At 74.1% G+C, this 55,715-nt stretch carries 55 protein-coding genes; 31 read left to right on the top strand and 24 right to left on the bottom strand.

Translation table 11 applies throughout. The features are described from left to right. Positions 1–127: 127 nt before the first annotated feature. The 4 genes from OO48_RS01390 to OO48_RS01375 all read right to left on the bottom strand — a co-directional run bounded on the left by OO48_RS01390 (position 128) and on the right by OO48_RS01375 (position 5,010). Positions 128–1,072 carry an NAD-dependent epimerase/dehydratase family protein gene (locus OO48_RS01390; RefSeq protein WP_033211967.1) on the bottom strand — a complete coding sequence of 315 codons (945 nt, stop codon included), beginning with the start codon at positions 1,070–1,072 and terminating at the stop codon, positions 128–130. 144 nt (positions 1,073–1,216) lie between these two features. Further along, positions 1,217–2,209: a hypothetical protein gene (locus tag OO48_RS01385; protein WP_051731600.1), complete on the bottom strand. Its 993-nt coding sequence runs from the start codon at positions 2,207–2,209 to the stop codon at positions 1,217–1,219. Beyond that, entirely contained in the window at positions 2,206–3,795 is a 1,590-nt protein-coding gene (locus OO48_RS01380; protein WP_051731599.1) for a DUF3492 domain-containing protein, read from the bottom strand. Before OO48_RS01380 ends, OO48_RS01385 begins: the two co-directional genes overlap by 4 nt. Before the next feature lie 297 nt (positions 3,796–4,092). Beyond that, positions 4,093–5,010 (bottom strand): alpha/beta fold hydrolase, encoded by a 918-nt coding sequence (locus OO48_RS01375; RefSeq protein WP_033211966.1) that lies wholly within the window; start codon positions 5,008–5,010, stop codon positions 4,093–4,095. A 231-nt stretch (positions 5,011–5,241) separates the two neighbouring features. Between OO48_RS01375 and OO48_RS01370 the strand changes: the two genes are divergently transcribed. From OO48_RS01370 to OO48_RS01360, 3 genes are all read left to right on the top strand, one after another. Then, positions 5,242–5,898 (top strand): TetR/AcrR family transcriptional regulator, encoded by a 657-nt coding sequence (locus OO48_RS01370; RefSeq protein WP_033211965.1) that lies wholly within the window; start codon positions 5,242–5,244, stop codon positions 5,896–5,898. Positions 5,899–6,039: 141 nt separating this feature from the next. Beyond that, complete coding sequence (locus tag OO48_RS01365) at positions 6,040–6,267, top strand: DUF3107 domain-containing protein (protein ID WP_030459953.1); 228 nt, start codon at positions 6,040–6,042, stop codon at positions 6,265–6,267. Between the two features lie 121 nt (positions 6,268–6,388). Continuing rightward, complete coding sequence (locus tag OO48_RS01360; RefSeq protein ID WP_033211962.1) at positions 6,389–6,664, top strand: hypothetical protein; 276 nt, start codon at positions 6,389–6,391, stop codon at positions 6,662–6,664. A gap of 4 nt (positions 6,665–6,668) precedes the next feature. On the opposite strand, the gene OO48_RS01355 is transcribed toward OO48_RS01360, so the two are convergent. Continuing rightward, complete coding sequence (locus tag OO48_RS01355) at positions 6,669–7,394, bottom strand: ferritin-like fold-containing protein (protein ID WP_033211961.1); 726 nt, start codon at positions 7,392–7,394, stop codon at positions 6,669–6,671. A gap of 575 nt (positions 7,395–7,969) precedes the next feature. Here OO48_RS01355 and OO48_RS01350 point away from each other — a divergent pair. The 5 genes from OO48_RS01350 (at position 7,970) to OO48_RS01335 (ending at position 13,747) form a co-directional block, all read left to right on the top strand. After that, the gene (locus OO48_RS01350; protein WP_033211959.1) at positions 7,970–10,381 is read left to right on the top strand and encodes a DEAD/DEAH box helicase; all 2,412 of its coding nucleotides are present in this window, start codon (positions 7,970–7,972) and stop codon (positions 10,379–10,381) included. A gap of 148 nt (positions 10,382–10,529) precedes the next feature. Then, entirely contained in the window at positions 10,530–11,372 is an 843-nt protein-coding gene (locus OO48_RS01345) for an alpha/beta fold hydrolase (RefSeq protein ID WP_033211958.1), read from the top strand. A gap of 426 nt (positions 11,373–11,798) precedes the next feature. Continuing rightward, complete coding sequence (locus OO48_RS38770) at positions 11,799–11,942, top strand: hypothetical protein (RefSeq protein ID WP_167346413.1); 144 nt, start codon at positions 11,799–11,801, stop codon at positions 11,940–11,942. A 250-nt stretch (positions 11,943–12,192) separates the two neighbouring features. Further along, positions 12,193–12,831 (top strand): DUF6758 family protein, encoded by a 639-nt coding sequence (locus OO48_RS01340; RefSeq protein WP_033211956.1) that lies wholly within the window; start codon positions 12,193–12,195, stop codon positions 12,829–12,831. A 67-nt stretch (positions 12,832–12,898) separates the two neighbouring features. After that, positions 12,899–13,747, top strand: a complete 849-nt coding sequence (locus tag OO48_RS01335; protein WP_033211954.1) for a PHP domain-containing protein — start codon at positions 12,899–12,901, stop codon at positions 13,745–13,747. 16 nt (positions 13,748–13,763) lie between these two features. Here the strand turns inward: OO48_RS01335 and OO48_RS01330 are convergent, their stop codons facing one another. After that, positions 13,764–14,408 carry a suppressor of fused domain protein gene (locus OO48_RS01330; RefSeq protein ID WP_245194483.1) on the bottom strand — a complete coding sequence of 215 codons (645 nt, stop codon included), beginning with the start codon at positions 14,406–14,408 and terminating at the stop codon, positions 13,764–13,766. A 437-nt stretch (positions 14,409–14,845) separates the two neighbouring features. On the opposite strand from OO48_RS01330, the gene OO48_RS01325 reads away from it, so the two are divergent. Continuing rightward, positions 14,846–15,961, top strand: coding sequence for a magnesium and cobalt transport protein CorA (locus OO48_RS01325; RefSeq protein ID WP_033211952.1), 1,116 nt, complete (start codon positions 14,846–14,848; stop codon positions 15,959–15,961). 19 nt (positions 15,962–15,980) lie between these two features. Here the strand turns inward: OO48_RS01325 and OO48_RS01320 are convergent, their stop codons facing one another. Beyond that, positions 15,981–16,901: a DMT family transporter gene (locus OO48_RS01320; RefSeq protein ID WP_033211951.1), complete on the bottom strand. Its 921-nt coding sequence runs from the start codon at positions 16,899–16,901 to the stop codon at positions 15,981–15,983. Between the two features lie 119 nt (positions 16,902–17,020). On the opposite strand from OO48_RS01320, the gene OO48_RS01315 reads away from it, so the two are divergent. From OO48_RS01315 to OO48_RS01300, 4 genes are all read left to right on the top strand, one after another. Beyond that, positions 17,021–17,554: a pyridoxamine 5'-phosphate oxidase family protein gene (locus OO48_RS01315; protein ID WP_033211948.1), complete on the top strand. Its 534-nt coding sequence runs from the start codon at positions 17,021–17,023 to the stop codon at positions 17,552–17,554. A 112-nt stretch (positions 17,555–17,666) separates the two neighbouring features. Continuing rightward, complete coding sequence (locus OO48_RS01310) at positions 17,667–18,953, top strand: magnesium transporter MgtE N-terminal domain-containing protein (RefSeq protein ID WP_033211946.1); 1,287 nt, start codon at positions 17,667–17,669, stop codon at positions 18,951–18,953. A gap of 67 nt (positions 18,954–19,020) precedes the next feature. Next, entirely contained in the window at positions 19,021–19,575 is a 555-nt protein-coding gene (locus OO48_RS01305) for a DUF1003 domain-containing protein (protein WP_051731621.1), read from the top strand. 56 nt (positions 19,576–19,631) lie between these two features. Next, positions 19,632–20,792, top strand: coding sequence for an Mrp/NBP35 family ATP-binding protein (locus tag OO48_RS01300; protein ID WP_033211944.1), 1,161 nt, complete (start codon positions 19,632–19,634; stop codon positions 20,790–20,792). A 171-nt stretch (positions 20,793–20,963) separates the two neighbouring features. Here OO48_RS01300 and OO48_RS01295 read toward each other — a convergent pair whose 3' ends face one another. From OO48_RS01295 to sigE, 4 genes are all read right to left on the bottom strand, one after another. Then, complete coding sequence (locus OO48_RS01295; RefSeq protein WP_106970223.1) at positions 20,964–21,653, bottom strand: hypothetical protein; 690 nt, start codon at positions 21,651–21,653, stop codon at positions 20,964–20,966. A gap of 197 nt (positions 21,654–21,850) precedes the next feature. Further along, complete coding sequence (locus OO48_RS01290) at positions 21,851–22,270, bottom strand: sec-independent translocase (RefSeq protein ID WP_033211941.1); 420 nt, start codon at positions 22,268–22,270, stop codon at positions 21,851–21,853. A gap of 133 nt (positions 22,271–22,403) precedes the next feature. Beyond that, on the bottom strand, positions 22,404–23,279 hold the full coding sequence (locus tag OO48_RS01285) for an anti-sigma factor family protein (RefSeq protein WP_051731598.1): 876 nt from the start codon (positions 23,277–23,279) through the stop codon (positions 22,404–22,406). After that, positions 23,276–23,983 (bottom strand): RNA polymerase sigma factor SigE, encoded by a 708-nt coding sequence (gene sigE, locus OO48_RS01280; protein ID WP_033212145.1) that lies wholly within the window; start codon positions 23,981–23,983, stop codon positions 23,276–23,278. Before sigE ends, OO48_RS01285 begins: the two co-directional genes overlap by 4 nt. A 247-nt stretch (positions 23,984–24,230) precedes the next feature. Between sigE and OO48_RS01275 the strand changes: the two genes are divergently transcribed. Further along, entirely contained in the window at positions 24,231–24,905 is a 675-nt protein-coding gene (locus OO48_RS01275; RefSeq protein WP_425338501.1) for an O-methyltransferase, read from the top strand. Positions 24,906–25,015: 110 nt separating this feature from the next. On the opposite strand, the gene OO48_RS35880 is transcribed toward OO48_RS01275, so the two are convergent. After that, complete coding sequence (locus tag OO48_RS35880) at positions 25,016–25,183, bottom strand: DUF3117 domain-containing protein (protein WP_014137929.1); 168 nt, start codon at positions 25,181–25,183, stop codon at positions 25,016–25,018. Between the two features lie 316 nt (positions 25,184–25,499). Here OO48_RS35880 and OO48_RS01270 point away from each other — a divergent pair, with 316 nt between their 5' ends. Further along, positions 25,500–26,300 (top strand): enoyl-CoA hydratase/isomerase family protein, encoded by an 801-nt coding sequence (locus OO48_RS01270; protein ID WP_033211938.1) that lies wholly within the window; start codon positions 25,500–25,502, stop codon positions 26,298–26,300. A gap of 53 nt (positions 26,301–26,353) precedes the next feature. Here the strand turns inward: OO48_RS01270 and OO48_RS01265 are convergent, their stop codons facing one another. Both OO48_RS01265 and OO48_RS01260 read right to left on the bottom strand, forming a co-directional pair. Continuing rightward, positions 26,354–26,923: a DNA-3-methyladenine glycosylase I gene (locus OO48_RS01265; RefSeq protein ID WP_033211937.1), complete on the bottom strand. Its 570-nt coding sequence runs from the start codon at positions 26,921–26,923 to the stop codon at positions 26,354–26,356. Further along, positions 26,920–27,393 carry a DivIVA domain-containing protein gene (locus OO48_RS01260; RefSeq protein WP_051731597.1) on the bottom strand — a complete coding sequence of 158 codons (474 nt, stop codon included), beginning with the start codon at positions 27,391–27,393 and terminating at the stop codon, positions 26,920–26,922. Before OO48_RS01260 ends, OO48_RS01265 begins: the two co-directional genes overlap by 4 nt. A gap of 183 nt (positions 27,394–27,576) precedes the next feature. Here OO48_RS01260 and folP point away from each other — a divergent pair, with 183 nt between their 5' ends. Beyond that, the gene (folP, locus tag OO48_RS01255) at positions 27,577–28,389 is read left to right on the top strand and encodes a dihydropteroate synthase (protein ID WP_051731619.1); all 813 of its coding nucleotides are present in this window, start codon (positions 27,577–27,579) and stop codon (positions 28,387–28,389) included. 19 nt (positions 28,390–28,408) lie between these two features. Here folP and OO48_RS01250 read toward each other — a convergent pair whose 3' ends face one another. Both OO48_RS01250 and dapE read right to left on the bottom strand, forming a co-directional pair. After that, positions 28,409–29,191: an LOG family protein gene (locus tag OO48_RS01250; RefSeq protein WP_033211934.1), complete on the bottom strand. Its 783-nt coding sequence runs from the start codon at positions 29,189–29,191 to the stop codon at positions 28,409–28,411. A gap of 100 nt (positions 29,192–29,291) precedes the next feature. After that, positions 29,292–30,365 (bottom strand): succinyl-diaminopimelate desuccinylase, encoded by a 1,074-nt coding sequence (dapE, locus tag OO48_RS01245; RefSeq protein ID WP_033211929.1) that lies wholly within the window; start codon positions 30,363–30,365, stop codon positions 29,292–29,294. A gap of 208 nt (positions 30,366–30,573) precedes the next feature. On the opposite strand from dapE, the gene OO48_RS01240 reads away from it, so the two are divergent. Continuing rightward, positions 30,574–31,542 (top strand): VldE C-terminal domain-containing protein, encoded by a 969-nt coding sequence (locus tag OO48_RS01240; protein ID WP_051731596.1) that lies wholly within the window; start codon positions 30,574–30,576, stop codon positions 31,540–31,542. 356 nt (positions 31,543–31,898) lie between these two features. Then, on the top strand, positions 31,899–32,621 hold the full coding sequence (locus OO48_RS40920) for a hypothetical protein (protein ID WP_051731595.1): 723 nt from the start codon (positions 31,899–31,901) through the stop codon (positions 32,619–32,621). Between the two features lie 74 nt (positions 32,622–32,695). Here OO48_RS40920 and dapC read toward each other — a convergent pair whose 3' ends face one another. Continuing rightward, complete coding sequence (gene dapC, locus OO48_RS01230; protein WP_051731594.1) at positions 32,696–33,841, bottom strand: succinyldiaminopimelate transaminase; 1,146 nt, start codon at positions 33,839–33,841, stop codon at positions 32,696–32,698. Between the two features lie 17 nt (positions 33,842–33,858). Then, complete coding sequence (fdxA, locus tag OO48_RS01225; RefSeq protein ID WP_030061559.1) at positions 33,859–34,185, bottom strand: ferredoxin; 327 nt, start codon at positions 34,183–34,185, stop codon at positions 33,859–33,861. 127 nt (positions 34,186–34,312) lie between these two features. On the opposite strand from fdxA, the gene OO48_RS01220 reads away from it, so the two are divergent. After that, on the top strand, positions 34,313–35,320 hold the full coding sequence (locus OO48_RS01220) for a GNAT family N-acetyltransferase (protein WP_081951843.1): 1,008 nt from the start codon (positions 34,313–34,315) through the stop codon (positions 35,318–35,320). Between the two features lie 49 nt (positions 35,321–35,369). Continuing rightward, positions 35,370–36,239, top strand: a complete 870-nt coding sequence (locus OO48_RS01215; protein ID WP_033211922.1) for a transglutaminase family protein — start codon at positions 35,370–35,372, stop codon at positions 36,237–36,239. Between the two features lie 22 nt (positions 36,240–36,261). Here the strand turns inward: OO48_RS01215 and OO48_RS01210 are convergent, their stop codons facing one another. The 5 genes from OO48_RS01210 to OO48_RS01190 form a co-directional block, all read right to left on the bottom strand. After that, complete coding sequence (locus OO48_RS01210) at positions 36,262–36,891, bottom strand: response regulator (RefSeq protein ID WP_033211921.1); 630 nt, start codon at positions 36,889–36,891, stop codon at positions 36,262–36,264. A gap of 10 nt (positions 36,892–36,901) precedes the next feature. Further along, a complete protein-coding gene (locus OO48_RS01205; RefSeq protein ID WP_051731617.1) occupies positions 36,902–38,140 on the bottom strand; it encodes a sensor histidine kinase in 1,239 nt (412 codons plus the stop codon). Between the two features lie 8 nt (positions 38,141–38,148). Then, positions 38,149–38,871 (bottom strand): ABC transporter permease, encoded by a 723-nt coding sequence (locus OO48_RS01200; RefSeq protein WP_033211920.1) that lies wholly within the window; start codon positions 38,869–38,871, stop codon positions 38,149–38,151. Continuing rightward, positions 38,868–39,827, bottom strand: a complete 960-nt coding sequence (locus OO48_RS01195; protein WP_033211918.1) for an ABC transporter ATP-binding protein — start codon at positions 39,825–39,827, stop codon at positions 38,868–38,870. The genes OO48_RS01200 and OO48_RS01195 overlap by 4 nt, the downstream gene beginning before the upstream one ends. 130 nt (positions 39,828–39,957) lie before the next feature. Beyond that, positions 39,958–42,075, bottom strand: coding sequence for a S9 family peptidase (locus OO48_RS01190; RefSeq protein WP_033211916.1), 2,118 nt, complete (start codon positions 42,073–42,075; stop codon positions 39,958–39,960). Between the two features lie 243 nt (positions 42,076–42,318). On the opposite strand from OO48_RS01190, the gene OO48_RS01185 reads away from it, so the two are divergent. The 11 genes from OO48_RS01185 to OO48_RS01140 all read left to right on the top strand — a co-directional run bounded on the left by OO48_RS01185 (position 42,319) and on the right by OO48_RS01140 (position 55,141). Then, positions 42,319–42,513, top strand: coding sequence for a DUF2304 family protein (locus OO48_RS01185; protein ID WP_033211914.1), 195 nt, complete (start codon positions 42,319–42,321; stop codon positions 42,511–42,513). Between the two features lie 61 nt (positions 42,514–42,574). Next, positions 42,575–43,462 carry an N-acetyl-1-D-myo-inositol-2-amino-2-deoxy-alpha-D-glucopyranoside deacetylase gene (gene mshB, locus OO48_RS01180; RefSeq protein WP_033211912.1) on the top strand — a complete coding sequence of 296 codons (888 nt, stop codon included), beginning with the start codon at positions 42,575–42,577 and terminating at the stop codon, positions 43,460–43,462. Beyond that, positions 43,459–43,914, top strand: coding sequence for a DUF6113 family protein (locus tag OO48_RS01175; RefSeq protein WP_063830590.1), 456 nt, complete (start codon positions 43,459–43,461; stop codon positions 43,912–43,914). The genes mshB and OO48_RS01175 overlap by 4 nt, the downstream gene beginning before the upstream one ends. 294 nt (positions 43,915–44,208) lie before the next feature. Next, positions 44,209–46,569, top strand: a complete 2,361-nt coding sequence (locus tag OO48_RS01170; RefSeq protein ID WP_033211908.1) for a hypothetical protein — start codon at positions 44,209–44,211, stop codon at positions 46,567–46,569. Between the two features lie 191 nt (positions 46,570–46,760). Then, entirely contained in the window at positions 46,761–47,672 is a 912-nt protein-coding gene (locus OO48_RS39475; protein WP_245194482.1) for an ABC transporter substrate-binding protein, read from the top strand. After that, positions 47,558–48,484, top strand: a complete 927-nt coding sequence (locus OO48_RS34800; protein WP_245194492.1) for an ABC transporter substrate-binding protein — start codon at positions 47,558–47,560, stop codon at positions 48,482–48,484. Before OO48_RS39475 ends, OO48_RS34800 begins: the two co-directional genes overlap by 115 nt. A 496-nt stretch (positions 48,485–48,980) precedes the next feature. After that, positions 48,981–50,024, top strand: coding sequence for an ABC transporter permease (locus OO48_RS01160; protein WP_033211906.1), 1,044 nt, complete (start codon positions 48,981–48,983; stop codon positions 50,022–50,024). Between the two features lie 89 nt (positions 50,025–50,113). Further along, a complete protein-coding gene (locus OO48_RS01155) occupies positions 50,114–51,874 on the top strand; it encodes an ABC transporter substrate-binding protein (protein WP_051731589.1) in 1,761 nt (586 codons plus the stop codon). An 82-nt stretch (positions 51,875–51,956) separates the two neighbouring features. After that, on the top strand, positions 51,957–52,934 hold the full coding sequence (locus tag OO48_RS01150; RefSeq protein WP_033211904.1) for an ABC transporter permease: 978 nt from the start codon (positions 51,957–51,959) through the stop codon (positions 52,932–52,934). Positions 52,935–52,995: 61 nt separating this feature from the next. Then, positions 52,996–54,063: an ABC transporter ATP-binding protein gene (locus tag OO48_RS01145; RefSeq protein WP_033211897.1), complete on the top strand. Its 1,068-nt coding sequence runs from the start codon at positions 52,996–52,998 to the stop codon at positions 54,061–54,063. A gap of 10 nt (positions 54,064–54,073) precedes the next feature. After that, complete coding sequence (locus OO48_RS01140; RefSeq protein ID WP_033211895.1) at positions 54,074–55,141, top strand: ABC transporter ATP-binding protein; 1,068 nt, start codon at positions 54,074–54,076, stop codon at positions 55,139–55,141. 69 nt (positions 55,142–55,210) lie between these two features. On the opposite strand, the gene OO48_RS01135 is transcribed toward OO48_RS01140, so the two are convergent. Then, a partial coding sequence (locus tag OO48_RS01135; RefSeq protein WP_033211893.1) for an oligopeptide/dipeptide ABC transporter ATP-binding protein occupies positions 55,211–55,715 on the bottom strand: 505 nt, incomplete at its 5' end.

Below are 55,715 nucleotides of genomic sequence, written 5' to 3'. Positions count from 1 at the left end.
CGCCAACAGTGTCACGTGCCCGGGGTATTCCGAGACAGCAGGTCCAGTGGGTGAGATGCGCGGCACCGGATGCCGAGACTTCGCCATCCCGGGCCAACCACCGGCCCGGACCTGGCCGTTCCGGCGTTCACACCCGGCAGGCCGTCTCCAGCCAGACGTCCCCCAGCGACTCCTCCAGCGGCACCTGCGTCCGCCATCCGAGACGGTCCCTGGCGGTCCGGACGTCCGCCTGCCGCCACTGCACCGGCTCGACCACCGCCCGCGCCTCCACCGCCCGCAGCCCCTCCGCGCTCGCCTGCTGGGCGGGCAGCACCACCTGCCGGGCGTCCTCGGTGACGGTGCCCTCGAAACCGGACGCCCGCACCAGCAGGTGCGCCGCGTCCCGGGCCCGGACGGCGTGGCCGGAACCGATGTTGATCACCCCGGTGGCCGCCGAGACCGCCGCCGCCTGGATCGCCCGCGCCACGTCCCGGACGTCCACGAAGTCCCGGTAGCCGGACAGGTCGGGCATCCGCACCTGGTTCTCGTCCTGCTCCAGCGCCCGCCGCAGCCCCTCGGCCAGCCGCCCGAACAGCGAGGCCGTCGGCGCCCCCGGCCCCACCACGTCGAACACCCGCAGCACCAGCGCGTCCAGCCCGGAGTTCAGCACCAGTTCGGTGCCCGCCAGCTTCGACACCCCGTACGGGCCGACCGGCCGCGGCTCCGCGCTCTCCGGGATCGGCCCGCCGGGCTGCGCCGGACCGTACTCGGCCGCCGAACCCACGTGCACCAGCCGCGCCGGCTCCCGGCTGCGCCGGATCGCCTCGCAGACCGTCGCCACCGCGAGCGTGTTCGACCGGATCAGGTTCCGCGACGTCCCGTACGTGGCGCCCGCGCAGTTGATCACCACCTGCGCGGCGACCGCGTCCAGGAACCGGGCCAGCGCGCCCGGACTCCCCGCGGCCAGGTCGAACCGGATGTCGGCGGAATCGCCCCGCCCCAGCACGGTCACCTGGAGCCCCTCCTCCGCCAGCAGCCGGTCGGCCACCCGTCGGCCGATGAACCCGTCGGCCCCCAGCAGCAGCACCCTCATCGGGCCCAAGTCCTTCCATCAGGCCCGGCACCCGCCGGGCGGAACGAGATCTGATCGACAAGCCGGAACACCCGCGTCACCCGCCCGGCAGCGGCCCGGCGGCGCGGTGCCAAAGGCGCCGGACCGGCGGCGGCGGGGCCGCCCTCACCGGTACGCCCCCGGTCTGGTCGAGGGCGGCCAGGCGCAGCCGGCCAGCAGCAGGGCGGGGCCGAGGGCGGTGGCCGCGAGGCCGCCGGTCGGCGAGGCGCCCAGCCAGTGGGCCGGGCCGGGCAGGGCCAGGACGGCGGCGCCGGCCGCCGCGGTGAGGACGGCGACCGCCGCCGCGCCCGGGCGCCCGGCGTCGCGGACCACGGCGGCCAGCAGCGGCAGGGTGCCGAGCACCAGCAGCGCGGCCCATCCGGTGGCGGGGGTGTCGCGGGCGACGGCCCGGCCCAGTCCGGTGAGCGCGGCCAGTTGCGCCAGCACGGCCAGCGGCAGCGCGAACCGCAGCCGGGAGCGGAACTCCCCCAGCGTGGCGGCCGCACCCTGCCGCTGACCGAACCGGCGCAGCCAGGCCGCCACCGCCGCGGCGCTCGCCCCGCCGATCGCGGCGGCGGTCGCCGCGCCCGGGTCGGTGGCGGCGAGCAGGGCCAGCAGCAGTCCGGTGCCCGCGCCCCGGCCGAGCGCGGCCCACGGGACCGCCCCCCGCCCCGGCGCCGCGTCCGCCGTCCGGTCCCGGCCGTCCGCGCCCCGGCCGCACCGCGCCCTCAGCAGGTCGGCGCCGGCCCCGGCGCCCGCGCCGAGCAGTACGGCGAGCGCCCCGCCGGACGGGCCGCCGGGCGCGGTGGCGGGCAGCAGCGGCAGCAGGTGGGCGCCGGCGCCGTACAGGGCGGCGAGCGGCAGGGCGCGCAGCGGTTCGGCGGGGGGCAGCGGTTCGCGGGCGGGCGGCCGGCGCGGGACGCGGGCGTACAGCTCCTCGGCGAGGCCGAACACGTCGGCGTGCCGGTAGCGGGCGGCGCCGTCGGCGGCCAGGCCGGAGTCCTCCAGGGCGGCGGCGATCTCCAGCGGGTCGACCGCCTGTTCGCACAACTCGCGGTTGGCGTCCAGCAGTTCGCGTACGGGGTCGGCGGGCGTGCCGCTCGCGGGGGTGCCGGTCACAGCGCCTCCGCGAGGGCCGGTCCGGCGGCGGTGCGCGCGGGCTCCTCGACCGTGGCGTCCCCGTCGGCCCGGGCGTCCCCGCCGACCGGCCCGGCCACCCAGTACTCGGCGGGCCGGGCGAACGGCCGGGCCTGGCTGCCGGGCCGGGCCGGGAAGGCCGGGTAGCGGGAGACCAGGTCGAGGTAGATCTCGCGGAAGGCGCCGACCACGGGTTCCACGGCGAAGCGTTCCTGCGCCCGCAGCCGGCCGGCCAGGCCGAGCCGGGAGCGGCGCTCGCGGTCGGTGAGCAGGGCGAGGCAGGCGGCGGCGAGGGCGCGCGGGCTGCGCGGCGGCACCAGCAGGCCGGTGGGGCCGAGCACCTCGCGGGCGACGCCGACCTCGGTGGAGACCACGGCCCGTCCGCTGAGCATGGCGTCGGCGAGCAGCCGGGGGCTGCGCTGGGCGAGCGCGCTGAACACCACCGCGCTGCCGGACTCCCAGGCCGCGGCCGGGGAGGCGGGCCGGCCCGCGAACTCGACGGCGTCCCCGACGCCGAGCCGCCCGGCGATCGCGGCGCAGTGCGCGAGGTAGCCGGGGGCTCCCTCCTCGCCGTACACCTTCAGCCTGGCCGCGGGCAGTTCGGCCCGGACCCGGGCGAAGGCGTGCAGCATCAGTTCGGGGTCGCGGCCGGGCTCCAGCGCGCCGGCCCAGACCAGGGTGGGCGCCTCGGGCTCGGCCCCGGCGGCGGGCCGCCCGGTGGCGGCGGTGCCCTCGTGGACGATCCGGGTGCGGGCCGCCTCGCCGCCGCAGCGCTGCTGCCACCGCCGGTCGTACTCGCTGCCGGGGGTGAGCACGGCGGCCCGCCGGTAGGTCTCCTCGGTGAGCTGCCGGAAGAAGGACAGCAGCAGGGCGCGCACCGGCCAGCGGTACGGGGCGCTGCGGTAGCCGCGGTACTGCTCGCGCAGGTGCAGGCCGTGCTCGGTGACCACGAACGGGACGCCGTGCACCTCGCGGGCGACCAGCGCGGGCAGCGCGGCCGGCCCGCCGCCGACCACGTGGCACAGGTCGGCGCCGCCGAGCCCGGCCGGGCCGCTGCCGTACCAGGGCGCGGAGAGCGGGCGCAGGCACTGCTCCAGCAGGTCGGCGGCGACCAGCACGTCGCACACCAGCGGCTGGCCGCCGGCGGTGTCGGCGCCGGGCATCCGCCAGATCCGCTCCAGCGCGCGGTGGGCGTGGCCGGAGGCGAGGAAGGCGGGCAGCGCCTCGTCCTCCCGCCCGAGCGCCGCCAGCCGGTACAGCGCGGGCCCGAACCCGGCCCGTTCGCCGGGCGTCACCAGGGCGCGGACGAGTTCCTCGTACGCCTTGGTGTACGCCCGGCGGCGCAGCGCTGTCGGCCCGCGCCCGCCGGGGCGGCGGCCCCACATGGGCAGTTCGTGGACGCCGTGCAGGCCGCGGACGCCGGTGGGCGGGGCGGGGCGGTCGGCGGGCAGCAGCCGGTAGAGCCGGAACTCGTGCTCGGGCAGGCCGTCGACCAGGCGGCCGCACCAACCGCCTTCGCCACGCTGCGCGTTGGTGAGGGTGCTCTCGGTGAGCAGAGCGATGCGCACGACGCCTCCAGAGCAGAGCGTTTCCACTGGGTTCACGGCCCTACGACACAGGGGAGTGCGTCCGTTGCTCGACGGCCGTCCGGCCGGCGCCCGCTCCCCGCGGCCGCCGCCCCCGCCGTCTCGCCCCCCACACCTGTTCGGTCCGACAACACGACGGTAGAGCGCCGGGCCGAGCCCCCTAGGGGCCCGGCCCGCCATGCCACACCATCGAGTGAACGCCCGTGACCTCGCGCGTCCCCGCTCCGTTTTCGCCCCTCGCGTCCCGTGCGCCCCGCGTGCGCCCGGCTCGGACCGGGCTCAGCCGCGCCGGTCGGCCTCCGCGAGCAGCTCCCGCACGGCGCGGGCGACCGGCTCGGGGTGCTCCAGCATCGCCACGTGCCCGGAGTCGGGCAGCACCAGCAGCCGGGCGTCCCGGAACGCGGCGCAGGCCCGCCGGGCGGAGCGGTAGGAGACCAGCTTGTCCTTGAGCCCGTAGACCAGCAGCACCGGCGCGGCGACCTGCTCGGCCTGCCGCCACAGCGACTGCTCACCGCGCTCGGTGTACGCGCTGACGATCCCGCGCGCGGACCCGGCCAGCACGCCCAGGGCGTACGGGAGGGCGGCGCGGCGGCGGTACTCGGCGACCGCGCGGGCCCGGCGGTGGGCGGGGATGCCCGCGGGGTCGGCGTAGACCAGGCCGAGCAGGTCGGCGGTGGCCGTCTCCGGGTCGGCGGCCGGGCCGCGGCGGCGGACGAGTTCGGCGACGCCGGGCAGGGCCAGCAGCCCGGTGGACCAGGCGGTGCGCTGCGGGGGCAGCTCGGGCAGCGCCGGGGAGATCAGGGTGAGGCTGCGCACCAGGTCGGGCCGGAGCGCCGCGAGCCGGACGGCGACCGCGCCGCCCAGCGAGTTGCCGAACAGGTGGACCGGCCCGCGACCGCTCTCCTCCAGGTACCCGATGACGGCGCGGACGTGCCCGGAGACGGACAGGTTGCCGTCCAGCGGCGGGGCGGAGTAGCCGAAGCCGGGCAGGTCGACGGCCTCGCCGTCGACGTCGTCGGCGAGCAGGTCGAGCAGTTCGAGCCAGTTGTCGGCGGAGCCGCCGAGGCCGTGCACGAACAGGGCGGGCGGCAGGCCGTCGCGGGGTTCGGAGTGCCGGCTGACGGCCAGCACCGCCCCGGGCACCTCGACGGTGCGGTGCGGCTCCAGGGCGGCGAGGGGGTGCGGGGAGGCGCTCATGGGCACGATCGTAGTGAGCGCGGGGGCCGCCGCCACGGCCGGTCACGGGCCCGTACTGCCCCCGTCACGAGCCCGTCTCGACCCGTGGACAGCGGGGGTCCGGGTCGTATTGTGGGGTCCCGACAAGGGCGGTTGTGCGCTTTACTCGGCTTCACCCGCGCGCGTGCGGGTTACCGAAAAGTAGAATCAATCACCCCGCCAGTCCACGCAGACCGTGAAGTGAGGAGCGCCGTGACGGCCATCCAGGAGGCGCAGGAGCGCCCGCGCGGTGCCCGCCTGCCGCGAAGCGCCCGCCGTGAACAACTGCTCGGAGCCGCCCAGGAGGTGTTCGTCGCCCAGGGCTACCACGCCGCCGCCATGGACGACATCGCCGAGCGGGCCGGCGTCAGCAAGCCGGTGCTCTACCAGCACTTCCCGGGCAAGCTCGAGCTCTACCTCGCGCTGCTCGACAAGCACTGCGACGCCCTGGTCGACGGCACCCGGGCCGCGCTGGAGGCGACCAACGACAACAAGCAGCGCGTCGCGGCCACCATGGAGGCGTACTTCCACTACGTCTCCAGCGAGTCCGGCGCGTTCCGGCTGGTCTTCGAGTCGGACCTGACCAACGACCCGGCGGTGCGCGAGCGGGTCGACCGGGCCACCGACCTGAGCGCCACCCTGGTCTCCAAGGTGATCGCCGAGGACACCGACCTCCCCGAGGCCGAGGCCAAGCTGCTCGCGGTCGGCGTCTGCGGCCTGGCCCAGATCACCGCCCGCTACTGGCTCACCCAGGACGGCGAGATCCCGCGCGACGAGGCCGTCCGGCTGGTCGCCAGCCTGGCCTGGCGCGGCCTGAAGGGCTTCCCGATGCACCCCGCGCAGGAGGGTTCCGCCGAGCAGGCGGACTGAACCGGGATTCGGCCCTGAGCGGACCGGCGCCCGACCTTCGCCCCCCGGCCGGGTTGCTGCCTTAAGGTGATGCCCGTACGGCGCGCCCACCGCGAACGGTGGTCGGGGCGCGCGCGGCCAGCTACCGGAGGGACGGAAGCCGTGGAGGTCAAGATCGGGGTGCAGAACGCGAACCGGGAGATCGTCCTGGAGAGCGCGCAATCTGCCGAAGAGGTCGCGGACGCGGTCGCCAAGGCCCTGGACGGCACCAGCAAGCTGTTCACCCTGGTCGACGAGCACGGCCGCCGGGTGCTGGTTCCGGCCGAGCGCCTCGCGTACGTCGAGATCGGCGAGCCGTCCGTCCGCAAGGTCGGTTTCGGCACGCTCTGAGCCCGCACGGCACGGCGCCCCGTCCCCCCGCCCGGGGGACGGGGCGCCGTGCCGTGCGTACCGGCCGGTCCGGGCGGGTAGGCGCACTGCTGCCCAGCGCCGCACACCCCGGGAGGCAGCCGTGTGGGAGACGATCGCGTCCGTCCTGGTCGGCCTGGCCGTCGGAATGGGGGCCCTGCTGCTCCGGCCCGACCTGTACCCGGGCCCGCGTTCGCTGCCGGTCGGCACCGCGCTGGTGGCCGCGGTGGTGGCCGGCCGGATCAGCCACTACGTGATGGACGGGCACGCGCCGCCGGTCCAGCTGGCGATCTCCGCCGCGGCGTCGGTCCTGATGGTGACGGTGCCGGCCCGCCCCGACCTGCGGCCCGGGCGGCGCGGCCGGCACCGGCACGTCTGAGCCGTCAGGAGGCCAGGCCCAGCGCGGCCATCCGCTTGGTGTGCGTCTCGGTGATCCGGTTGAACATCTTGCCGACCTCGACCAGGTCGAAGCCGCGCACCCGGGCCCCGCCGACCAGCAGGTTGGACAGCGCGTCGCGCTCGGCGACCACCCGCTGCGCCTGGCTGAGCGCCTCGCCCATCAGCCGCCGCCCCCACAGCGCGAGCCGTCCGCCGACCCGCGGGTCCTCCGCGATCGCCTGCCGCACCCGCTCGACCGCGAACTCGGCGTGCCCGGTGTCGGACATCACCCGCAGCACCAGGTCCCGGGTGTCGTCGTCGAGCCGGACGGCCACCTCGCGGTAGAAGTCGGTGGCGATCGCGTCGCCGACGTACGCCTTGACCAGGCCCTCCAGCCAGTCGGACGGGGCGGTCATCCGGTGGAAGTTCTCCAGCGGCTCGACGAACGGCTCCATCACGGCGACCGGGTCGGCTCCGACCTCGGCCAGCCGGTCGTGCAGCAGCTGGTAGTGCTGGAACTCGGCGGAGGCCATCCGGGCCAGCGCGGCCTTCTCCTCGATGCCGGGCGCGAACTTGGCGTCCTCGGCCAGCCGTTCGAAGGCGCTCAGCTCGCCGTACGCGAGCGCGCCGAGCAGGTCCAGCACGGCCGCCCGGTACTGCGGGTCGGCGGCCCGGGCCGCCCAGGGCCCGATCGAGTCGGTGAGCTCGTCACCGGGTTCCGGAGTCTCCATGGCACTGACCTTAGACCGCCCGGCGGGCCCGGCGGGACGCCCTCGGGGCTCCCGCCACCCAGGCGCGGCCGGTCGGAGTAGCGACCGTCACGTGTTCGAGTCGTCGCTTGACTGTATGGTAGGTGGTGAGGCCAGGTGTAGAGCCGGCGCGGCCCGTCCGTCAACGGTAGGCCGCGTGGTCGTGCCCGGCGGCTTCCCGCCGCCCGGTGCAGCACCCGGCGCTCACGTACGCGGATGCCCGGTCGGAGACCCGATCGGCTCCGACCTGGCCCGAGCCTCGGGCCCAGGCACCGCATCAGGCCGAGCGAGGGCCGCAGCGGATCGCGCCGACAGCGCGCCGCACGACCCGTCAACGGGACGCCCTCCCCCCGCGCCGCCCGCCCGACGCGCCCCGCACAGGGGCGGCCCGGGTACGGCAGGTCGCGTTCGGGCTCGGCCCTCCACACGGAAGAGGCAGCACCCTGTCCACCACCGCCGAACCCATCAAGTCCACCTTCCGCGATCTCGGGATCCTCGCGGAGACCGCCGAGGCCCTGGAGGCCGTCGGCATCGTCCACCCGTTCCCGATCCAGGAGATGACCCTGCCGGTCGCGCTGAGCGGCCACGACGTCATCGGCCAGGCCAAGACCGGCACCGGCAAGACCCTCGGCTTCGGCCTCCCGCTGATCGAGCGGGTCGTGGTCAAGGCCGACGTCGCCGCCGGCCGGGCCACCGCCGAGCAACTCTCCGACGGCCCGCAGGCGCTCATCGTCGTCCCCACCCGCGAGCTGTGCACCCAGGTCACCAACGACCTGCAGACCGCCGGCAAGGTCCGCGACGTCCGCGTGCTGGCCGTGTACGGCGGCCGCGCGTACGAACCGCAGGTCGAGGCCCTGAAGAAGGGCGTGGACATCGTGGTCGGCACCCCCGGCCGCCTGCTCGACCTGGCCGGGCAGCGCAAGCTCGACCTGTCCAAGGTCCGCGCGCTGGTGCTGGACGAGGCCGACGAGATGCTCGACCTCGGCTTCCTGCCGGACGTCGAGAAGATCATCACCATGCTGCCCGCCAAGCGGCAGACCCTGCTCTTCTCGGCCACCATGCCCGGCCAGGTCATCTCGCTGGCCCGCCGGTACATGAGCCAGCCCACCCACATCCGCGCCGCCGCCCCGGACGACACCGGCGCCACCGTCGCCAACATCGAGCAGCACATCTTCCGTGCGCACTCGCTCGACAAGGTCGAGATGGTCTCCCGGATCCTGCAGGCCGACGGCCGCGGTCTGGCGATGATCTTCTGCCGCACCAAGCGCACCGCCGCCGACGTCGCCGAGCAGCTCACCAAGCGCGGCTTCGCGGCCGGCGCGGTCCACGGCGACCTCGGCCAGGGCGCCCGCGAGCAGGCGCTGCGCGCCTTCCGCAACGGCAAGGTCGACGTCCTGGTCTGCACCGACGTCGCCGCCCGCGGCATCGACGTCGAGGGCGTCACGCACGTCATCAACTACCAGTGCACCGACGACGAGAAGACCTACCTGCACCGGATCGGCCGCACCGGCCGGGCCGGCGCCTCGGGCACCGCCGTCACCCTGGTCGACTGGGACGACATCCCGCGCTGGCAGCTCATCAACAAGGCGCTGGACCTGCCCTTCAACGACCCGGAGGAGACCTACTCCAGCTCGCCGCACCTCTACGAGCTGCTGCGCATCGCCCCCGGCACCAAGGGCGTCCTGCCGCGCTCCGAGCGCACCCGGGCCGGCCTGGCCGCGGAGGAGGTCGAGGACCTCGGCGAGACCGGCGGCCGCGGCGGCCGAGGCCGCGTCGGACGTGACACCCGGGACGCCCGCGAGGGGCGTGACGGTCGTGAGGGACGTGACGGCCGGGATGCCCGCGGCGGCCGGGGCGGCGCCCCCGAGAGCCCGGCTCCCGCCGAGCGCCCGTCCCGCCGCTCCCGCGAGCGCCGCCGCACCCGCGGCGGCAGCACCGAGGCGGCCGTCGCGCCCGAGACGGTGCAGCAGGTCGAGCAGCCGCGACCGGCCTCGGCCGGCACCGGCACCGGCACCGCGGACGCCCCGGTGGAGGGCCGCAGCCCGCGCCGCCGCAGCCGCAACCGCCAGGGCGGCGCGTCCGCGACCGTCGAGGCCGCCGCCACCCAGGCGGCGGTCGAGGCACCGGCCGCCGCGCCCGCCCCCGTCGCGGAGGCCCCGGCCGCCGAGGCGCCGGCCCGCACCCCGCGCAAGCGCACCCGCAAGGCCGTGGAGTCGGCCCCGGTCGTGGAGACGGCCACCGAGGCCCCGGCCCCGGCCGTCGCCGAGCCGGTCGCCGCCGAGCCGGTCATCCGCTCCCGGACGCCGCAGCAGCGGACCCTCCGCAAGCCGGTCACCTCCCTGGTGGCCCCCGCCGAGGAGGCCGCCGCCCCGGCCCCGCGCAAGCGGACCGCCAAGAAGGCCGCCCCCGCCCCGGTGGAGGCCCCCGCCGTGGTGGAGGCCCCCGTGGCCACCGAGGCTCCCGCCGAGGAGACCGCCGCCGCCCCGGCCCCGCGCAAGCGCACCGCCAAGAAGGCCGTGGCCGCCACGGTGGAGACCCCGGCCGAGGAAGCCCCGGCTCCCCGCAAGCGCGCCACCAAGAAGGCCGCCGCCACCGAGGAGACCCCCGAGGCTCCGGCCCCGCGCAAGCGCACCACCAAGAAGGCCGTGGCCGCCGCAGTGGAGACCCCCGCCGAGGAAGCCCCGGCCCCGCGCAAGCGCACCGCCAAGAAGGCCGCCCCCGCCACGGTGGAGACCCCCGCCGAGGAAGCCCCGGCTCCCCGCAAGCGCGCCACCAAGAAGGCCGCCGCCATCGAGGAGACCCCCGAGGCTCCGGCCCCGCGCAAGCGCACCACCAAGAAGGCCGTGGCCGCCACGGTGGAGACCCCCGCCGAGGAAGCCCCGGCCCCGCGCAAGCGCACCGCCAGGAAGGCTGCCACCGCCGACGAGATCCCGGCCCCGCGCCGGACCCGCAAGGCCGTCGAGCAGTAACCGCACCACCCCGCAGGGGAGGGACGACACCACGTCGTCCCTCCCCTGCGGCGTTCCCGCGCGCCCGTGGCCTCCCGTGCCGGAGGCGTCCTCCGCCGTAGGGTGGCCCCGAGACCTCGGGTGACCTGGAGATGAGGGGCCGCAGCGGATGAGTACGCCGCCGTTCTTGAAGTTGCCGTCGTGCGCGCGGGCGGTCCGCGTGGCCGGGTTGGCCGCGCTGTGGGGGGAGCCGGCGGGGGCGGTGCGGGGGACGGCGGTGCTGGTGCCGGGGTTCACCGGGAGCAAGGAAGACTTCATCGCGCTGCTGGAGCCGCTCGCGGAGGCGGGTTTCCGGACCGTCGCGGTGGACCAGCGCGGCCAGTACGAGTCCGGCGGCCCGGAGGATCCGGCGGCGTACACCGTCCGGGCGCTGGGGGCGGACGTGCGGGCGGTGACGGCCGGCCTGGGGGTGGCGGGGCCGGTGCACCTGCTGGGGCACTCGTTCGGGGGGCAGGTGGTGCGCGAGGCGGTGCTCGCGGATCCGGAGGACCTGCCGTGGCGGTCGCTGACCCTGCTGTCGACCGGGCCGGGGGCGATCGATCCGGCGGAGGCGGCGCGGACGGCGATGCTGCTGGAGGCGCTGGACTCGATGGACCTGGAGTCGATCTGGCAGGTGATGCAGCAGCTGGAGGGCGAGCGGGTGCCGCCGCTGGACCCGGAGATCGCGGAGTTCCTGCACCGCCGCTGGGTGGCGAACCGCCCGCAGGGGCTGCGGGCGGCGGCCGCGCACCTGGTGTCGGCGCCGGACCGGGTGGACGAGCTGGCGGCGGTGGGCCTGCCGACGCTGGTGCTGTCCGGGGAACGGGACTACGCGTGGCCGGTCGGTGAGCAGTCCGAGATGGCGGCCCGGCTGGGCGCGGCCCGGCTGGTGGTGCCCGGCGCGGGCCACTCCCCCAACGCGGAGCGACCGGGCGAGACGGCGGCGGCGCTGGCCGCGTTCTGGTCGGCCTGAGCGGGCCCGCGGCGCACCGGATTCCGCGGCCCGGTTCCGGCCACGGGCGGGCTCCCCGGCGTCCGCCCGGAAGTCGGCCCCGGTTTTCACGCGACAAAAATCGTTAGCTCGGGTAATATTTGATTTTGTCCGGGATGAACACCCTCCGGCGGCCGCACCCTCCTCCGACCGCCGAAACCACGGATTTACCGGCGGGCAATCGCCGGGAAGCAGCGTCGCGGCACAGTGAGTCATCGGGGCACCACAGCCTCCCTCCAGTGCCGCAAGGAAAAGTGCCGCTGAACGAGTCCTGCCTGAGAGTGGGGGGAGCGACGGGTGACCGCACCTGCCGGACGTCCGACCCAGCCAACGCCGACGAACCACCGCCTGGTGGCCGATCGTCGGCCGAGTCCGCCTCGGACCCCGAGGACGGGAAGGGAGAGGCCCATGCGTTTCGAGATCCTGCGCCTGGATCACGCGGGGACGGAGGCCGATCGGCTGATCGCCGACGCGGAGACCGTCTCCGAGTACCTGAAGGCCGCCGCACAGACCGGCGAACGCCTGTACATCCGGCCGTGCAAGGCCGTGTGAGCGAACGCGGACGCACCTCCGAGTCGTCCGACGTTCCGATACCCGGCTGACGCCCCGTCACCGCAGGAGACCCTCCTGGGACGACGGGGCGTCAGTGTGTTCGGGGGGCGCCACCTGCGGGGGTTTGACGGGGCTCCCGGCGGGACATCACCTCTGCCGGACCCGGGCCGTCGCCGGGGCGGCTCGTGACGCACTCCTTACGGGTGATCGTCCTTGACGCAGCAGTCCGGAGGGAGGACCGTTGTCGGTTATGAGGGGCGAGCCAAGCTGCCCGAGGTGCGCCGGTCGGGTCCGCGCCCCCGGCCTCTTCTCCGACACCTGGCAGTGCGATCTGCACGGCGCCGTGCACCCGATGCAGCCGGTGCTGCCCCCCAGCATCGAGGCCCTGAACGTGGCGGTGAACCGCTCGCAGGTGCCGGTCTGGCTGCCCTGGCCGCTGCCGGTGGGCTGGCTGTTCACCGGGATCGCGCACGCCGGTGACGACCTGTCGGGCGCCCGGGCGACCGCCGTCGCCTGCTCGGGGCCGGCCCCGCTGGGCGGGTTCGGCGAGCTGGTGCTGGTCGCCGAGGAACTGGGCATCGGCCTGGGCGCCCGCTACGCCGGGCTGGACGGGCCGGACCCGGGCGATTCGGTGGCGCTGTACAAGCCGGCCGACGCCAAGCTGATGGCGGCGGGCCGGCCGACCCCGATGTTCCACGTGCCGGGCGCGCCGGACGACCGCGCGGTGTACGTCGGCGAGGCGCGCGGCCTGTGGCTGTGGGCGATCGCCTGGCCGGAGCAGTCGGCGCTGCTGATGCACGACGAACTGGTGCTGACCGACCTGCGGGACGCGGGGGCCGAGCTCGGCCTGCTGCCCTGCGGGGCGCTCTCCCCGCGCCTGCTGGGCTGAACCCGGCCGCCCGGCCCCGACGGCCCGTCCGCCGCCCCGCCGTGGCGGGCTCCCTATCCTGGGCGGCATGCGCATCGATCTGCACGCCCACAGCAACGCCTCCGACGGCACCGACTCCCCGGCCGAGCTGGTCGCCAACGCGGTCGCGGCCGGGCTGGACGTGGTGGCGCTGACCGACCACGACACGGTGTCCGGGTACGGGGAGGCGGCGGCCGCGGTGGCCGGGACGGGGCTGGTGCTGGTGCCGGGGGCGGAACTGTCCTGCCAGGTGGACGGCGTCAGCATGCACCTGCTGGCGTACCTGTTCGACCCGGCGGAGCCGGCCTTCGCGGCCGAGCGGGAGCTGGTCCGCACCGACCGCTTCCGGCGCGGGCGGGCGGTCGTGGAGCGCTGCCGGGAGCTGGGGGCGCCGATCAGCTGGGAGCAGGTGGAGCGGATCGCGGGCGCCGGCTCGGTGGGGCGTCCGCACATCGCCTCGGCGCTGGTGGAGGCGGGCGTGGTGGCGACCGTCTCGGACGCGTTCACGCCCGAGTGGCTGGCCAACGGCGGCCGGGCCGACGTCCGCAAGCACGAGACCGACCCGGTGGCGGCGGTCCGGCTGGTGCGGGCGGCGGGCGGGGTGCCGGTGTTCGCGCACCCGGGCGCGGTGAAGCGCGGGCGGACGGTGCCGGACGAGGTGATCGCCGACCTGGCGGCGGCCGGGCTGGGCGGGCTGGAGGTCGACCACGTCGACCACGACGAGGAGACCAGGGCCCGACTGCGCGGCCTGGCGGCCGAGTTGGGGCTGTTCACCACCGGCTCCAGTGACTACCACGGCAGCCGCAAGACCGTCCGGCTCGGCGAGCACACCACCGACCCGGCCGCGTACGAGCAGCTGCTCGCGCAGGCGACGGGGGCGGCGCCGATCACCGGCTGATGCCCGCCGGGCGGCCTCAGTCCAGCGGGACGCCCCGGCGGGCGGGGTCGCGCAGGTCGGTGCCGTGCTTCAGCCAGCGCTCCTGGAGCGCCTCGGCGCCCTGGACGCGCTTGAAGGCGGCCTCGTTGGGGGTCATCGGCAGCAGCGGCAGGAAACGCACCGGGTCGGCGGGGGCGGGGAGTTCGAGGTCCGCGACCAGGCCGCCGGGCTCGGCGGCCAGCACCGAGGTGAACGGGGCGCCGGCCCACAGCGGGGAGCCGAGGTCGAGCGAGCCGCCCGGGGCCACCACCAGGCCCTCGACCTGCGGGGTGGCGGCGAACACCGCGAGCGCCCTGTGCACCTCGTCGCGGCCGCCGCGGACGGTCAGCACCAGTTCGGCGCGCGGGCCGCGCACCGGGTCGGCGACCGCGGAGGTCGGGTCGGCCATCGGGGCGGCGGCCATGCCGAGCGTCGCGTACCGGACCAGGCCGTCGGCGTCGGGGCCGAAGCGCAGCACCTCGATCCGGTCCGCGCCGACGAAGGTGACGGCGGCCCGGCCGGTGGGGTCGCCGAAGGCGCCGGTCAACCGGGCCTCGATCAGGGTGAGGACGGTCTGCCGGGTCGGGCCCGCGGGGCCGTCCGGTTGCGAGAAGTCGCCGAAGTGAGGGAAGTCGTGCGCCATGCGGCGACCTTAGCGCGGGCGCGCCGCCCCGAACCTTGGCGCGACCTTTACCCGGCGGACGGCGAATGCCCGGCGCGGCTCCGGGAAGAGCTGTTAATGTGAGCGGTCGGCCTTGTGGATGCGAACCAAGGCCGCGACGGCCCCCGCGCGGGCCCCGGCGTGGAGGAGGTGGTCACGGTGGACAGCAGTCGACCATGCAGTACCGGAAGCTCTCTCCGGCCCACCCCGGACCGCCGCCCGCGCGGCTGACCGGGCCCACCCCGCAGCGTCGCGCGCGGCCGAGAGAGCACCTTCCCCGGGGCTGATCCGACGAAACCCGCCCAGCGAACGGCTTTCTGACAGTACTTCGGCCCTGGCGTGTCCACCGGTGTTTTCCGCCGTCGCGTTCCCCCGGTATGTCCCGGGGCGCGCCGGTCCGGCCCTAGGGAGCCCGCGCCATGTCGATGATGCACAACCTGCGCGCCGCCGTCGTCCGTCCAGCCCGCCGCCGGGTCGGCGACGCGTTCGAGTCGAAGCCCGGCGACACCCCGTCCGCGGTGGTGGACTGCGCCGTCTACCAGCAGGGCAAGCGGACCGGCGAGACCTGCAGCCCGCGCGAGGCCGCCCGGCAGGTGAAGGCGGCGCACCAGATGGGGCCCGGCTCGTTCAGCTGGATCGGCCTGCACGAGCCGACCGAGGCCGAGTTCGAGGGCATCGCGCAGCGCTTCGGCCTGCACCCGCTGGCCGTGGAGGACGCGGTGCACGCGCACCAGCGCCCCAAGGTCGAGCGGTACGACGGCATGCTGTTCGCGGTGTTCAAGACCGTCCGCTACGTCGAGCACGAGCAGCTCACCCCGACCAGCGAGGTGGTCGAGACCGGCGAGCTGATGGTCTTCGCCGGCCCGGACTTCGTGATCACCGTCCGGCACGGCGCGCACTCCTCGCTGCGCGAGCTGCGGCACCGCCTGGAGGCCGACTCCGAGGGCACCGGCCTGCTCGCCAAGGGCCCGGCCGCCGTGCTGCACGCCATCGCCGACCACGTGGTGGACAACTACCTGCTGGTGGCCGACCGGCTGCAGAACGACGTGGACGAGATCGAGTACGACGTGTTCGCCAACAAGGGCGGCCGCGGCACCGACGTCGGCCGGGTCTACCAGCTCAAGCGCGAGGTGCTGGAGTTCAAGCGGGCCGTCACCCCGCTGCTGCGGCCGATGCTGCAGCTGTCCGAGCCGACCGCGCGGCTGGTCGACCTCGACATGCAGAAGTACTTCCGGGACGTCGCCGACCACCTGGCCCGGGTCAGCGAGCAGGTGCACGGCTTCGACGAGCTGCTGAACTCGCTGCTCCAGGCCAACCTGGCGCAGGTCTCGGTCGCCCAGAACGAGGACATGCGCAAGATCACCGCCTGGGCCGCGATCTTCGCCGTCCCCACCATGATCACCGGTGTGTACGGGATGAACTTCGAGAACATGCCGGAGCTGAAGTCGACGTACGGCTACCCGACCGTGCTCGGCGCGATCGTGGTGATCTGCGTCGGCATGTACCGGGGCTTCCGCCGCAACGGCTGGCTGTGACCGCCCGCCGGGCGGGGCGTCAGCGACGCTCCGCCCGGGCCACCAGCACCAGGCCCAGCAGGATCAGCCCCACCGCCGGGTAGGCCGCCGCCGGCGGCCACTGGCCCAGCCACACCGCGGCGATCAGCGCCGCGCCCGGGGTCTCCAGCAGGATCGCCGTCGAGGTGATCGACGGGCCCAGGGTGCGCACCACCCGGTTGCTCAGCGAGTGTCCGAGCAGCTGCGCCGTCACCATCAGCAGGAAGATCTGCCACCACGCGCCCGCCGACCAGCCGCCGAGCCGGACGCCGGTCAGCAGGCAGACCGCCAGCAGCGCGAGGGCGCAGGTCGCGTAGCAGACCAGGGTGTACGCGGTGGTCGACACGGTGCGCCGCACCTCCGCGCCCAGCAGCATGTACCCGGCCGCCGCCGCGCCCGCCGCCAGCGCCAGGGCGTCGCCCAGCAGCGCCCGCGCCGAGACCGTCAGGTCGACGCCGGTCAGCACCAGCACGCCCGCGAACGCCACGCCCGCGCCCAGCCACACCAGCCTGGGCGCCCGCACCCCGGTCAGCCGCATCAGCAGGATCGCCCACAGCGGGGTGGTGGTCACCAGCGCCGTGGACGACGCCACCGAGGTCATCCGCAGGCTCGGCATCCACAGCGCGAAGTGCAGCGCCAGCAGCACGCCCGCCGCCGCCGCCAGCACCAGCGCCCGGCGCGGGATGCCGCGCAGCTCGGCCCGGTGCCGCCACAGCGCGTACGGGCCCAGCACCGCCACCGACATGCCGTTGCGCCAGAACGCGATCGCCAGCGCGGGCGCGGCCGTCGCGCTGATCAGCGGCGCGGACAGCGAGATGCCCGCGATCGACACCGCCAGCAGCAGCAGGTCGGTGCGCGGCAGTCGCCGTCGTTCCCCGGGCGCCGGGGGTGCGGCGGGGGCGGTGGTGCTGACGGCGGTCACGGCGCTCCTTCGGGCAGTGTGGTGGACCGCCTATACGGTAAGGGTTGTCGGATGGTTACGGCACTGTCGTCCGGGGGACGGAACCGGCCCGCCGCGGCCCAGGCCGTACGCTGTGCGCCATGGAGCGTACGACGACCGCGAGCCCCACGGACTTCCTCGACCGGGCCCTGGTGGAGGAAGCCGCCAAGAAGTCCGGCCTGCTCTGGGTCCGGCCCGCCGGGCAGCCGCAGGCCCGCCCGCTCTGGCACGCCTGGCACGACGGCGCGATCGTCGTCGTCGGTGACGGCTCCGAGCAGCCCCTGCACGGGCTCGCCGCCGGCGCCCCGGCCGAGGTCACCCTGCGCAGCAAGGACAAGTGGGGCCGCCTGGTCGCCCTCACCGCCGCCGTCACCCTCCTCGACCCCGGCACCCCCGCCTGGGACGGCGCCGTCGAGGAGCTCAAGGGCAAGCGCCTCAACGCCCCCGACACCGACACCATCGGCGACCGTTGGGCCCGCGAGTGCCGCGTCCTGCGCCTGGACCCCGCCGGCGCCGACCTCGCCCCGCTCCCCGACGGCGACCTCTCCGCCGCCCCGATGCCCACCCCGGCCACCACCCGCGAGCCGGTCCCGGCGGGGCTGCCCAGGCTGCTCTTCAAGAAGCGCGGGCGCTGACCCGCGGCTCCCCGCACCCCTTTTGCGCGACCCTCGCCCGCTCAGCGCGTCTCCCTCCCCCGCCGCCGCTAGATTTGGGGGGTTGTGTCCGTTTCCCCGGAGGGAGTCTCGTATGGCGGGGCCAGGCAGCCGGGTCTTCATCTCCCACCTCTCCGGCGTCCCGGTGTTCGACCCGAACGGCGACCAGGTCGGCCGGGTCCGGGACGTGGTGGTCTCGCTGCGGCTGGGCGGGCGGCCGCCCCGGGTGCTGGGGCTGGTGGTGGAGGTGATCGGGCGGCGGCGGATCTTCCTGCCGATGACCAGGGTGACCAGCCTGGAGTCCGGCCAGGTGCTCTCCACCGGGCTGCTGAACATGCGCCGCTTCGAGCAGCGCCCGTCCGAGACGCTGGTGCTGGCCGAGCTGCTGGACCGCACCGTGACCAGGACGAAGACCGCCGACGAGGTGACCGTCCTGGACGTGGCGATGGTGCAGACCCGGCTGCGCGAGTGGGAGATCGACAAGGTCTTCGTGCAGGCCGGCCGGCCGAGCCGGCTGCGCAAGGCCAGGGGCGAGCAACTGCTGCTGGACTGGTCGGCGGTGACCGGCTTCTCGCTGACCGAGGAGGGCCAGGGCGCGGCCAACCTGCTGGCCACCTTCGAACAGCTCCGCCCCGCCGACCTGGCCAACGTCATGCACCACCTGTCGGCCAAGCGCCGGGCCGAGGTCGCCGCCGCCCTCGACGACGACCGGCTGGCCGACGTCCTGGAGGAGCTGCCCGAGGACGACCAGGTGGAGATCATCGGCAAGCTGAAGGAGGAGCGCGCCGCCGACATCCTGGAGACCATGGACCCGGACGACGCCGCCGACCTGCTCTCCGAGCTCCCGGAGGCCGACGCGGAGCGCCTGCTGCGGCTGATGGAGCCCGCCGAGGCGGAGGAGATGCGCCGCCTGCTCTCCTACGAGGAGGACACCGCGGGCGGGTTGATGACCACCGAGCCGATCGTGCTGGAGCCGGACGCCTCGGTCGCCGAGGCGCTGGCCCGGGTGCGGGTCGCGGACACCAAGCCGGCGCTGGCCGCGCAGGTGTACGTGTGCCGCCCGCCGAACGAGACCCCGACCGGGAGGTACCTGGGCACCGTCCACTTCCAGCGGCTGCTGCGCGAGCCCCCGTACACCCTGGTCGGCTCGCTGGTGGACGACGACCTCGACCCGCTGCCGCCGAACACCCCGCTGCCGCTGATCACCTCCTACCTGGCCACGTACAACCTGGTGGCGGCGCCGGTGGTGGACGAGGACGACCGCCTGCTGGGCACCGTCACGGTGGACGACGTGCTGGACCACCTGCTGCCGGAGGACTGGCGCGAGGGCGCGGCGCACGGCATCGGCACGGAGACGAGCGAGGTGCGGGGTGGACGGTGACCGCAAGCGCCAGGGCGAGGGCGGCCCCGGTCAGCGCATCCAGGGCGAGCTGCGCGAACTGCGGCAGCTGCGCGAGCTCCGGGCCCGGGAGCAGCGCGGCCGCCGCGAGGAGCGGCCCTCCGCGCCGGGCGGCCCCCGCACCCGGCTGGACCAGCCGCGCACCGGCCGGCCCGGGCTGGTCCGGCTGCCCGCCTGGGACCCGGAGGCCTTCGGCAAGCTCTCCGAGCGGATCGCGCGCTTCCTCGGCACCGGGCGGTTCATCGTCTGGATGACGGTGGTGATCATCGCCTGGGTGGTGTGGAACACCCTGCTGCCGGAGTCCGTCCGCTTCGACGACTACCCCTTCATCTTCCTGACCCTGATGCTCTCCCTGCAGGCCTCGTACGCGGCGCCGCTGATCCTGCTCGCGCAGAACCGCCAGGACGACCGGGACCGGGTCAACATGGAGCAGGACCGGGCCCGCAGCGACCGGAACATCGCCGACACCGAGTACCTGACCCGCGAGGTCGCGGCCCTGCGCCACGGCCTCGGCGAGGTCGCCACCCGCGACTTCGTGCGCTCCGAACTCCAGGCGCTGCTGAAGGAACTGGACGAGCGCCGGGAGTCCGCCGACACGCTGTGACCGGCGGCACGCTACCGGCGAGTCGGGGGTGGGGCCGGGCGCCGTACCATCAACACATGGCCAACGAGACAGAGGTGGCGGCCGGGGTGACGGAGCAGTCCGTCCAGGAAGCCCTGGCGACCGTCCACGACCCGGAGATCAACCGTCCGATCACCGAGATCGGCATGGTGAAGTCCGTCGAGATCGGCGACGGCGGCGCGGTGAAGGTCGCGGTGTACCTCACCGTCTCCGGCTGTCCGATGCGCGAGACGATCACCCAGCGGGTCACCGACGCGGTGTCCGCCGTCCCCGGCGTCTCCGCCGTCTCCGTCGAGCTCGACGTGATGAGCGAGGAGCAGCGCCGCGAGCTCTCGCAGCTGCTGCGCGGCGGCGCCCCGGAGCGGGAGATCCCGTTCGCCAAGCCCGGCACCCTGACCCGGGTGTACGCGGTGGCCTCCGGCAAGGGCGGCGTCGGCAAGTCCTCGGTGACGGTCAACCTGGCGGCGGCGCTGGCCGCGGACGGGCTGAAGGTCGCCGTGGTGGACGCCGACATCTACGGCCACAGCGTGCCCCGGATGCTGGGCGTCGAGGGCCGGCCGACCCAGGTCCAGGACATGATCATGCCGCCGTCGGCGAACGGTGTGAAGGTCATCTCGATCGGCATGTTCACCCCCGGCAACGCCCCCGTCGTCTGGCGCGGCCCGATGCTGCACCGCGCCCTCCAGCAGTTCCTGGCCGACGTCTACTGGGGCGACCTCGACGTCCTCCTGCTCGACCTGCCGCCCGGCACCGGCGACATCGCCATCTCGGTGGCGCAGCTCGTCCCGAACGCCGAGATCCTGATCGTCACCACCCCGCAGATGGCCGCCGCCGAGGTCGCCGAGCGGGCCGGCACCATCGCCCTGCAGACCCACCAGAAGATCGTCGGCGTCATCGAGAACATGTCGGGCATGCCCTGCCCGCACTGCGACGAGATGATCGACGTCTTCGGCACCGGCGGCGGCCAGACCGTCGCCGACGCCCTCACCCGCAGCGTCGGCGCCACCGTCCCCGTGCTGGGTTCCATCCCGATCGACGTCCGCCTGCGCGAGGGCGGCGACGACGGCCGCCCCGTCGTGCTCTCCAACCCCGACTCCCCCGCCGGCGCCGCCCTGCGCACCATCGCCGGCAAGCTCTCCGGCCGCCAGCGCGGCCTCTCCGGCCTCTCGCTGGGCCTGACCCCGAAGAACAAGTTCTGACGGCACCCCAGCACGACGGACGGCCCCGGGCAGCGCGCCCGGGGCCGTTCGCGTGCGCGGCGGGATCGGAACCGGACCGGGTGGCGGCGCCGGCCCCGAGGCTGGAGTGCGGCGGCGGTCGGCCCGGGCGGGCGGGGGGCGGCTCGGTACCGGCGCCGGGGGTGAACGGGCCTACCGGCCGTTGTACGCCGCCAGGTCGGGGACGGCGGTGAAGCCGATGCCGTACGCGGACACCGAGCGGCCGTAGGCGCCGATCAGGACGCCGGGGGCCTCGCCGGCCAGCACCCAGCCGTGTTCGGACTCGCGGTAGCGGAAGGGCTGCGGGAGGCCGTTGACGGGGAGGGTGAGCGAGGACCAGGCGGGGCCGTCGAGGTCGTCGGCCAAGTCCCAGGCGAGGGCGGACTGCTGGTCGAGCCAGTTCTGCCGCAGGGCGCGGTCGAGGTTGCCGGGCCAGGTCGCGGCGAGCAGGCCGGAGCCGGCCAGCCAGGCCGCGGAGGAGGCGGAGGTGGCCTCCAGGGTGCCGGTGTTGTCGGCGCTGCGGCGCACGTCGCGGCGGGCGACGGTGACGACCACGGCGAACCGGCGGGTGTCGCGCGCTTCGGGGCCGCGGGCGGGTTCGTCGCCGTGGCCCAGGGTGCCGTAGTCGGGGGCGTCGGTGTCGGCTGCGACGCGCTGGCCGGCGCCGACCTGGCCGAGCCAGCGGCGCCCGGTCCAGCCCTCGTCGAGGCCGTACCAGGGGAAGTCGGCGGCGCGGTAGCCGGCCAGCGGGTCGGCGGCGCGGCGGGGGGCGACGGTGCCTCCCGTACGGTGCGTGGCGTCCACTACGGGCCTCTCCTCAGCTGTGCTCCCCGGGCGCTCCATGATCGGCACCCGGGCCCTTCCGTCCGGGGAACCGGGCCGGACGCGGCCGGTCGTGACGGATCCCACGGGGTCCGCCGTCCGGAGGGGTAGTGGACACGATAGCGGCGCGGACGGCGATGCCCCGCCTTGCCGGAGCGGGGCGGGGCGTCGGCGGGGCGCCGACGGGGTGTTCGGGGACCGGCGCGGGGCGGGGCCGGTCAGGTCGCGTCGGGGTCGAACGGGGGGCGTTCGCCCGCCGCCAGGGCCGGGCCGGCACTGGCCGCGGCGGGCTTGGAGAAGTCCACCGACGCGGTGGGCGTCGGGGTGGGGCCGCCGTTCAGCGCGGACTTGATGTCGACGCTGTCCTTGAGGTCCTTGAGGCCGAGCGGGTCGTCGCCGTCACCGATCAGCTGCTTGCGGACGAAGGTCTTCGGGTTGAGGTCCTCGAAGTCGAAGTTCTGGAACTCCGGCCCGAGTTCGCTGCGGATGTCCTCCTTCGCACTGTCCGCGAAGGAGCGGATCTTGCGGATGAAGCCCATCGTGTCCTGGATCAGCTTGGGCAGCTTGTCCGGGCCGAAGATCACGATGGCCATGACGATGATCGTCACGACCTCCAGTCCGCCTATGTCTCCGAACACCTGAACTCCCGAGCACCCGACAACGCTGAATCAAGGGTAAACGCGGTCGGCCGAGGCCCCGGCCCCCCGAGGATGAAACCGTGGTAAAGACCACCCGGGCGACCGGCGTCGACGGCGTGCCGGTGAAGGCAGGCTAGCGCAGGACCCGCCCCGGGTCACCGGCGGGCGAGGGCGTGGTGCTCAGCTGGTAGCGGGTGCGCAGCGAGTACTCCTGCACGTCCAGCGGCTGCGGGGCGTGCACCGGCTGCTGGGCGTTGACCGGGACGATCGCCCCGCCGACGGGGGTGACGCTGGTGGGCTGCCGGTCGGCGCCCTGGCCCGCGGTGACGCCGCCGACCCCGCCGAGGGTGACGGCCGCGACCGAGAACGCCCCGGCGGCGGCGAACACCAGCCTGCGGCCGCGCGCGGCGGACGGTCGGCCGGTGGGCAGCTCGCCGAGCGCGGCGGCCAGCGGACGCGGCATGGCGTCCGGCTCGCGGCGCGGCCCGGCGGCGGGGCGGGTGCCGAACAGGCCGGCCCGCGGGTCGATGCCGGGTATCGGCGCGTCCGCGCCGAGTGCGCCCCCGCCGAAGCCCGCGCCCCGGCCGAACGAGCCCCCGGTGAGCCGGCTGCCGCCGAACACGCCGCCGGATCCCGCCGGACCGTCGGGGCCCGGCTCCTCCTCGGGCAGCGCGGCGACCGCCATCAGTCTGGCCATCAGGGCCGCCGACGGGCCGGGCGTGTCGGCCTGGCTGAGGGCGCGCTTGACCGACCGGGCCTGCTCGGCCTCGGCCAGGCAGTCCGGACAGGTCGCCAGGTGGGCCTGGACCCGCTCGCGGTCGTCGTGGCCCAACTCGCCGTCCAGGTAACCGGAGAGCCGGTCGCCCAAGTGCTCCTCGGCCGGCGGTTCGGCCGGGCGGAGGGCCAGCGGGCGCAGCTCGGCCCCCGCCGGGGCCTGCTCGGCACGGCGCAGCGACGCCCAGCGCGAGCGGCCCGTGGTGTCCGCGCGCTCGGGGGCGTGATCGGTCATGACCCCCTCCGGTCGCTGACGGCCGGTTCGGCGCCGACCGGCACGGGCTCGGCGGAGCCGCCCCGGCGCGACCGGCCCGCGGCGGCGTTCGGCGCCCGGTGCTTGAGGGCGGCGCGCAGGTGCGAGCGGCCACGGTGGATCCGGCTGCGGACGGTGCCGAGCTTCACGCCGAGCGTCGCGGCGATCTCCTCGTACGAGAGGCCCTCGATGTCGCAGAGCACCACGGCGGCCCGGAACTCCGGGGCGAGGGTGTCCAGCGCCTGCTGGACGTCCGCGTCGAAGTGGGTGTCGCTGAAGTGCTGGGCGGGGCTGGGCTCGCGGCTGGCCAGGCGCTCCGCCGCGTCCTCGGCGAGGGCGTCGAAGCGGATCCGCTGGCGGCGGCGCACCATGTCCAGGAACAGGTTGGTGGTGATCCGGTGCAGCCAGCCCTCGAAGGTGCCGGGGGTGTACGTGGACAGCGAGCGGAACACCCGGACGAAGACTTCCTGGGTGAGGTCCTCGGCGTCGTGCTGGTTGCCCGTCAGCCGGTACGCCAGGCGGTAGACCCGGGCGCTGTGCGCCTCGACGATCTCCTCCCAGCTGGGCGGCGTCCAGCTCTGCGCGTCGGGACCCTCCGCGAAGGACGCGAGCGTGCCGGCGGCCCCGGCCACCGAGTCGTCGGCTGCGGTCGACTTGTCCAGGGGGGAATGCACAGACTGGTTCATCACGGGCTTCGGCGTACGGATCGACGTGATGCCGCGGGGGTGCCGCTGCACAGGGACGTCGCCCTCGGCCACACCTCCTCGGTCGGCTCTTCTGCCCAGCAGAGCCACCACCATATCCACCTCACCCGTCAAGCCCGGATAAGAGCGGTCGAACACCAGCCGCCCCGGACGGCCCGGCCGCCCGTACCAGTCCAACGGCCAGCCGTCGAACGCGGTTCCCGGGCGGCCAGTAGTCTGTCGCTGGAATTTGTCGACTTGGGTCGGCAACGGCGCTCCGGAAGAGGCAGCCATCACCGAGTTCGGGCCCCAGCGAGCGGCCCTCGCCGACACCTACGTCGGCGAGGACGCGGTGCTGACCTACGCCCGGGCCCAGTCGGCCCGCACCGGCATACGCGCGATCGGCCCCAGCGGCGGCGCCGCCCTGCGCCTGCTCGCCGCCGCCCTCGACGCCAAGGCCGTGGTCGAGATCGGCACCGGCACCGGCGTCTCCGGCGTCTACCTGCTGCGCGGCATGCGCGCGGACGGGGTGCTCACCACCGTCGACTCCGAGCCGGTCCGCCAGCAGTACGCCCGGGAGGCGTACCTGGCCGCCGGGTTCGCCGGCAACCGGGCCCGCTTCATCCCCGGCCGCGCCCGGGACGTCCTGCCCCGGCTCGCCGACGGCCAGTACGACCTGGTGTTCTGCGACGGCGACCCGGCGGACTCCCGGTTCCACCTCACCGAGGCGCTGCGCCTGCTGCGGCCGCGCGGCGTGGTCTGCTTCGAGGGCGTCTTCCAGGAGGGCCGGCTCGCCGAACCCGAGCTCGACGACCCGCAGACCCGCGCCGTGCGCGACCTGGTCGCCGACATCCGGGAGAGCGACACCCTGCTGCCCGCCCTGCTCCCGGTCTCCGACGGGCTGCTCTGCGCCGTCAAGCGCTGAGCGGCCCCCGCCGGCGCGCGCGGAACGGGCCCGGCCCCCCGGTGCGGGGGGCCGGGCCCGTCGAGCACCTCGCGGATTGGCCCGGGAGATGCGGAGTCACTACCTGCAGATCAGCCGCAGGCCTTCTTGAGGGCCTCGCCCAGAGCGTCCGCCTCGTCCGGCGTCAGCTCCACCACCAGGCGCCCGCCCCCTTCGAGCGGAACTCGCATGATGATGCCCCGCCCCTCTTTGGTGACCTCCAGCGGGCCGTCACCCGTCCGCGGCTTCATGGCCGCCATGCTCGTTCCCCTTCCTGCAACCGTTCAGGTACGCACCGGACAGTCCGTCCACCGCCGGTATCGAACGCATTGATCGGAAGCCATTATCCCGCATGCAACGGCTGGATGACCAACATCACTCTCTGCGCCAACCTTCGCCAACCAGCCGAAAGGCGCTGATTACCTGCCGAAAGCCGCATCCCGCGGCAGGACGACACGCCCGCCGGAGGTGCGGCACCTCACACTCCCCCGCACCGCCGCGCTCCGGCATGCTGGCCCCGGCACGCCACTGCGGCGACCACTGTGCCAGCCACCGCGACCCGGGGAGCCCTCACCCATGTCCGACACCGTGCGCCACGAGCGCGACGGCGCCCTCGCCGTCCTCACCATCGACCGCCCCGACGCCATGAACGCGCTCGACGTCCCCACCAAGATCGCGCTCCGGGACGCCGTCACCGCCGTCGCGGCCGACCCGGAGGTCCGGGCCGTGCTGCTCACCGGCGCCGGCGGCAAGGCGTTCTGCGTCGGCCAGGACCTCAAGGAGCACGTCGGCCTGCTCCAGCACCAGCGCGAGACCGGGGAGGGCGCGCTGCGCACCGTCGCCGAGCACTACAACCCGCTGGTCCGCGCGCTGGCCGGGATGCGCAAGCCCACCGTCGCCGCCGTCAACGGCATCGCCGCCGGCGCCGGGGCCTCGCTCGCCTTCGCCTGCGACTTCCGGATCCTCGCCGACACCGCGGGCTTCAACACCTCCTTCGCCGGCGTCGCCCTGACCGCCGACTCCGGCGCCTCCTGGACCCTCCCCCGGCTGGTCGGCCACGCCCGCGCCACCGAACTCCTGATGCTCCCCCGCACCGTCCGCGCCGACGAGGCGCTCGCCCTCGGCCTCGCCAACCGCGTCGTCCCCGCCGCCGAACTCACCGCCACCGCCCACGAGTTCGCCCTCACCCTGGCCAACGGCCCGACCGTCGCCTACGGCGCGATCAAGGAGTCCCTGGCCTACGCCGCCTCGCACTCCCTGGACGAACTCCTCGACAAGGAGGACGAACTGCAGACCCGCGCGGGCGACAGCGAGGACCACCGCATCGCCGTCGACGCCTTCCTCGCCAAGCAGAAGCCCGCCTACACCGGCCGCTGACCCGCCCCGCGGGGCCCGCCGCGTCCGGGCGGCCCCGGGGCCGGGCGGGGGCGCTAGCGCGCGTGGCAGTCGGCCAGGTGGTCGTTGACCAGCCCGCAGGCCTGCATCAGGGCGTACGCGGTGGTCGGCCCCACGAAGCGGAAGCCGGCCCGCTTGAGGGACTTGGCCAGGGCCGTCGACTCCGGCGTCACGGCGGGGACGTCCGCCAGGGTGAGCGGAGCGGGGCGGTCCGGGTCCGGGGCGTGGCTCCAGACCAGCGCGTCCAGTTCGCCGTCGGCCAGGGTCCGGGCCGCCTTCGCGTTGGCGATGGTGGCCAGGACCTTGGCCCGGTTCCGGATGATCCCGGTGTCGTTCAGCAGCCGTTCGACGTCCGTCTCGTCGAACTCCGCGACCAGCGCGGCGTCGAAGCCCCGGAACGCCGTCCGGAAGCCCTCCCGGCGGCGCAGGATGGTGATCCAGGACAGCCCGGACTGGAAGGCCTCCAGCGTGATCCGCTCGAACAGGGCCCGGTCGCCGTGGACCGGGCGCCCCCATTCGGTGTCGTGGTACGTCCGGTAGTCCTCGGCCGAGTCGCCCCAGCCGCAGCGCCGCAGCCCGTCGGCCCCGAGGACCGCTCCCGTCACGCGCGGTCGCCCTTGCGCCCGGCGTCCCGCCGCTCGGCGTCCTCGTCGGAGAGCACCTCGGTGGCCTCGCCGACGACCGGCGCCTGCGGCTCCTTCTCCAGCACGGCGGTGAACGACTCCAGGCCGGGCAGCGGCTCCCCGGCCGAGGCCACCGCGCCCGCGCCCGCGCCCGCCGGCACCGAGCCGCTGACCACGCCGACGGCCTCCAGTTCGGCGATCCGGGCGTCCCGGAGGGCGAGTTCCGCGCCGAGGCGGTCGAGCACGTCGTCGACCTCGTCCATCCGGTAGCCGCGCAGCGCCATCGGGAGGCGGAGTTCGTCCACGTCGGTGCGGCTGAGCGCGCGGTCCTGCGGGAGGCGCACGGCGAGCCGGTCGTGTTCGGCCTCGGGCAGCGTTCCGCCGCCGCCCAGCGCCACCACTGCGGCGCCGCCGACCACCAGGGCCATCGCGATCACGATCACCACGAACACGAGCTGTCCTCCGTCAGTTCCCGGCAGTTCCCGGTCGGCTTCGGCCCGCCCGCGAGGGCTACGGTGGGATCATGGTCCCTGTACAGGCCGGGGCCCATCATTGCACCCGGGAGCGCTGAGGAGGAGACACCGGTGGCACTACGCCTCGGCACGCGGGAGTTCGGCCCGGACGAGCTGGTCATCATGGCGATCGTCAACCGCACCCCGGACTCGTTCTTCGACCGGGGGGCGACCTTCGCCGACGAGGCGGCGTTCGCCGCGGCGGACCGGGCGGTGGCGGAGGGCGCGGCGATCCTGGACATCGGCGGGGTGAAGGCCGGGCCGGGCGAAGAGGTCACCGTGGAGGAGGAGTTGCGCCGCACGGTGCCGTTCGTGGCGGAGCTGCGCAAGCGCCACCCGGACGCGGTGATCAGCGTGGACACCTGGCGGCACGAGGTCGGCGAGGCGGTCTGCGAGGCCGGCGCGGACCTGCTGAACGACGCCTGGGGCGGCTTCGACCCGAAGCTCGCCGAGGTCGCGGCCCGGTACGGCGCGGGCCTGGTGTGCACGCACGCGGGCGGCGCCGAACCGCGCACCCGGCCGCACCGGGTGGGGTACGAGGACGTGATGGCGGACATCCTGGCGGTGACCGTCGGCCTGGCCGAGCGGGCGCTCGAACTGGGCGTGCGCCGCGACGGGTTGGTCATCGACCCGGGGCACGACTTCGGGAAGAACACCCGGCACTCGCTGGAGGCGACCCGCCGGCTGCCGGAGATGACCGCGACCGGCTTCCCGGTGCTGGTCTCGCTCTCCAACAAGGACTTCGTCGGCGAGACCCTGGACCGTCCGGTGGACGAGCGGCTGCTCGGCACCCTGGCCACCACGGCCGTCTCGGCCTGGCTCGGCGCGCAGGTCTACCGGGTGCACCAGGTCGCCGAGACCCGCCAGGTGCTGGACATGGTGGCCTCGATCCGCGGCACCCGTCCCCCGGCGGTGGCCCGCCGGGGGCTGGCCTGAGCCCGGGGCCGCAGCGGCGCTACGCGGGGGTGCCCTTCGGCCCCCGCGCGGCGTCCAGCACCTTCAGGACCTCCGCCACGTCGTCGGTGACGTGGAAGAGTTCGAGGTCGGCGGGGTTGGCCTTGCCCTGGGCGACCAGGGTCGACTTGAGCCACTCCACCAGCCCGCCCCAGTAGGCGCTGCCGAACAGGACCACCGGGAAGCGGGTGACCTTCTTCGTCTGCACCAGGGTGAGCGCCTCGAACAGCTCGTCCAGGGTGCCGAGGCCGCCGGGCAGCACCACGAAGCCCTGCGCGTACTTCACGAACATCGTCTTGCGGACGAAGAAGTAGCGGAAGTTCAGGCCCAGGTCGACGTACTCGTTCAGGCCCTGCTCGAACGGCAGCTCGATGCCCAGGCCGACGCTCAGCCCGCCGGCCTCGGTGGCGCCCTTGTTGGCGGCCTCCATCGCGCCGGGGCCGCCGCCGGTGATCACCGCGTAGCCGGCCTCGGCGAGGGCCCGGCCGATCTCCACCCCGGCCTCGTACTCGGGCGAGCCGACCGGCGTCCGGGCCGAGCCGAACACGCTGATGGCGGTGGGCAGTTCGGCGAGCGCGCCGAAGCCCTCGACGAACTCCGAGGTGATCCGCAGCACCCGCCACGGATCGGTGTGCAACCAGTCGGACGGCCCGGTGGTGTCCAGCAGCCGCTGGTCGGTCGTACTCGTCTCGACCTGCTCGCGCCGCAGCAGGACGGGGCCCTTGCGCTTCTCGGGCCACGGCTTCTTCGGCCGGCGGGCGGGGTCATCTCCGTTGGCTGTCATGACGGAACCCTACGCCTGACGAGGCACGATCCGGGGTAAATAACGGCCGTCGCGCAGACGGGAGTCGGGCGAACCGCACCCGACTCCCTCCCTCCCGCCGCTACCGGGTGAGCCACTCCCGCAGCCGCTGCTCGACCTCCGCGATCGCGCTCAGCGAGCAGTGCTCCTCGCGCTTGTGCGCCAGGTTCGGGTCGCCGGGGCCGTAGTTGACGGCGGGGACGCCGTGCGCGGAGAACCGGGCGACGTCCGTCCAGCCGAACTTGGCCCGGGCCTCGCCGCCGACCGCGGCCAGGAAGTCCCGCGCGGCGGGCAGCCCGAGGCCGGGCAGGGCGGCGGGCGAGGCGTCGACGACCTCCAGCTGGTAGCCCTCGAAGACCCCGCGCAGGTGCTCCTCGGCCTGCTCCAGGGAGCGGTCGGGGGCGAACCGGAAGGCCACGTGGATCTTGCACTCGTCGGGGATGACGTTCCCGGCGACGCCACCGTCGATCCGGGTCGCGTTCAGGCCCTCGCGGTACTCCAGGCCGTCGATCTCCACCCGGCGCGGCTGGTACTCGGCGAGCCGGCGCAGCACCTCGGCGGCCTTGTGGATGGCGTTGTCGCCGAGCCAGGAGCGGGCCGCGTGGGCGCGGACGCCGGTGAGCGTGACGTCCGCGCGCAGGCTGCCCTGGCAGCCGCCCTCGACGACGGCGCCGCTGGGCTCCATCAGGACGGCGAAGTCGCCCGCCAGCCAGTCGGGGTGGGCCGCGAACAGGTGGCCGAGGCCGTTGCGGGCGGCCTCCACCTCCTCGCAGTCGTAGAAGACGTAGGTGACGTCCCGGTTGGCCTCGGTGAGGGTCGCGGCGAGGCGCAGCTGCACGGCGACGCCGGACTTCATGTCGGAGGTGCCGCAGCCGTAGAGCAGGTCGCCCTCGACGTGCGAGGGCACGTTGTCGGCGATCGGCACGGTGTCCAGGTGCCCGGCGAGCACCACCCGCTCGTCCCGGCCGAAGTGGGTGCGGGCCACCACGTTGTTGCCGTACCGGTCGACGGTCAGGTGCGGGAAGGCCCGGAGCGCGGCCTCGACGGCGTCCGCGAGGGCGGCCTCCTCGCCGCTGACGGAGGGGAAGTCGACGAGGCGGGCGGTCAGCGTCCCGCCGTCGAGGGAGAGGTCGAGGGGCTCGTTCGGGCTGCTCATGGCGGCCACCCTATCGATAAGGCGGGCCCTCGCCGGTAGGGGCGACGGCCCGGCCGACCAGCCCCCGGTCGGCCCCGCACCCCCTCCCACCGGCGGCCGCGCAACCGCGCGGACCCGTACGGCCGTCCGAGCGGTTACGGTGTCCGCGAACAGCGCGCGCCGGGCCGGGACCACCGCGACGCCACCACCACACCGAGAGGGGCCACCCGTGACCGAGGACGCCGAGTACGACGCGCAGGACGGCGCCGAACCGCGCCGGCGGCGGCCGTGGCGGCGGGTGCTGGTCGGGCTGGTGGCGCTGTCGGTGGTCGGCGGCCTGGTGGTGTGGCTGAACCGGGACAAGATCGCGCCCCCCGACGAGGGGTGCTCCGTCACCACCGCCGCCGGCAGCGGCAAGCTGGACCTCACGCAGGCGGCGAACGCGTCGACCATCACCGCGGTGGCGATGTCGCGCGGCCTGCCGGAGCGGGCGGTGACCATCTCGCTGGCGACGGCCATCCAGGAGTCGAAGCTGCGCAACCTGGAGGGCGGCGACCGGGACTCGGTCGGCCTGTTCCAGCAGCGCCCCTCGCAGGGCTGGGGCTCGGTCGACCAGATCATGGACCCGGTGTACTCGACCAACAAGTTCCTGGACGCGCTGGTGAAGGTCAACGGGTACGCGCAGATGCCGCTGACCGACGCCGCCCAGCAGGTGCAGCGCAGCGGCTACCCGCAGGCGTACGCCAAGCACGAGAACAACGCGACGCTGCTCGCCACCGTGCTGACCGGCCGCGAGCCGGCCTCGCTGGACTGCGTGGTGCACGAGCTGCCGTCCCCGACCCCGACCGACCCGGCCCAGGCCGCCCCGAACGCGGCGAACCTCTCGGAGCGGGTGCGCCGGGAGTTCGGCAAGGCCGTGGCGGTGGCGGGCGCCGAGAAGCCCGCCCGGGACCAGCGCGAGGTGCTGGCGCTCACCCCGCAGCCGACCGCGAGCACGGCCGGCGCCGGCGGTCCGGGCCAGACCGGCTGGGCGCTGGCGCACTGGTCGGTGGCGCAGGCCGGGCAGTTGGGCATCGGCCAGGTCGCCTACGACGGCAAGGTGTGGCGGGTCGACAAGCCGGGCCAGGGCTGGAAGCCGCTGGCGGAGGCGCCGTCCGACCGGGTGCTGGTGACGCTGGGCGCGCCGGCCAAGAAGTAGCGGGACCGGCGCGTCGGCCCGACGGTGCGTTGACGCACTGGTGCGCGGGTGACCTCCCACCGGGTGATTCGCGTCAACTCCCGCTGACGGCCGCCCTCCTGTCGGGCGGCTCCGGACCGGAGCGCCGAGGGGCCGCCGAGGCCGCCGCCCACAAGGGAAGTGACGGTTCTCCAGCCACCGCCGCCCGGGCGGTACTTCCGGAATGCCCGAAAAAGGATCGTCCGATCTTTGCCAACCCTTGACCTTGACCGGCCGAAACCTTCCCGGTGCTCTTGCGGTCATACACGTCGCCCGCCGGACGGATCGCCCCGTGCCGTCCGCCCGGCGGACCGTCGACCTCACCTCTTAGGAGCACCATGTCCCTCCCCCTCACGCGCCGGATCGCCCAGGCCGCGCTGCTCGTCGCCGCCACCGCGGCGCCGCTCGCGGCCGCGGGTGCCGCCTCCGCCACCGAGGTGGTGCCGCAGACCGACCTGGGCGCCGGCGTGACCAAGCTGGCCGACGTCCCCAACTCGGGCGACGCGGTGCAGGGGGCCACCCACGAGCTGGGCCACGTGGTCGGCACCACCGGCGCCGCGGCCCTCGCCGCGGGCGGCCCGGCCGCCGCCGACGCGGCCGGCAACACCGTCGCGCACAACCTGCCCTCCACCGACGACGCGCTCGGCAAGCTCGGCCCGGCCGGCAAGGCCGGCCAGCTGACCGGCTCGCTCGGAACGCTCACCGACAAGGTCGCCCCGGCGGTCGAGGAGAAGGTCGCCCCCGCGGTCACCGAGAAGGTCCTCCCGGCCACCGACCGGGCCACGGCCACCCCGCTGTCCACCGTCGCCCGCGGCCTGCCCACCGACAAGCTCACCCACGGCCTGCCCGCCGCCGACAAGCTCGGCCCGGTCACCGGCGCCGTCCAGTCCCTCCCGATCGCGGGCACCGTCGCGGGCCTGACCGAGCACGAGTCCGCCAACCGCCTCGGCGGCGTGCCCTCCCTCGGCGGCGACAGCCCCCTGGGCGGCCTGACCGGCGCCCTCGGCCCGATCGGCGGCCTCCTCGGCGGCCTCCAGGGCGGCGGCCTGCCGATCGGCTGACACGTCACGCGTGACGACTCACGCATGACGGAGGGGGCGGAGCCTGTCGGCCCGCCCCCTCCGCGTCGGTACGGCTAGCGCTTGAGCCGCTCCACCGCCGAGGCCACCCGCTCGTCGGTGGCGGTGAACGCCACCCGCACGAACCGGTCGCCGGCCGGGCCGTAGAAGTCGCCGGGGGCCACCAGGACGCCCAGCTCGGCGAGTTCGGCCACGGTCTCCCAGCACGGCTTGTCCTGGGTCGCCCACAGGTACAGGCTCGCCTCGGAGTGCTCGATCCGGAACCCGTACGCCTCCAGCGCGGCCCGCAGGGCGCTGCGCCGCTGGGCGTACCTGGCCCGCTGCTCGGCGACGTGCGCGTCGTCGGCGAGGGCGGCCGCGGTGGCCGCCTGCACCGGCGCGGGCACGATCATGCCGCCGTGCTTGCGGATCTCCAGCAGTTCACGGACCACCACCGGGTCGCCGGCCACGAAGGACGCCCGGTAGCCGGCCAGGTTGGAGCGCTTGGACAGCGAGTGCACGGCCAGCAGGCCCTCGTGCGAGCCGCCGCAGACCGACGGGTGCAGCACCGACACCGGCTCGGCCTCCCAGCCGAGTTCGAGGTAGCACTCGTCGCTGACCAGCAGCGCCCGGTGCTCCCGGGCCCACTCGACGGCGCGGCGCAGCCGCGCCGCGTCCAGCACCCGCCCGGTGGGGTTGGACGGCGAGTTCAGCCACAGCAGCCGGACCTTGGTGCCGTCCAGCTCCGAGACGTCCTCGTAGGCGACCGGCTCGGCGCCGCAGAGCAGCGCGCCGACCTCGTACGTGGGGTAGGCGAGCTTCGGGTAGGCGACCTGGTCGCCGGGGCCGAGGCCGAGCTGGCCGGGCAGCCAGGCCACCAGTTCCTTGGAGCCGACGGTGGGCAGGACGGCCTCCGGGCCGATCCCGGCGCCGCAGCGGCGGTTCAGCCAGCCGGCGATCGCGTCGCGCAGCGACAGCGGGCCCCACACGGTGGGGTAGCCGGGCGTGTCGGTGTGCGCGGCCAGGGCCCGCTGGACCAGCTCGGGCACCGGGTCCACCGGGGTGCCGACGGAGAAGTCGCAGAGCCCGTCCGGGTGCGCCTGGGCGGTGCGCTTGTACGGTTCGAGCTTGTCCCAGGGGAAGACCGGCAGGCGGTCGGAGACGCGGCGCGCCGCCCCCGGGTGGCCCGGGAACGGCGCGTGCGTGCTGTCGTTGGTGCTCACAGCGTGGATGCCACCGATCAGTGGTCGGCGTTCTGCGGGGGCAGCGCGGCGATGAACGGGTGGTCGCGCTCGATCAGGCCGAGCTTGGAGGCGCCGCCGGGCGAGCCCAGGTCGTCGAAGAACTCGACGTTCGCCTTGTAGTAGTCCTTCCACTCCTCCGGGGTGTCGTCCTCGTAGAAGATCGCCTCGACCGGACAGACCGGTTCACAGGCGCCACAGTCCACGCACTCGTCCGGGTGGATGTAGAGGGAGCGCTCGCCCTCGTAGATGCAGTCCACGGGGCACTCTTCGATGCACGCCTTGTCCTTGACGTCGACACAAGGCTGCGCGATGACGTAGGTCACGCTGTCGTTCCTCCTCGGAAGGGCTGCCGCCCTACTGTTTACTCGGTCGCGCTTTGCGCGCGGCGTCGTCGATGCCCGCCCCTAGTATCGCGGGTCGGGGGGCGCAAATGCACAGGAGGTGCGCTTGATGGTCGGCTCAGTGCCGCAGGAGGCCCGTCCGGAGGTCCGGATAGACCCGTCTGACGTGGGACGACGCGTGTCGGTCCGGCGTGTCGACGGCGTGGCGGACGGCCGCCCGGTGTTCCGCGACGCGATCGGCGTGCTCACCTCGTGGGACGACGCCGGGTTGACGGTCGAGCCGCGCACCGGCGCGCCGGTGCGCTTCGCGGCCGACCTGCTGGTGGCCGGCAAGCCGGTCCCGCCGTTCCCGGCCCGCCGCACCCCGGCGCCCGCCGTCGCCCCGCTCGACCTGCAGCGGATCGCCGCCCGCTCCTGGCCCGCCGTCGAGCAGGAGCCGCTGGGCGAGTGGACGCTGCGCGCCTCGTCCGGGTTCACCCGGCGGGCCAACTCGGTGCAGGCGCTGGGCGACCCGGGCCTGCCGTTGGACCGGGCGCTGGAGCGGGTGCGCGAGTGGTACGCGGCCCGTTCGCTGCCCGCGTACGTCGAGGTGGTCTCCCCCGGCTCGCCGCCCGAACTGGCCGCCGAGCTGGACCGGCTCGGCGCGGCCCTCGCCCCGACGCTGGTGCGCACCGTCCCGCTCGGCGGGCTGGCCCGGGCCGGGCACCCGGCGGACGTCCGGCTGGCCCGCACCGCCGGGCCCGAGTGGCTGGCGCTGTACCGCCGGGTGGGCGGCGACCCGTCCCTGGAGACGGCCGCCACCGCGGTGCTGCACGGCGGCCCGTCGGTCTGGTTCGCCCGGGTCGCGGGCCGGGACGGCGCCCCGCTGGCCATCGGCCGGCTGGCCGTCGACGGCGCGTGGGCCTGCTTCAGCGCGGTCGAGGTCGCCCCGGCCGCCCGCCGCCGCGGCCTGGCCACCGCCGTGATGGCCGCGCTCGCCGCCCGGGCCGCCGAGGAGGGCGCCACCGGCGGCTACCTGCAGGTCGAGGCCGACAACGCGGGCGCGATCGCGCTGTACGACCGGCTGGGCTTCACGACCAGTCACACTTACCACTACGCCCGCCTTCCCCAGCGGTAGCGTGCACCACCTGTAGTGAGCCACGACCGCTGCTGAACCGAAGGCCGCAGTGACCGAGCAGAGCAGAACCCGCTTCCGCACCGAAGCCCGGGGGGAGAACCCCGACCCGGTGCTGCTGTGCCTGCTCGCCGCCGCCGAGCACACCCTCGGCGACCCCGGCGACAGCGCCGAACAGCCGTCCCCGGACGCGCTCCTGACCGCCTGCCAGGCCGCCCTGGACCGGCACGCCGCGGCCATCCGGCAGGCCGTCGCCGAACGCCGCCCGAACGGTCCGGAGGAGACCGCCGCGCTGCTCGCGGCGGTGCTCGGCGGCCGCGAGCGCTTCCACGGCCGGCAGTCCGACTACCTCCGGCTGGAGTCCTCGCTGCTGCCGGAGGTGCTGCGCCGCCGCCGCGGGCTGCCGATCATGCTCTCGCTGGTCTGGCAGGCGGTGGCCGCCCGGGCCGGGCTGACCGTGCACGGCATCGCGCTGCCGGGCCACTTCATCGTCGCGGTCGGCGACCCGGCGGGCGGCGACGAGTACGTCCTGGCGGACCCGTTCCACGGCGGCCGGCTGCTCGACGTCCCCGACGTGGAACGCCTGCTGGCCGCCTCGGGCCACCGCTTCTCGCCCGAACTCCTCGCCCCCGCCCAGCCCTTGGACACCGTGCTGCGCGTCCTCGGCAACATCCGCCGCTGGGCCGCCGACCGCCCCGAACACGCCCGCACCCAGCTCTGGGCCACCGAACTCGCCCTGCTGCTCCCCCGCCACCCGGCCCAGCTCCGGCTGGAACGAGCCGAGTTGCTGGTCAAGACCGGCGACTTCCTGGCCGGCGCCGCCGAGATGGACGCCTACGCGGAGATCCTGGACGCCTTCGACCCGGAGAGCGCGGCGAAGGTCCGCCTGGAGGCCAGGTCCGCCCGGCACCGGCTCAACTAGGGCTCCGAGGAGCGGAGTCGCCCTACAGCCAGCCCTTCTCGCGCGCGACCCGCACCGCCTCCGCGCGGTTGCGGGCGGCGGTCTTCTGGATGGCCATCGACAGGTAGTTGCGCACCGTCCCCTCGGAGAGGTGCAGCCGGGCCGCGATGTCGGCGTTGACCGCGCCGTCGGCGGCGGCGGCGAGGACGTCGCGTTCGCGGCCGGTGAGCGGGTTGGCGCCCTCCGAGAGGGCGGCGGCGGCCAGCGTGGGGTCGATGACCTTCTCGCCGCGCAGGACGCGGCGGATCGCCTCGGCGAGTTCCGCCGCGGGGGCGTCCTTGACCAGGAAGGCGTCGGCGCCGGACTCCATCGCCCGGCGCAGGTAGCCGGGCCGTCCGAAGGTGGTGGCGATGACGACCTTGGTCTGCGGCCGCACCCGGCGGACTTCCGCGCAGGCGTCGATGCCGGTCATGCCGGGCATCTCGATGTCCAGCACCGCGACGTCGACCCGGTGTTCGGTCACCGCCGCCGCGACCTGGTCGCCGCGCGAGACCTGGGCGACCACCTCCAGGTCGTCCTCCAGCGAGAGCAGCGCGGCGAGCGCCTCCCGCACCATGCCCTGGTCCTCGGCGAGCAGCACCCGCACCGGTCCTCCACCCGTTCCGTCCGTCACGTCGGGCAGCCTATTCCCCTTCGCCGCTGGGGCCGGGCCGCAGCGGGACGAGGGCGCGCAGCCGGAAGCCCCTGCCGCGTTCGGCGGGGCCGGTCCGCAGGCGTCCGCCGACCTGTTCCAGGCGCTCGCCGAGGCCCGAGAGTCCGTTCCCGGCACCGGACTTGCCGGGTCCTGCGCCGTTGTCGACGACCTCCAGGACGGCGTAGCGGCCGTCCTCCTCCCAGGTCTCGTCGAGGTGGACGGTGCACCGGGTGGCCCCGGCGCCGTGCCGGACGACGTTGGTGACGGCCTCGCGCAGCGCCCAGGCGAGCACGCCGGACTCCTCGGCGCCGAGGCCGGGGCGGTCCTCGGCGAGCCGGGGGTCGGCGTCGAGTTCGATCTGGCTGGCGGTCAGCGCGGTTCGGGCGGCGGCGAGTTCGACCGGCAGGGTGGGTCGGCGGAAGCCGCTGACGGCGCTGCGGACGTCGGCGAGGGACTGCCGGGCGACCTGTTCGATGTCGGCGACCTGGGCGCGGGCGGCGTCGGCCTTGCCGGCGTCCATCAGGCGCCCGGTGAGCTCGCTCTTGATGGCGATCAGCGAGAGCGAGTGGCCGAGCAGGTCGTGCAGGTCGCGGGCGAGGCGCAGCCGCTCCTCGGAGGCGGCGAGGTGGGCGACGGCGGCCCGGGCCTCGCGCAGTTCGCGCATGGTGGCGACGAGCCGCTGCATGGCGAGCATGGCGAGTCCGGCCATCACGCAGGGCAGGCCGATGCTGACCAGGGTCTCGGCGTCGGCGTGGCTGGTGAGTCCGACGACGGCGAGGACGCCGCTGGTGGCGAGGACGCCGACCAGGCCGTAGCGGCCGGGGAGGATCACCGCGGCGCACACCGAGGTGTACGTGAACAGGGTCAGCCAGGCTTCGCCGAGGGCGTACGAGGTGGTGACGGCGATCGCGGCCATCAGGGCGAGCGGCAGGTAGCGCCGGGCCTCCCGGAAGCCCGGGTGGTTGCGCATCACGATCAGGGACAGGTAGCAGGCCAGGAAGAGCACCAGCGCGGCGGCCCCGGCGGCGCTCGCCGCGGGGGTGTGCCGGCCGGTCGTCAGGTCCTGGACGGGGTAGGCCAGGTAGAGCGCCCAGATCGACGTCCAGGCGAGCTTGGCCAGCAACTGCCGCCGGGTGTCCACGGGCACGCCGGGGTACGTGGTCCAACGGCCGTCCGGCCCGACCTCCCCGTGCTGGTCGGGGTGGCGGGCCGGTGCGGTGTTCTGCATGCGGGCCATCATGCCCGCCGCGCGTCCTTGCGGTACAGGACGGCCGCGGCGGCGGTGAAGACCGCCAGGAAGGCGGCGAGGGCCGCGATCGGCAGGGCGGCCACGCCGTCGCCGTGGATGAACGAGGCCAGCTGGTTGTAGTCGTAGACCGGGTTGAACCTGGCGTAGCCCTTCAGCGACTCGCCGACCGGGAACCAGGTGCCGCCGAACAGCGCCATCAGCATGTAGACGATCATCACGACGGGCTGGACGGCGTCCGGTTCGGCGGCGTAGCCGAGGGCGACGCCGAGGGCGGCGAAGACGAAGCTGCCGAGCCACAGGGCGGCGGCCAGGCCGGCCCACTGGACGGCGGTGAGGTCGACGCCCTCGATCGCGCCGATGGCGAAGACGACCAGGATGGCGGGCAGCGTGGTGACCGCGCAGGCGGCGATCTTGCCGAGGGTGTAGGCCCGTCCGGGCAGGGCGGTGAGCCGCAGTTGGCGGGTCCAGCCGCTCTTGCGCTCCAGCGAGATGCGCTGCGCGGAGCCGGTCAGGACGGCACCGACCGCGCCGAAGGTGGCCATCGAGACCATGAAGTACGACTTGACGGAGACTCCGCCGTCCACCGTGCCGCCGCTGCCGTAGGCGCTGATGAAGAAGACGTACAGCAGCGCGGGGTAGAGCACGGTGAACATCAGGTACCGCTTGTTGCGCAGGGTGCGCAGGATCTCCAGCCGGATCAGGGTGGTCATCGGACGCTCGCCTCTTCCTCTTCCTCGGTGCGGTCCTGCTCGCCGGTGATGGTCAGGAAGGCCTGTTCCAGGCCGAGGCTGGTGACCTCCAGCCCGCGCGGGTAGTAGCCCGCCCGGTAGAGCGCGGCGACGCCCGCGTCGGCGTCGGCGGAGCGGATCCGGACGGTGCGCACGCCGTCGGCGCGGGTGCTGACGTCCAGGCCGACGGTGCCGGGCAGGGCGCGCAGCGCCGCCTCGTCGAAGGCGCCGTCGGCGGGGTGGAGTTCGAAGCCGATCCGGCGGGCGCCGGCCCGGGCCTTGATCTCGGCGGAGGAGCCGTCGGCGATCAGCCGGCCCTTGTGCAGGACCAGGACGCGGTCGGCGATGGAGTCGGCCTCCTCCAGGTAGTGGGTGGCGAAGAGGACGGTGCGCCCGGCGTCGGCCTGGGCGCGCATGGCGTCCCAGAACTGGCGGCGGACCGAGACGTCCATGCCGGTGGTGGGCTCGTCCAGGACGATCAGGTCGTTGGGCCCGGCCACCGCGAGGGCGAACCGGACGCGCTGCTCCTGGCCGCCGGAGAGCTTGTCGACCCGGCGGTCGGCGATCTCGGTGATCCCGGCGGTGGCCAGCACCTCGTCGACCCGGTGCCCCCGGGGGTGCACCTTGCAGGCCAGCTCGACGATCTCGCGGACCTTGACGTCGCTCATCAGGCCGCCGCTCTGCAGCATCGCGCCGACCCGCCCGGCGGTGATCGCCTCCCGCGGGGTGCCGCCGAACAGCTCGACCGTTCCGCTGTCCGGTTCGCGCAGGCCCAGCAGCAGGTCGAGGCTGCTGGACTTGCCCGCGCCGTTGGGGCCGAGCAGGGCGACCGTCTCGCCGGGTCGCAGCACCAGGTCGAGGCCGTTCACCGCCTTCACCCGGCCGTAGCTCTTGCTGACGTTCCGGAAGGCCGCGACCTCCCCCGTTCCCGTCGTCATCCGAACCAAGTCCCTTCGAGAGCCGTTCTCTCCGACTCCTCAAGGCTCCTCGGAACGGGGGTGTCCGCGGCAGTGCACGCCGTCGTGACCTCCGCATGACGGATGTCACGGCCCGAGCGGTGACCGGCCGTCACAGCAGGCCGAGCGACTCCTTCAGGAAGCGGACCTGGAGCAGCAGCAGGTTCTCGGCGACCTGCTCCTGCGGCGTCATGTGGGTCACCCCGGACAGCGGCAGCACGGTGTGCGGGCGCCCGGCGGCGAGCAGCGCGGTGGACAGCCGCAGGCTGTGCGCGACCACCACGTTGTCGTCGGCGAGGCCGTGCACGATCATCAGCGGCCGGCGCAGCGAAGGGGCCATCTCCACCAGCGAGTTGGCCCGGTACGACGCGGGCTCGGTGTTCGGGTCGCCGTAGTAGCGCTCGGTGTAGTGGGTGTCGTACAGGTCGTGCTCGGTGACGGGCGCGCCGGCCACCGCGGCGTGGAAGACGTCCGGTTCGCGGAGCACGGCGGCGGCGGCCAGGTAGCCGCCGTACGACCAGCCCCGGATGGCGACCTTGGCCAGGTCGAGCGGGAACTGCTCGGCGAGCGCGTGCAGCGCGTCGACCTGGTCCTGGACGGAGACCTCGGCGGTGCGCCGGTTGATCGACTTCTCCCAGCCGGGGCTGTGCCCGGGGGTGCCGCGCCCGTCGGCGACGATCACCGCGAAGCCCTGGTCGGCGAACCACTGCGAGACCAGGTGCGGGTTGTGCGCCCGCACCACCCGCTGCCCGTGCGGGCCGCCGTACGGGTCCATCAGGACGGGCAGCACCCCGTCGGTGTCCGGGTCGTAGCCGGCGGGCAGCAGCACCGCGCAGGGGATCCGCCGCTCGCCGGCGAACCGGAACACCGGCCGGGCGGCGATCAGCGGGACGGCCGCGTGCGAGGCGACCACCAGCGGTTCGGCACCCTCGCGGTGCACGGTGACGGTGGTGCCGGGGCGCATCGGGTGGGCGGTGGTGAGCACGGTGGTGCCCGCGCCGCGCACCGCGCCGAGCGCGCCGTCGCCGACCTCCCGCACGCCGTCCGGCCCGGCCTCGAAGACGCCGAGCCAGCCGGGCGGGCGGCGCTCGAACTCGGCGGCCCCGGCGGAGGCGGTGAACAGCACGCTGTCGCCGTCCGTGCCGAGCACCGCGCGGACGTGCAGTCCGGCGTCGGTGAGCGCCTTCTCGCCGACGGTCAGCACCCGCGCGCCGTCCCGGTCGGTGATCCGCACCAGCCGCCCGTCGGCCAGCCGCACCGGCACCCCGTCGAACAGCTCCAGCCAGTCCGCGTCCCGCTCGGTGACCAGCACGGTGGTCTCCCCGGTGGCGGTGTCGGCCTCCAGGACCAGCTGTTCGCGCTGGTCGCGGGCCTGCACCTGGAGCAGCGGCGGCCCGCCGGCCGACCAGTGCACCCGGGCCAGGTACGGGTACGCCGCGCGGTCCCAGCGGATCTCGGTGCGGCCGCCGTCCAGGCCGAGCAGCCACAGCCCGACCTCGGCGTTGGGCGTGCCGGCCGCCGGGTAGGCGACCTCGACCGGCGGGCGGCCGGGGTTGGCCGGGTCGGCGATCCACCAGCGGCGCACCGGGGTGTCGTCGACCCGGGCGGCCAGCAGCGCGCTCCCGTCGGGCGCCCACCAGTACCCGCGGTCGCGGCCCATCTCCTCCTGGGCGATGAACTCGGCCTGCCCCCAGCCGACCCCGTCCGCCTCGGGCCCGGCCAGCAGCCGGTCGCCGCCGCCGTCGGCGGCGCTCACCCGCAGCTCGCCGCCCGGGGTGGCGTACGCGACGTGCGCGCCGTCGGGGCTGGGCCGCGGGTCCAGCAGCGGGGTGGCGGCGGGCAGTTCGCGGGCCTCGCCGCTGTCGGTGTCGACCGCGAACAGCCGCCCGGACAGCGCGAAGACGGCGGTGCGTCCGGCCGCGTCCAGGGCGTAGCCGACGATTCCGGCGGAGGTCTCCCGGCTGCGCTCGCGGCGGGCCCGCTCGGCGGCGGACAGCTCCTCGGCGCCGCCGCCGAGCAGTTCCTCCGGGTCGGCGAGCACGCTCTCGGTGCCGGTGGCGACGTCCAGGCGCCACAGCAGGTTGGCCGACCGCCCCCCGCCGCGGGAGCGCAGGAACAGCACCCGGGCGCCGTCCGGGGAGACGCTGAACGAGCGGGGCGCGCCCGCGGTGAAGCGCCCGGTGCGGGCGTACTGCCGGGGGAAGGTGTCGTGCGGCTTCTCGGTCGTCATGCGGTCGACCCTACGGCTCCGCCCACCGGTGATCACCCGGACGGCGCAGCTCACCCGGACGGCGGCGTACGGCCGTTCGGAGGGCCGCTGACCGGGGGCGCAGTGGGTGGCGGCGACGGCGCGACACCCCGAGCGGGCTCACGGAACGTCACCCCGGCGTCACTGATCGGGTATCAGTTGACCAAGGTCCCACCCGCTGCCCCGTCCCCGGGGCCGCGCACCCGAGGAAGGGTGTGAGCCGTCATGGCTTTGTCCGTCTCCGCCGTCTTGCTGATGCTGGTCGTGGTCGTGGTCCTGGTCCGCCGGTCGAGCCTGAAGTTGAGCCACGCGCTGGTGTGCGCGCTGCTCGGGTTCTACCTGGCGTCCAGTTCGATCGCGCCGTCGATCCAGCAGGTGACGGCCAACCTGGCCGGGATGCTGAACGGGCTGAACCTCTAGCCCGGCCGCGCTTGGCCTGTCCGGGGCGTCCCCCTCCGGGCAGGCCGTTAAGCTGCCGGGCATGACCTCCGTACCCCCGGCCGACGCGCGCGGGCTGCTGCTGGTGCACGCGCATCCCGACGACGAGTCGATCAACAACGGCTCCACGATGGCCCGGTACGCGGCCGAGGGCGTCCGGGTCACGCTGGTGACCTGCACGCTGGGTGAGGGCGGTGAGGTGATCCCGCCGGAGCTGGCGCACCTGGAGCAGGGCCGCGACGACGCCCTGGGCGAGTACCGGATCGGCGAGCTGGCCGCCGCGATGCGCGAGTTGGGCGTCACCGACCACCGCTTCCTGGGCGGGGCGGGCCGCTGGCGGGACTCCGGGATGATGGGCGTCCCGGACAACGACGACCCGTCCTGCTTCTGGCGGGCGGACGTGGACGAGGCGGCCGGCCTGCTGGCCGGGGTGGTCCGCGAGGTGCGGCCGCAGGTGCTGGTGACGTACGACGAGAACGGCGGCTACGGCCACCCCGACCACATCCAGGCGCACCGGGTGGCGCTGCGCGGCTACGAGCTGGCCGCCGACCCGGCGTTCCGCCCGGAGCTGGGCGGACCCTGGCGGATCGCCAAGGTCTACTACAACCGGATGCCCCGCTCGGTGATCGAGGCGGCGCTGGCCGGGACGGCCGCCGAGGCGCCGTTCGAGGGCACCGCGCCGGTCGACCAGATCCCCGGCGTGGTGGACGACCGGGTGGTCACCACCGTGCTGGACAACGCCGCGTACGCCGGGGCGAAGGCCGCCGCGATGCGGGCGCACGCCACCCAGATCACCGTGGACGGCCGCCACTTCGCGCTCAGCAACGGCCTGGGCCAGCCGCTGCTGGCCACCGAGTACTACGAGCTGGTGCGCGGCCCGCTCGGCCCGGGCGCACCCGAGGACGACCTGTTCGCGGGGGTGGAGCGGTGAACGTCCTGCACGCCCTGCTGGGCACCCGCGAGCAGCGCCTGGGCGAGCGGATGCCGCCGCGCGGCGTCCGGATCGCGGTGTACGCCGTGCTGTTCCTGCTCGGCGCGGCGGTGTCGGTGTGCGGAGCTTTCGTGCAGACCCTGTGGGGCGGCTTCGGCGTGGTGCCGGCCCTGGCGGGCTGCGCCGGGCTGTTCTACGGGGGGCTGCGGGCGACCGGCACCAAGCTCGGCGCGGGGTGCGCGCTGGGCGGCTGGTTCCTGGTGCTCGCGGTGCTGCTGGCGCCCCGTCCGGAGGGTGACCTGGTGCTCTCCGCGACGCCGTCCGCGTACCTGTACCTGTTCGGCGGCGCGGTGCTCGGGGTGGTCTGCGCGACCCTGCCGACCCGCTCCGGGTTCCTGTTCGGCGCACCGGCGCCGGAGCCCCGACGCTCCGTCAGGGACGGCGACCGCTAGCGCGTACCGGGACGATCCGGGCCACCGGGATCCCCGGTCGTCCGACGGCCCGGATTCCTTGTCGGTAAGGTGGTGCCCCGGCGGGCCACCCCCCTGTCCGGCCCGGCCGGGCCGGAGGGTAGCTTCGGCACCACTCGCGTGGCGGGGGCGCTCGCCGCAGCCGACATGTGAACAGCTGATGTCCCCGGGGCCGGTCGGCCCGCCGCGCGCCGCACTCCGTCGTCCGGCGGTCACCCGCCCCATACGCAGCGGACGGCCCGGCCGGCCCGGCCGCGAACCCGGAGCAGAGCAGCATTGAGCAGCCGCGAATCTGACAACGCCCACCCGCAGCCCCGCCGCGGCGGCCCCGACGCGTACCCGTCGGGCACCCCGCCGTACGGCACCGGCTTGCCCGGTGGGATCGGCGCGGACCCGGCCGCCGGACGGACCGCTCCCGGTCCGCGCGCCGACGAGGCCGACGCGCCGAAGACGACGGAGACCACGCTGACCACCCGGGTGCGGATCAACATCCCCGGTTCGCGGCCGATCCCGCCGGTCGTGGTGCAGAGCAAGGTCAAGGACGAGAAGCCCGCGGAGCCGTCCGGCCCGCGCCACCGCGGCGGCGCCGGCGACCCGGTGCTCGGCGTGATGGACTCCGGGGCGCGCACCTCCACCCCGCCGAACCTGCCGCCGGAGTGGCAGGAGCCGACCGCGCCCCGGTCGGCCCCGAAGGGCTCCGAGTCGGATTCCACCGGCGAGTGGTTCAAGCCGCGCCAGAAGGGCCGCCCGGAGCCCGCCCCGGCGGCGACCGCCCCGGCCGCTCCCGCGCGGCCCGCCCAGCCCACCGCCGGCGGCCCGAAGGGCGCCGCCCCGGCCCCGCAGGCGGCCCCGCGCCCGTCCGGCGCGCCCGCCTCGCCGTTCGCCCCGGCCGACCCGGCGGCGTCCTCCCGCACCGGCGGCCACCCGCTGCCGCGCCAGGACGACCCGTCGGCCGCCGCCCGGGACCCGTTCGCGGCCGAGCAGGACCCGTTCGGCCAGGACGGCTTCGGCCAGGACGGCTTCGCCCAGGACGGCTTCGCCCAGCAGCAGGACCCGTTCGCGACCTCGCGGGACCCGTTCGCGCCGGACCCGTTCGCCCAGCCGCAGCCCCCGGCCGCCGAGCGGGAGACCCCGCCGGCCGACCCGTTCGCGGCCCCGCAGGACCCGTTCGCGCCGGGCCGGCCCGGGCAGCGCCAGTCCGGGCAGGGCCAGTCCGGGCAGGACCCGTTCGCCGGGCCCCGGTCCCCCCGGCCCCCCGCCGGCGGCGGCCCGGAGCAGCGCCCGCCGGCCGGTGACGACCGGTTCGCCGCGCCGCGCCCGGGCGCGCAGTCGGCCCGGGCCGCCGCCGGGGAGCCGGAGGACACCCAGATCGGCGGCTTCGACCCGATCACCGGCGACGAGCCGGCCCCGGGCGCCGACATATCGGACCCGCCGACCACCCAGCTGTTCCTGAAGGCCCCCGGCACCGACGGCGACCCGTTCGCCGCCCCGCCCGCCGCCCCGCCCGCCGACGGGCGGGGGCCGCGTCCGGCCGGTGACGGCGGCGGCCGGTTCGCCGACCTGCCCGCCGCGCAGCCGTTCCCGGGCGGCCCGCGGGCGGCCGCGCCCAAGCGCGAGCAGGCCCCGGCCGCCCAGCCGCCGGCCGCGGAGCCGAAGCCCGCCGCGCCGGCCGCGCCGGCCGCCAAGAAGAAGGGCGGCGGCCGCGGGAAGAAGCTGGTGGTGACCGGCATCGGCGGCGTGCTGTTCCTCGGTGCGGCGGCGTACGGCGCGGGCCTGATGATGAACCAGTCGGACATCCCCAAGGGCACCACGGTGCTGGGCACCGACATCGGCGGCGACTCCCGCGACCAGGCGGTGAAGGCGCTGGACGGCGAGGTCGCCAAGGTCGGGCAGCAGCCGGTCCGGGTGAAGCTCGGCGAGCAGTCGCTCACCCTGGACCCGGCCAGCGCGGGCCTGAGCTTCGACACCACCGCGACGGTGGACGGGCTGACCCACCACAGCTACAACCCGGTGGACGTGCTGGGTTCGCTGACCGGGAGCGCCAAGGCGGTCGAGCCGCAGGTGCGGATCGACCGGGCGAAGCTGAAGGTGGCCCTGGACGAACTGGGCGCCAAGTCCGGGCAGAGCATGCAGGAGGGCTACGTCCGGTTCACCGAAGCCGGCGGCGTCGAGGTGGTCCCGGCCGGCGGCGGCAAGGCGCTGGACTCGGCGGCGGGCGCCGGCCTGGTCGAGCAGGCGTACCGCGGCCGGGCGGCGGGCAAGCCGGACGCCGAGGTGGTGCTGCCGGTCGCCGACGCCCAGCCGAAGGTCGGCCAGGACGCGCTGCAGGCCGCCGCGGACGGCCTGGGCAAGCAGGTGATGGGCGGCAACGTGACGGTCACGGCGGGCGGCAAGCAGTTCGTCTTCGGTCGCAACACCGCCGCCAAGGCGCTGGTGCTGGCGCCGGACGCGACCGGCACGGTGGTCCTGAAGTGGGACATGAACCAGCTGACCACCGCGATCGGCACCACCTTCGACAAGGTGAGGATCACCAAGAACGGCCAGCAGGTGCCGGTCACCGCCCAGGACGTGGCGGACGCGATCGGCCAGGGCGTCACCAAGACCGGCAAGGACCGCTCGGTCAAGATCCCGGCCTGACGGCACGTCAACCCGCGGACCGGGCCGGGGCGCTGGACGGGCGCCCCGGCCCGGCCCACTGGCGGATCCTCGCCAATGGCGTCACGGAACGGGACGAAAAGGACGCCGCAACCGGGCGGCCACGTCGCGTTACCAATCCTTGATCCGCCGCAGGTCGACAAGTCGGATCACCGGTACGCAAGATGTGCCGCGTGCCGAGACCCCGCTTCCTCCCGCTCCCCCTGACCGCCGCGGTGGCGGCGCTGTCCGTCGCGCTCTGCTCCTGCAGTTCCGCGCCGGGCTCCACCGCCGGCGCTCCGGCCCGGGCGGCGGCAGCGGCGGGCGACGACGCGCCGCGGATGACCCAGCAGGAGATGAACGCCCGGCCGCGCGACGCGCTGCGCCAGGGCGGCACCCTGGTGTGGGCGATCGACCAGTACTCCAGCCAGTGGAACCCGGTCCAGGCGGACGGCTCCGAGGCTTCCACCAACGACGTGGTCAAGGCGCTGCTGCCGACCTTCTGGCGCTCCGACGCGGGCGGCGTGCAGACCCCCAACCCGGCCTACCTCTCCGACGTGAGCAGCGAGTTGAGGCAGGGCAAGCAGGTCGTGGTGTGGACGCTCAACCCGAAGGCCCACTGGTCCGACGGCACCCCGATCACCTGGCGCGACCTGCGGGCCGACTGGCAGGCGCTGAGCGGTCAGGACCCGGCGTACCGGACGGCCACCACCAACGGCTTCGACCAGGTGGAGAGCGTGGTCCGCGGCCGGGACGACTTCCAGGCCGTGATGACCTTCAAGGAGCCGTACTCGGAGTGGCAGGCGATGTTCAACAACGCCGGCAACGCCCCGCTGCTGCCCGAGCGGTACGTCTCCACCCCCGAACTGTTCAACACCTCCTTCAAGAACCGCATCCCGGTCACCGCCGGCCCCTTCAAGCTGGGCTCGCTGGACACCGGGGCCGCACCGTCACCGTGGTCGCCGACCCGCAGTGGTGGGGTGACAAGCCGCTGCTGGACAAGATCGTCTTCAAGGCGTACGACACCGGCGCGATGCCGCGGGCCTTCGCCCGGGGCGAGATCGACTTCTACAACAACGGCCCCAACACCGAGGGCTACCAGCTGATCCGGTCCACCCCGGGCGGCGAGGTCCGCAAGGCCGGCGGCCCCAACCTGCGGCACCTGGTGCTCAACGGCAGGAGCCCGCTGCTGGAGGACGCCAAGCTGCGCCAGGCGCTGGTCCAGGCGATCGACCGGGCCGAGATCACCCGCACCGACCTGGCCGGCCTGGACTGGCCGTACGTGCCGATGAACAACCACTTCCTGGTGCCCTCCCAGCACGGCTACCAGGACAACTCGGACGGTCTGAGCCGCTTCGACCCGGGCGCCGCCAAGGCGTCCCTCGACGCGCTGGGCTGGAAGCCGGGGCCGAACGGCGTGCGCGGCAAGGACGGCAAGGAACTGGTGCTGCGCTACGTGGCGCCGGCCGCGAACAACCTGGCGGCCAACGAGAGCGAGGAGGTCACCCGGATGCTGGCCGCGGTCGGGGTGACCGTGCAGGTCCGGACGGTGCCGGCCGGCGAGTACTTCGACGGCTACGTCTACAAGCACGACTTCGACCTGACCTCGTTCTCGCTGCTGGGCACGCCCTTCCCGGTCTCCAACTCGATCAGCACCTTCCAGCAGGACTCCGGTTCCAACTGGGCCCAGGTCGGCAGCGAGGCGCTCGACGAGGCGATGGCGGACGCCGCCAAGGCCGACACCGTGGACGAGGAGACGGTGGCGCTCAACCGCGCCGACGCGGCGGCCTGGCAGGTCGCCGGACTCGTCCCGCTGTACCAGCGCCCGGCCATCTACGGGGTGCGCAAGGAACTCGCCAACATCGGCGCCGCCGGCCTCGGCGACGTCGTCTACGAGAACATCGGCCTGTTGAAGTAACAACCGCGGCGCTATCGCTGCGGCGAGGTCTCGCCAATGGCGGGAAAATGCCAGTCGGGCGGCGCCCCGAGCGCCACCCGAATTGGGTGAGTCATACCCGTGAATTCGCTCCGGCACGCCCGAAAACACCAGTGTCCGATAATCGGACACTCAATTGCACCCAACAATTGCGATGAACAGCACCAAAACGGACATCGCTTCTACGCGCGTCATCCAGTTGACCTTCCGAACTCGCCGTCCTGATAGCGGACCTGACGACACATCGTTACGGACATGTGAACGGCCCTTGACATGATTTGTCCTGTTTTGACCGTCTCGCCGATCCGCTGTCAAGAGTTCAGGAACTACGAAGTGGTTGACATTCCAGCACGAAGGAGGAAATGGGCCGTCGACAACTGAGGAACTCTTGACGTTCGATAAACGACTTGCAAGAGTCCATTCATCCAAGTTCTTACTCCTTGCTTCTGCACGGACCACGGTCGGGAGCTTTAGCACCATGACGACGCCTACTGGGGCCACGACGGACGGGGACACCTCCCGTCCCGGGTCGACGTCGGACCTCGCGGACAACGCCACGACCGACGCACCCGCCGACGCGGGCTTCCGCGGCCTCTCGCCCGGGCAGCTGATGTGGCGCCGCTTCCTCCGCGACCGCACCGGCGTGGTGAGCGCGTGCGTGGTGCTGTTCTTCGTCGCGGTGGCGATCCTCGCCCCGCTCATCTCCATGCTGTACGGCAAGAACCCGGAGACCCACTACGGCCAGGAGGACGTCAGCCTGCTGACCGACTCCGGCCTGCCCACCGGGCCCAACGGCGGCATGAGCGGCGACTTCTGGTTCGGCCTGGAGCCGGGCCTCGGCCGCGACGTGCTGACCCTGCTGATCTACGGCATCCGCACCTCGCTGATCATCGCCGTCGCCACCTCCCTGCTGACCACCGTGATCGGTGTCGCGCTCGGCATCGCGGCCGGCTACCTCGGCGGCAAGACCGACTACCTCATCGGCCGGGTGATCGACGTCCTGATGTCGTTCCCGTCGCAGATCTTCCTGATCGCGACCATGCCGGTGGTCACCGGTCTGCTGGTCGCCCAGGACGAGAACCCGCCGGGCTGGCTGCCGTTCGTCGCGGTCACCCTGGTGCTGTCGCTGCTCGGCTGGATGGGCCTGGCCCGCATCCTGCGCGGCATCTCGCTGTCGCTCCGCGAGCGGGAGTTCATCGAGGCCGCCAAGGTCACCGGCGCCTCCCCGATGCGGATCATCTTCAAGGAGATCCTGCCCAACCTGTGGACCCCGATCCTGGTGCAGTCCACCCTCGCGCTGCCCGCCTTCGTCACCGCGGAGGCCGGTCTCTCCTACCTCGGCGTCGGTGTCTCCGAGCCGACCCCGGACTGGGGCCGCATGATCGCCGACGGCGCGAACTTCCTCCGGACCGACGTCACCTTCCTCCTCTTCCCGGGCCTCGCCATGGTGGTGTTCGTCCTGGCCTTCAACCTGCTCGGCGACTCCGTCCGGGACGCGTTCGACCCCAAGACCGGCCGCTGACAGGCCCTCAAGACTCCGGGGGGACGGAAGAGCCAGGCCCCGGGCACACCCACGAAGATTTCCACACGACTACTCCAGGCAGGATGAAGATGAGCTCTCGCAGGACGCGGCTCGCGGCCGCCATTCTCGTGGCCGGGGCCCTGACCGTCACCACGGCGTGCTCCAGCGGCCACAGCAACGGCGACAGCGCCAACGCCTCGAAGGCCCCGGTCAAGACCACCGCGATCTCGGTCGGCACCGCGGAGGACTCGAAGGGCCCCGCCGCCCCGGAGCCGGGCGCGAAGAAGGGCGGCACGGTCAACATGATCGACCGCGACGACTTCTCGCACCTGGACCCGGCCCAGGTCTACCTGAACTACAACAGCGAGGCCTCGCTGCTGTTCACCCGCCAGCTGACGGGCTACAAGCTCCTGCCGGACGGCTCGCAGAAGCTGGTCGGCGACCTCGCCACCGACACCGGCACCACCACCGACGGCGGCAAGACCTGGAAGTTCACGCTGAAGGACGGCGTGAAGTGGCAGGACGGCGCCCCGATCACCTCGGCCGACGTGAAGTACTCGATCGAGCGCACCTACGCCTCGTTCATCAAGTCCGGCCCGACCTACGTCCAGACCTGGATCTCGGGCGCCGACTACCGCGGTGCCTACGAGGGCCCCTACGGCGGCAAGCACCTGGACGCGGTCCAGACCCCGGACGACAAGACCGTGGTCATCACCTTCCAGGACGTCCACCCGGACGCCAACTTCACCCTGGCGATGACCGGTTACGGCGTCGTGCCGCAGGCCCACGACACCAAGGAGGAGTACGACAAGAAGCCGTTCTCCTCGGGCCCGTACCAGATCACCGAGCACGTCACCGACCGCTCGCTCGACCTGGAGCGCAACCCCAACTGGGACCCGGCCACCGACCCGATCCGGAACGCCTACCCGGACAAGTGGCACATGTCCTTCGGCGTCCAGGCCCAGCAGTCCACCGAGCGCTTCATGGCGGACAACGGCGACGACAAGAACACCTTCACGTTCCACAACACCGTGTACCCGTCCTACCTGGACCAGGTGAAGGCGGACGAGAAGCTCAAGTCCCGCACGCTCGAGGGCCTGACCCCGTACGTGGACTTCTACTACATCAACAACGACCGCATCAAGGACCAGAAGGTCCGCGAGGCGCTGGTCCGGGCGTTCCCGCACCAGCAGACCCGCCAGCTGCAGGGCGGCACCTCCTACGGTGACTACGCCACCTCGGCGATGAGCCCGACCGTCCTCGGCTACGAGTCCTACGACCCGTACGGCATCCTCAAGAAGCCGCAGGGCGACCCGGAGGCGGCCAAGAAGCTGCTGACCGACGCCAACGCGGTGGGCACCACCATCGTCTACGCGTACAACAACACCCCGCTGCAGCAGAAGGTCACCGAGGCCATCCGCGACGCGCTGGAGAAGGCCGGCTTCAAGTTCGTCGCGAAGCCGCTGGACGCGAAGACCTACTACGACGCCATCGGCCTGGTCAACAACGAGTTCGACCTGTACTGGGGCGGCTGGGGCGCCGACTGGCCCACCGGCTACACCTCGATCCAGCCGGTCTGGGACAGCCGGGTCATCGCCGACGGCGCCCCGAACTACGCCCACGTGAAGGACCCGGCGGTCGACTCCGCGATCGACGCCGCGGCCAAGATCGCCGACCCGGTGGCGCAGGGCAAGGCGTGGGCCGCGATCGACAAGCAGCTCCAGGACAAGGCCTACTCGATCCCGGACGTCTACCAGCGTTCGCTGAGCCTGTACGGCTCGGGCCTGGGCGGCGTGAAGTTCGACTCCCTGTTCGGCCTGCAGTACCCGCTCAACATCTACGTCAAGTAGTAGTCGTCACCGAGCAGTAGCTCACGGCGGGGCACCGGCACGACCTGCCGGTGTCCCGCCCCGATCAGGAGAGCCCCGTCCGATGCTCCGATTCCTCGTCCGCCGAACCCTCGGCGCTCTGGTCATCCTGCTGATCGTCTCGATGGTCACGTACGCACTGTTCTTCGCGATCCCGGCGGACCCGGCGCGGCTCTACTGCGGCAAGACCTGCACGCCCGAGAACCTCGCCCTGATCAGGCACGACATGGGCTTCGACCACGCCTGGCCGGTCCAGTACTGGAACTGGCTGAGCACCATCTTCACCGGTGGCACCTTCAACGGCGTCCACTGCGGCGCCCCGTGCTTCGGCTACTCCTTCGACAAGAAGGAACTGGTCGGCGGCATCCTGCTGGACCGCTTCCCGACCACCCTGTCGCTGACCGTCGGCTCCGCCGTCGTCTTCCTGATCTTCGGCATCGGCACCGGCATGCTGGCCGCCCACAAGCAGGGCAAGCCGGCCGACAAGATCGCCAGCGGCTTCTCGCTGCTGGCCTCCTCGATGCAGATCTACGTGGCCGGCCCGCTCGCGCTCTGGGCGCTGTGCTACAGCACCGACCTGCTGGCCCTGCCGACCTACGTGCCGATCACCGAGGACCCGCTCGGCTGGGCCGGCGGCCTGCTGGTGCCGTGGATCGTGCTGTCGCTGATCTGGACCGCGAACTACACCCGCATGACCCGCTCCTCGATGGTCGAGCAGCTGTCCGAGGACTACGTGCGCACCGCCCGGGCCAAGGGCATGTCGGGCACCTCGGTCTTCATGCGTTACGCCTGGCGCGGCGCGATGGGCACCATCGTCACCGTCTTCGGCATCGACCTGGGCGTGCTGCTCGGCGGCGCCATCATCACCGAGACGACGTTCAGCCTGCACGGCCTCGGCGAGCTGGCGATCCACTCCTTCCGCGACTCCGACCTGTCGCTGCTGGTCGGCGTCACCGTGGTGGCCGCCACCCTGATCGTCTTCTTCAACATCATCGTCGACGCCGCCTACGCCCTGATCGACCCGCGCATCCGCCTGGCCTGACGGCCACACCCCGGCCGCCCGGCAGTCCCGACCTCACGTACCGCACCGAGGAGCCCAGTCCATGACCACCCAGGCCAAGCCCGAGGAGGTGTCCGCCGGCAGCGGCGGCACGCCGTTCCTCTCAGTCCGCGACCTCTCGGTCCGCTTCAGCACCGAGGACGGCGTGGTCCGGGCCGTGGACAGCCTCTCCTTCGACGTCGCCCCGGGCTCCACGCTCGGCATCGTCGGCGAGTCCGGTTCCGGCAAGTCGGTGACCAACCTGGCCGTGCTGGGCCTGCACAACCCGGACCGCACCGAGATCTCCGGCTCGATCAAGCTGGACGGCCAGGAACTGGTCGGCGCGTCGAACAGGGAGCTGGAGAAGCTCCGCGGCCGGAAGATGTCGATGATCTTCCAGGACCCGCTGACCGCGCTGTCGCCGTTCCACACCATCGGCAAGCAGATCGGCGAGACCTTCCGCAAGCACACCGGCGCCTCCAAGAAGGAGGCCCGGGACCGGGCGATCGAGATGCTGACCAAGGTCGGCATCCCGCAGCCCACCAGCCGGGTGGACGACTACCCGCACCAGTTCTCCGGCGGCATGCGCCAGCGCGCGATGATCGCCATGTCGCTGGTCTGCGACCCCAAGCTGGTCATCGCGGACGAGCCGACCACCGCGCTGGACGTCACCGTGCAGGCCCAGATCCTGGACCTGCTGAAGGACCTCCAGCAGGAGATGGGCACCGCGATCATCCTGATCACCCACGACCTGGGCGTGGTCGCCAGGACGGCGCAGGACATCATGGTGATGTACGCGGGCCGGGCCGTGGAGCGCGGCACCGTCCGCGAGGTGCTGAAAGCCCCCCAGCACCCGTACACCTGGGGCCTGCTGTCCTCGATGCCGAGCCTGACCGGCGACGTGGACGTGCCGCTGCGGCCGGTCCGCGGGACTCCGCCGAGCCTGATCAACCTGCCGTCCGGCTGCCCGTTCAACCCGCGCTGCGACTTCCGCGAGCAGGTGGTCGGCGGCGGCTGCACCACCGAGCGCCCGCCGCTGTCCCCCGCCACCGGACACGCCGCCGCCTGCCACCTCACTCCGGCGCAGCGGCAGGACATCTTCATCGACCAGATCAAGCCGCGGCTCGGCTGAGAGGGACACCATGAGCAACGAACCGACCCTCAAGCCCGCCGTCCCGACCGTCGGCTCCGGCGACCCGCTGCTGTCGATCACGGGCCTGAAGAAGCACTTCCCGGTGACGGACGGCTTCCTGTTCAAGCGCCAGGTCGGCGCGGTGCACGCGGTGGACGGCGTCGACCTGGAGGTCTTCCCCAGCGAGTCGGTGGGCCTGGTCGGCGAGTCCGGCTGCGGCAAGTCGACCACCGGCCGCCTGGTGACCCGGCTGCTGGAGCCGACCGCCGGCGAGATCCGCTACGCCGGCCAGGACATCACGCACGCCGGACGCAAGGAGCTGGCGCCGATCCGGTCCGAGATCCAGATGATCTTCCAGGACCCGTACTCCTCGCTGAACCCGCGGCACACCGTCGGCTCGATCATCGGCGCGCCGATGGAGATCAACGGCATCAAGCCGGCCGGCGGCGTCCAGCGCCGGGTGCAGGAGCTGCTGGAGACGGTCGGCCTGAACCCGGAGCACTACAACCGCTTCCCGCACGAGTTCTCCGGCGGCCAGCGCCAGCGCATCGGCGTGGCCCGGGCGCTGTCGCTGAGCCCGAAGCTGATCGTCGCGGACGAGCCGGTCTCGGCGCTGGACGTGTCGATCCAGGCGCAGGTGGTCAACCTGCTCCAGGAGCTGCAGCGCGAGCTGGGCATCGCCTTCCTGTTCATCGCCCACGACCTGTCGGTGGTGCGGCACTTCTCGCAGCGCGTCGCGGTGATGTACCTCGGCAAGATCGTCGAGATCGCCGACCGCAAGTCGCTGTACGAGTCGCCCCGGCACCCGTACACCCACGCCCTGCTGTCGGCCGTCCCGGAGGCCGACCCGGACGACGACCGCGAGCGGATCCGGCTGACCGGTGACGTCCCGTCGCCGCTGAACCCGCCGTCGGGCTGCCGCTTCCGCACCCGGTGCTGGAAGGCCCAGGACAAGTGCGCCGTGGAGGAGCCGCCGCTGGTCCAGCTCTCCGGCAACGCGGAGGGGCACCTGACCGCGTGCCACTTCCCCGAGGAGGCGGCCGTGTCGGGCGTCCCCGCCCAGCGCGCCGAGGTCTGAGCCCCCGGCAGCACCGCGAAGGGCCCCGCCGATCCGTTCGGCGGGGCCCTTCCGCGTCGGCGCGGCGGGTCAGATCAGGTTCTCCCGCTCGTCGGCGAAGTGGCAGGCCGAGTCGTGCCGGGCCCGTCCCTCCAGCCAGTCCCGCACCGTCAGCGCCGGGTCCTCCACGACGCACTTGTCCTGGGCCTTCCAGCAGCGGGTGCGGAAGCGGCACCCGGACGGCGGGTTGGCCGGGGAGGGCACGTCGCCGGTCAGCACGATCCGGTCCCGGTGCTCGCGCGCGGCCGGGTCGGGCACCGGCACGGCCGACAGCAGCGCCTGGGTGTACGGGTGGGTGGCGTGGTCGTAGATCTCCAGGTCGGAGCCGATCTCGACCATCCGCCCGAGGTACATCACGCCGACCCGGTCGGAGATGTGCCGGACGATGGACAGGTCGTGGGCGATGAACATGTACGACAGGTTGAACTCGCCCTGGAGCTGCTCCAGCAGGTTGATCACCTGGGCCTGCACCGACACGTCGAGCGCGGAGACCGGCTCGTCGCAGATGATGACCTCGGGCTTGAGCGCCAGGCCG

The organism is Kitasatospora phosalacinea (assembly GCF_000716545.1).
Taxonomy (GTDB): Bacteria; Actinomycetota; Actinomycetes; order Streptomycetales; family Streptomycetaceae; genus Kitasatospora; species Kitasatospora phosalacinea.
This window is presented reverse-complemented; position numbering and strand designations above follow the sequence as displayed.

What these genes read in the sequence shown, in the direction of transcription:
- OO48_RS01300 (WP_033211944.1), top strand. Translation starts at nt 19,632, where the DNA reads ATGGCCAACGAGACAGAGGTGGCGGCCGGGGTGACGGAGCAGTCCGTC.
- OO48_RS01285 (WP_051731598.1), bottom strand. Translation starts at nt 23,279, where the DNA reads ATGACCGATCACGCCCCCGAGCGCGCGGACACCACGGGCCGCTCGCGC.
- OO48_RS01150 (WP_033211904.1), top strand. Translation starts at nt 51,957, where the DNA reads ATGCTCCGATTCCTCGTCCGCCGAACCCTCGGCGCTCTGGTCATCCTG.
- OO48_RS01140 (WP_033211895.1), top strand. Translation starts at nt 54,074, where the DNA reads ATGAGCAACGAACCGACCCTCAAGCCCGCCGTCCCGACCGTCGGCTCC.
- OO48_RS01340 (WP_033211956.1), top strand. Translation starts at nt 12,193, where the DNA reads ATGAGGGGCGAGCCAAGCTGCCCGAGGTGCGCCGGTCGGGTCCGCGCC.
- OO48_RS01160 (WP_033211906.1), top strand. Translation starts at nt 48,981, where the DNA reads ATGACGACGCCTACTGGGGCCACGACGGACGGGGACACCTCCCGTCCC.
- OO48_RS01205 (WP_051731617.1), bottom strand. Translation starts at nt 38,140, where the DNA reads ATGCAGAACACCGCACCGGCCCGCCACCCCGACCAGCACGGGGAGGTC.
- OO48_RS01270 (WP_033211938.1), top strand. Translation starts at nt 25,500, where the DNA reads ATGTCCGACACCGTGCGCCACGAGCGCGACGGCGCCCTCGCCGTCCTC.
- OO48_RS01325 (WP_033211952.1), top strand. Translation starts at nt 14,846, where the DNA reads ATGTCGATGATGCACAACCTGCGCGCCGCCGTCGTCCGTCCAGCCCGC.
- OO48_RS01195 (WP_033211918.1), bottom strand. Translation starts at nt 39,827, where the DNA reads ATGACGACGGGAACGGGGGAGGTCGCGGCCTTCCGGAACGTCAGCAAG.
- OO48_RS01335 (WP_033211954.1), top strand. Translation starts at nt 12,899, where the DNA reads ATGCGCATCGATCTGCACGCCCACAGCAACGCCTCCGACGGCACCGAC.
- OO48_RS01250 (WP_033211934.1), bottom strand. Translation starts at nt 29,191, where the DNA reads ATGACAGCCAACGGAGATGACCCCGCCCGCCGGCCGAAGAAGCCGTGG.
- OO48_RS01295 (WP_106970223.1), bottom strand. Translation starts at nt 21,653, where the DNA reads ATGGAGCGCCCGGGGAGCACAGCTGAGGAGAGGCCCGTAGTGGACGCC.
- OO48_RS01200 (WP_033211920.1), bottom strand. Translation starts at nt 38,871, where the DNA reads ATGACCACCCTGATCCGGCTGGAGATCCTGCGCACCCTGCGCAACAAG.
- OO48_RS01310 (WP_033211946.1), top strand. Translation starts at nt 17,667, where the DNA reads ATGGCGGGGCCAGGCAGCCGGGTCTTCATCTCCCACCTCTCCGGCGTC.
- OO48_RS35880 (WP_014137929.1), bottom strand. Translation starts at nt 25,183, where the DNA reads ATGGCGGCCATGAAGCCGCGGACGGGTGACGGCCCGCTGGAGGTCACC.
- OO48_RS01355 (WP_033211961.1), bottom strand. Translation starts at nt 7,394, where the DNA reads ATGGAGACTCCGGAACCCGGTGACGAGCTCACCGACTCGATCGGGCCC.
- mshB (WP_033211912.1), top strand. Translation starts at nt 42,575, where the DNA reads ATGACCTCCGTACCCCCGGCCGACGCGCGCGGGCTGCTGCTGGTGCAC.
- OO48_RS01220 (WP_081951843.1), top strand. Translation starts at nt 34,313, where the DNA reads ATGGTCGGCTCAGTGCCGCAGGAGGCCCGTCCGGAGGTCCGGATAGAC.
- OO48_RS01185 (WP_033211914.1), top strand. Translation starts at nt 42,319, where the DNA reads ATGGCTTTGTCCGTCTCCGCCGTCTTGCTGATGCTGGTCGTGGTCGTG.
- OO48_RS01145 (WP_033211897.1), top strand. Translation starts at nt 52,996, where the DNA reads ATGACCACCCAGGCCAAGCCCGAGGAGGTGTCCGCCGGCAGCGGCGGC.
- OO48_RS01330 (WP_245194483.1), bottom strand. Translation starts at nt 14,408, where the DNA reads ATGGCGCACGACTTCCCTCACTTCGGCGACTTCTCGCAACCGGACGGC.
- OO48_RS01190 (WP_033211916.1), bottom strand. Translation starts at nt 42,075, where the DNA reads ATGACGACCGAGAAGCCGCACGACACCTTCCCCCGGCAGTACGCCCGC.
- OO48_RS38770 (WP_167346413.1), top strand. Translation starts at nt 11,799, where the DNA reads ATGCGTTTCGAGATCCTGCGCCTGGATCACGCGGGGACGGAGGCCGAT.
- folP (WP_051731619.1), top strand. Translation starts at nt 27,577, where the DNA reads ATGGCGATCGTCAACCGCACCCCGGACTCGTTCTTCGACCGGGGGGCG.
- OO48_RS01315 (WP_033211948.1), top strand. Translation starts at nt 17,021, where the DNA reads ATGGAGCGTACGACGACCGCGAGCCCCACGGACTTCCTCGACCGGGCC.
- OO48_RS01350 (WP_033211959.1), top strand. Translation starts at nt 7,970, where the DNA reads ATGACCCTGCCGGTCGCGCTGAGCGGCCACGACGTCATCGGCCAGGCC.
- sigE (WP_033212145.1), bottom strand. Translation starts at nt 23,983, where the DNA reads ATGAACCAGTCTGTGCATTCCCCCCTGGACAAGTCGACCGCAGCCGAC.
- OO48_RS40920 (WP_051731595.1), top strand. Translation starts at nt 31,899, where the DNA reads ATGTCCCTCCCCCTCACGCGCCGGATCGCCCAGGCCGCGCTGCTCGTC.
- OO48_RS01390 (WP_033211967.1), bottom strand. Translation starts at nt 1,072, where the DNA reads ATGAGGGTGCTGCTGCTGGGGGCCGACGGGTTCATCGGCCGACGGGTG.
- OO48_RS01345 (WP_033211958.1), top strand. Translation starts at nt 10,530, where the DNA reads ATGAGTACGCCGCCGTTCTTGAAGTTGCCGTCGTGCGCGCGGGCGGTC.
- dapE (WP_033211929.1), bottom strand. Translation starts at nt 30,365, where the DNA reads ATGAGCAGCCCGAACGAGCCCCTCGACCTCTCCCTCGACGGCGGGACG.
- OO48_RS01375 (WP_033211966.1), bottom strand. Translation starts at nt 5,010, where the DNA reads ATGAGCGCCTCCCCGCACCCCCTCGCCGCCCTGGAGCCGCACCGCACC.
- OO48_RS01155 (WP_051731589.1), top strand. Translation starts at nt 50,114, where the DNA reads ATGAGCTCTCGCAGGACGCGGCTCGCGGCCGCCATTCTCGTGGCCGGG.